Source organism: Alcaligenes sp. RM2 (assembly GCF_052931795.1).
The window spans coordinates 1-57,504 of the sequence record NZ_JBRFIO010000006.1; the positions used below are offsets into that span (position 1 = coordinate 1).

General features: G+C 56.6%; 54 protein-coding genes and 1 tRNA gene (1 of these 55 only partly in view). 14 read left to right on the forward strand and 41 right to left on the reverse strand.

The window, feature by feature from the left end; genetic code table 11:
• Positions 1-302 precede the first annotated feature (302 nt).
• From cysW to cysP, 3 genes are read right to left on the reverse strand one after another with little or no spacing between them, the layout of a single operon-like run.
• Complete coding sequence (gene cysW, locus ACU6HM_RS16620; protein ID WP_051316283.1) at positions 303-1,148, reverse strand: sulfate ABC transporter permease subunit CysW; 846 nt, start codon at positions 1,146-1,148, stop codon at positions 303-305.
• Complete coding sequence (gene cysT, locus ACU6HM_RS16625; RefSeq protein WP_051359144.1) at positions 1,145-2,035, reverse strand: sulfate ABC transporter permease subunit CysT; 891 nt, start codon at positions 2,033-2,035, stop codon at positions 1,145-1,147. Before cysT ends, cysW begins: the two co-directional genes overlap by 4 nt.
• Before the next feature lie 3 nt (positions 2,036-2,038).
• A complete protein-coding gene (gene cysP / locus ACU6HM_RS16630) occupies positions 2,039-3,043 on the reverse strand; it encodes a thiosulfate ABC transporter substrate-binding protein CysP (protein WP_042485687.1) in 1,005 nt (334 codons plus the stop codon).
• A 247-nt stretch (positions 3,044-3,290) separates the two neighbouring features.
• Between cysP and ACU6HM_RS16635 the strand changes: the two genes are divergently transcribed.
• A tRNA-Thr gene (locus tag ACU6HM_RS16635) sits at positions 3,291-3,366 on the forward strand.
• 324 nt (positions 3,367-3,690) lie between these two features.
• Here ACU6HM_RS16635 and ACU6HM_RS16640 read toward each other — a convergent pair.
• Together ACU6HM_RS16640 and ACU6HM_RS16645 are read right to left on the reverse strand one after the other, a co-directional pair.
• Complete coding sequence (locus ACU6HM_RS16640; RefSeq protein WP_250756259.1) at positions 3,691-4,659, reverse strand: Bug family tripartite tricarboxylate transporter substrate binding protein; 969 nt, start codon at positions 4,657-4,659, stop codon at positions 3,691-3,693.
• Positions 4,660-4,681: 22 nt separating this feature from the next.
• The gene (locus ACU6HM_RS16645) at positions 4,682-6,004 is read right to left on the reverse strand and encodes an arylsulfatase (RefSeq protein WP_250756260.1); all 1,323 of its coding nucleotides are present in this window, start codon (positions 6,002-6,004) and stop codon (positions 4,682-4,684) included.
• 163 nt (positions 6,005-6,167) lie between these two features.
• Here ACU6HM_RS16645 and ACU6HM_RS16650 point away from each other — a divergent pair, with 163 nt between their 5' ends.
• On the forward strand, positions 6,168-7,085 hold the full coding sequence (locus tag ACU6HM_RS16650) for a LysR family transcriptional regulator (RefSeq protein WP_250756261.1): 918 nt from the start codon (positions 6,168-6,170) through the stop codon (positions 7,083-7,085).
• Positions 7,086-7,106: 21 nt separating this feature from the next.
• Here ACU6HM_RS16650 and ACU6HM_RS16655 read toward each other — a convergent pair whose 3' ends face one another.
• The 13 genes from ACU6HM_RS16655 to ACU6HM_RS16715 form a co-directional block, all read right to left on the reverse strand.
• Complete coding sequence (locus ACU6HM_RS16655) at positions 7,107-7,505, reverse strand: GFA family protein (protein WP_446764094.1); 399 nt, start codon at positions 7,503-7,505, stop codon at positions 7,107-7,109.
• A 58-nt stretch (positions 7,506-7,563) separates the two neighbouring features.
• Positions 7,564-8,697, reverse strand: a complete 1,134-nt coding sequence (locus ACU6HM_RS16660) for an alpha-hydroxy acid oxidase (protein WP_250756263.1) — start codon at positions 8,695-8,697, stop codon at positions 7,564-7,566.
• Positions 8,698-9,163: 466 nt separating this feature from the next.
• Entirely contained in the window at positions 9,164-10,114 is a 951-nt protein-coding gene (locus ACU6HM_RS16665) for a 2-hydroxyacid dehydrogenase (protein WP_250757268.1), read from the reverse strand.
• On the reverse strand, positions 10,114-10,440 hold the full coding sequence (locus ACU6HM_RS16670) for an NIPSNAP family protein (protein ID WP_446764095.1): 327 nt from the start codon (positions 10,438-10,440) through the stop codon (positions 10,114-10,116). Before ACU6HM_RS16670 ends, ACU6HM_RS16665 begins: the two co-directional genes overlap by 1 nt.
• A gap of 15 nt (positions 10,441-10,455) precedes the next feature.
• Positions 10,456-11,748 (reverse strand): TRAP transporter large permease, encoded by a 1,293-nt coding sequence (locus ACU6HM_RS16675; RefSeq protein ID WP_446764096.1) that lies wholly within the window; start codon positions 11,746-11,748, stop codon positions 10,456-10,458.
• Complete coding sequence (locus ACU6HM_RS16680; RefSeq protein ID WP_235332453.1) at positions 11,741-12,244, reverse strand: TRAP transporter small permease; 504 nt, start codon at positions 12,242-12,244, stop codon at positions 11,741-11,743. Before ACU6HM_RS16680 ends, ACU6HM_RS16675 begins: the two co-directional genes overlap by 8 nt.
• 68 nt (positions 12,245-12,312) lie before the next feature.
• Positions 12,313-13,353, reverse strand: coding sequence for a TRAP transporter substrate-binding protein (locus ACU6HM_RS16685; protein WP_021447249.1), 1,041 nt, complete (start codon positions 13,351-13,353; stop codon positions 12,313-12,315).
• Between the two features lie 53 nt (positions 13,354-13,406).
• Positions 13,407-14,354 (reverse strand): NAD-dependent epimerase/dehydratase family protein, encoded by a 948-nt coding sequence (locus tag ACU6HM_RS16690; protein WP_321216607.1) that lies wholly within the window; start codon positions 14,352-14,354, stop codon positions 13,407-13,409.
• A gap of 3 nt (positions 14,355-14,357) precedes the next feature.
• The gene (locus ACU6HM_RS16695; RefSeq protein ID WP_268379519.1) at positions 14,358-15,188 is read right to left on the reverse strand and encodes a hydroxypyruvate isomerase family protein; all 831 of its coding nucleotides are present in this window, start codon (positions 15,186-15,188) and stop codon (positions 14,358-14,360) included.
• A 13-nt stretch (positions 15,189-15,201) separates the two neighbouring features.
• Complete coding sequence (locus ACU6HM_RS16700; protein WP_446764097.1) at positions 15,202-16,098, reverse strand: NAD(P)-dependent oxidoreductase; 897 nt, start codon at positions 16,096-16,098, stop codon at positions 15,202-15,204.
• Between the two features lies 1 nt (position 16,099).
• On the reverse strand, positions 16,100-17,812 hold the full coding sequence (ilvD, locus tag ACU6HM_RS16705) for a dihydroxy-acid dehydratase (protein WP_446764098.1): 1,713 nt from the start codon (positions 17,810-17,812) through the stop codon (positions 16,100-16,102).
• A 35-nt stretch (positions 17,813-17,847) separates the two neighbouring features.
• Complete coding sequence (locus tag ACU6HM_RS16710) at positions 17,848-18,540, reverse strand: GntR family transcriptional regulator (protein WP_009455428.1); 693 nt, start codon at positions 18,538-18,540, stop codon at positions 17,848-17,850.
• A 170-nt stretch (positions 18,541-18,710) separates the two neighbouring features.
• Complete coding sequence (locus ACU6HM_RS16715; protein ID WP_009455426.1) at positions 18,711-19,199, reverse strand: Lrp/AsnC family transcriptional regulator; 489 nt, start codon at positions 19,197-19,199, stop codon at positions 18,711-18,713.
• Positions 19,200-19,313: 114 nt separating this feature from the next.
• Between ACU6HM_RS16715 and ACU6HM_RS16720 the strand changes: the two genes are divergently transcribed.
• Genes ACU6HM_RS16720 through ACU6HM_RS16735 form a run of 4 tightly spaced genes read left to right on the forward strand, consistent with a single transcriptional unit; the run spans position 19,314 to position 21,667 of the window.
• Positions 19,314-19,493: a hypothetical protein gene (locus ACU6HM_RS16720; RefSeq protein ID WP_021447252.1), complete on the forward strand. Its 180-nt coding sequence runs from the start codon at positions 19,314-19,316 to the stop codon at positions 19,491-19,493.
• A 19-nt stretch (positions 19,494-19,512) separates the two neighbouring features.
• The gene (gene kynA, locus ACU6HM_RS16725) at positions 19,513-20,385 is read left to right on the forward strand and encodes a tryptophan 2,3-dioxygenase (RefSeq protein ID WP_021447253.1); all 873 of its coding nucleotides are present in this window, start codon (positions 19,513-19,515) and stop codon (positions 20,383-20,385) included.
• Positions 20,385-21,290: an alpha/beta hydrolase gene (locus ACU6HM_RS16730; protein WP_446764099.1), complete on the forward strand. Its 906-nt coding sequence runs from the start codon at positions 20,385-20,387 to the stop codon at positions 21,288-21,290. The genes kynA and ACU6HM_RS16730 overlap by 1 nt, the downstream gene beginning before the upstream one ends.
• The gene (locus tag ACU6HM_RS16735; RefSeq protein WP_035269810.1) at positions 21,290-21,667 is read left to right on the forward strand and encodes a RidA family protein; all 378 of its coding nucleotides are present in this window, start codon (positions 21,290-21,292) and stop codon (positions 21,665-21,667) included. The genes ACU6HM_RS16730 and ACU6HM_RS16735 overlap by 1 nt, the downstream gene beginning before the upstream one ends.
• 63 nt (positions 21,668-21,730) lie before the next feature.
• Here ACU6HM_RS16735 and ACU6HM_RS16740 read toward each other — a convergent pair whose 3' ends face one another.
• Both ACU6HM_RS16740 and panB read right to left on the reverse strand, forming a co-directional pair.
• Positions 21,731-22,696: a LysR family transcriptional regulator gene (locus ACU6HM_RS16740; protein WP_009456820.1), complete on the reverse strand. Its 966-nt coding sequence runs from the start codon at positions 22,694-22,696 to the stop codon at positions 21,731-21,733.
• A gap of 64 nt (positions 22,697-22,760) precedes the next feature.
• Entirely contained in the window at positions 22,761-23,582 is an 822-nt protein-coding gene (gene panB, locus ACU6HM_RS16745) for a 3-methyl-2-oxobutanoate hydroxymethyltransferase (RefSeq protein WP_009456821.1), read from the reverse strand.
• Between the two features lie 301 nt (positions 23,583-23,883).
• On the opposite strand from panB, the gene ACU6HM_RS16750 reads away from it, so the two are divergent.
• Positions 23,884-24,738, forward strand: coding sequence for an aldo/keto reductase (locus ACU6HM_RS16750; RefSeq protein ID WP_022983645.1), 855 nt, complete (start codon positions 23,884-23,886; stop codon positions 24,736-24,738).
• Here the strand turns inward: ACU6HM_RS16750 and ACU6HM_RS16755 are convergent.
• Positions 24,735-26,150 (reverse strand): MFS transporter, encoded by a 1,416-nt coding sequence (locus ACU6HM_RS16755; RefSeq protein ID WP_446764100.1) that lies wholly within the window; start codon positions 26,148-26,150, stop codon positions 24,735-24,737. The genes ACU6HM_RS16750 and ACU6HM_RS16755 overlap by 4 nt on opposite strands.
• Before the next feature lie 127 nt (positions 26,151-26,277).
• A complete protein-coding gene (gene acnA / locus ACU6HM_RS16760; protein WP_137430534.1) occupies positions 26,278-29,031 on the reverse strand; it encodes an aconitate hydratase AcnA in 2,754 nt (917 codons plus the stop codon).
• A gap of 267 nt (positions 29,032-29,298) precedes the next feature.
• Between acnA and ACU6HM_RS16765 the strand changes: the two genes are divergently transcribed.
• Positions 29,299-30,888 (forward strand): diguanylate cyclase, encoded by a 1,590-nt coding sequence (locus ACU6HM_RS16765; protein ID WP_446764101.1) that lies wholly within the window; start codon positions 29,299-29,301, stop codon positions 30,886-30,888.
• On the opposite strand, the gene ACU6HM_RS16770 is transcribed toward ACU6HM_RS16765, so the two are convergent.
• The 6 genes from ACU6HM_RS16770 to ACU6HM_RS16795 all read right to left on the reverse strand — a co-directional run bounded on the left by ACU6HM_RS16770 (position 30,885) and on the right by ACU6HM_RS16795 (position 37,377).
• Complete coding sequence (locus ACU6HM_RS16770; RefSeq protein ID WP_446764102.1) at positions 30,885-31,733, reverse strand: putative RNA methyltransferase; 849 nt, start codon at positions 31,731-31,733, stop codon at positions 30,885-30,887. The genes ACU6HM_RS16765 and ACU6HM_RS16770 overlap by 4 nt on opposite strands.
• Positions 31,734-31,813: 80 nt before the next feature.
• On the reverse strand, positions 31,814-32,617 hold the full coding sequence (gene hutG / locus ACU6HM_RS16775) for an N-formylglutamate deformylase (protein ID WP_446764103.1): 804 nt from the start codon (positions 32,615-32,617) through the stop codon (positions 31,814-31,816).
• Between the two features lie 29 nt (positions 32,618-32,646).
• Positions 32,647-33,471: a carbon-nitrogen hydrolase family protein gene (locus ACU6HM_RS16780; RefSeq protein ID WP_009456848.1), complete on the reverse strand. Its 825-nt coding sequence runs from the start codon at positions 33,469-33,471 to the stop codon at positions 32,647-32,649.
• A 22-nt stretch (positions 33,472-33,493) separates the two neighbouring features.
• Complete coding sequence (locus tag ACU6HM_RS16785; protein WP_009456850.1) at positions 33,494-34,339, reverse strand: serine hydrolase; 846 nt, start codon at positions 34,337-34,339, stop codon at positions 33,494-33,496.
• Positions 34,340-34,358: 19 nt separating this feature from the next.
• Positions 34,359-35,771, reverse strand: coding sequence for a hypothetical protein (locus ACU6HM_RS16790; RefSeq protein WP_026483608.1), 1,413 nt, complete (start codon positions 35,769-35,771; stop codon positions 34,359-34,361).
• A gap of 121 nt (positions 35,772-35,892) precedes the next feature.
• Entirely contained in the window at positions 35,893-37,377 is a 1,485-nt protein-coding gene (locus ACU6HM_RS16795) for an N-acyl-D-amino-acid deacylase family protein (protein WP_009456854.1), read from the reverse strand.
• A gap of 106 nt (positions 37,378-37,483) precedes the next feature.
• Here ACU6HM_RS16795 and ACU6HM_RS16800 point away from each other — a divergent pair, with 106 nt between their 5' ends.
• The gene (locus tag ACU6HM_RS16800) at positions 37,484-38,428 is read left to right on the forward strand and encodes a LysR family transcriptional regulator (RefSeq protein ID WP_446764104.1); all 945 of its coding nucleotides are present in this window, start codon (positions 37,484-37,486) and stop codon (positions 38,426-38,428) included.
• 253 nt (positions 38,429-38,681) lie between these two features.
• Entirely contained in the window at positions 38,682-40,214 is a 1,533-nt protein-coding gene (gene proP, locus ACU6HM_RS16805; RefSeq protein ID WP_022983652.1) for a glycine betaine/L-proline transporter ProP, read from the forward strand.
• Between the two features lie 200 nt (positions 40,215-40,414).
• On the opposite strand, the gene fabG is transcribed toward proP, so the two are convergent.
• The 4 genes from fabG to ACU6HM_RS16825 form a co-directional block, all read right to left on the reverse strand.
• Positions 40,415-41,155: a 3-oxoacyl-ACP reductase FabG gene (fabG, locus tag ACU6HM_RS16810; protein WP_009456856.1), complete on the reverse strand. Its 741-nt coding sequence runs from the start codon at positions 41,153-41,155 to the stop codon at positions 40,415-40,417.
• Between the two features lie 312 nt (positions 41,156-41,467).
• Entirely contained in the window at positions 41,468-42,409 is a 942-nt protein-coding gene (locus ACU6HM_RS16815; protein WP_009456860.1) for a pirin family protein, read from the reverse strand.
• Positions 42,410-42,500: 91 nt separating this feature from the next.
• Positions 42,501-43,127 (reverse strand): isochorismate family cysteine hydrolase YcaC, encoded by a 627-nt coding sequence (gene ycaC / locus ACU6HM_RS16820; RefSeq protein WP_009456862.1) that lies wholly within the window; start codon positions 43,125-43,127, stop codon positions 42,501-42,503.
• 165 nt (positions 43,128-43,292) lie between these two features.
• Positions 43,293-44,171, reverse strand: coding sequence for a pirin family protein (locus tag ACU6HM_RS16825; protein WP_446764105.1), 879 nt, complete (start codon positions 44,169-44,171; stop codon positions 43,293-43,295).
• Between the two features lie 108 nt (positions 44,172-44,279).
• Here ACU6HM_RS16825 and ACU6HM_RS16830 point away from each other — a divergent pair, with 108 nt between their 5' ends.
• A complete protein-coding gene (locus ACU6HM_RS16830; RefSeq protein ID WP_009456866.1) occupies positions 44,280-45,185 on the forward strand; it encodes a LysR family transcriptional regulator in 906 nt (301 codons plus the stop codon).
• A gap of 80 nt (positions 45,186-45,265) precedes the next feature.
• Here ACU6HM_RS16830 and ACU6HM_RS16835 read toward each other — a convergent pair whose 3' ends face one another.
• The 8 genes from ACU6HM_RS16835 to psrA form a co-directional block, all read right to left on the reverse strand.
• On the reverse strand, positions 45,266-45,463 hold the full coding sequence (locus tag ACU6HM_RS16835; RefSeq protein ID WP_446764106.1) for a CsbD family protein: 198 nt from the start codon (positions 45,461-45,463) through the stop codon (positions 45,266-45,268).
• 53 nt (positions 45,464-45,516) lie between these two features.
• Complete coding sequence (locus ACU6HM_RS16840) at positions 45,517-45,861, reverse strand: BON domain-containing protein (protein ID WP_009456877.1); 345 nt, start codon at positions 45,859-45,861, stop codon at positions 45,517-45,519.
• A 596-nt stretch (positions 45,862-46,457) separates the two neighbouring features.
• Positions 46,458-48,275, reverse strand: a complete 1,818-nt coding sequence (locus ACU6HM_RS16845) for an NAD(P)/FAD-dependent oxidoreductase (RefSeq protein WP_250756276.1) — start codon at positions 48,273-48,275, stop codon at positions 46,458-46,460.
• A 158-nt stretch (positions 48,276-48,433) separates the two neighbouring features.
• Positions 48,434-50,389 carry a sigma-54-dependent Fis family transcriptional regulator gene (locus tag ACU6HM_RS16850; RefSeq protein ID WP_446764107.1) on the reverse strand — a complete coding sequence of 652 codons (1,956 nt, stop codon included), beginning with the start codon at positions 50,387-50,389 and terminating at the stop codon, positions 48,434-48,436.
• A gap of 114 nt (positions 50,390-50,503) precedes the next feature.
• Positions 50,504-51,331 (reverse strand): phosphonoacetaldehyde hydrolase, encoded by an 828-nt coding sequence (gene phnX, locus ACU6HM_RS16855; RefSeq protein ID WP_035269761.1) that lies wholly within the window; start codon positions 51,329-51,331, stop codon positions 50,504-50,506.
• Positions 51,332-51,367: 36 nt separating this feature from the next.
• The gene (locus ACU6HM_RS16860) at positions 51,368-52,237 is read right to left on the reverse strand and encodes a LysR substrate-binding domain-containing protein (RefSeq protein ID WP_446764108.1); all 870 of its coding nucleotides are present in this window, start codon (positions 52,235-52,237) and stop codon (positions 51,368-51,370) included.
• A 22-nt stretch (positions 52,238-52,259) separates the two neighbouring features.
• Complete coding sequence (locus ACU6HM_RS16865) at positions 52,260-53,555, reverse strand: MFS transporter (RefSeq protein ID WP_009456894.1); 1,296 nt, start codon at positions 53,553-53,555, stop codon at positions 52,260-52,262.
• A 126-nt stretch (positions 53,556-53,681) separates the two neighbouring features.
• Complete coding sequence (gene psrA, locus ACU6HM_RS16870) at positions 53,682-54,764, reverse strand: iron-containing alcohol dehydrogenase PsrA (RefSeq protein ID WP_203145342.1); 1,083 nt, start codon at positions 54,762-54,764, stop codon at positions 53,682-53,684.
• Positions 54,765-55,012: 248 nt separating this feature from the next.
• Between psrA and ACU6HM_RS16875 the strand changes: the two genes are divergently transcribed.
• The 3 genes from ACU6HM_RS16875 to ACU6HM_RS16885 all read left to right on the forward strand — a co-directional run bounded on the left by ACU6HM_RS16875 (position 55,013) and on the right by ACU6HM_RS16885 (position 57,014).
• Positions 55,013-55,816, forward strand: a complete 804-nt coding sequence (locus tag ACU6HM_RS16875) for an AraC family transcriptional regulator (RefSeq protein WP_009456898.1) — start codon at positions 55,013-55,015, stop codon at positions 55,814-55,816.
• Between the two features lie 162 nt (positions 55,817-55,978).
• Positions 55,979-56,710 (forward strand): AzlC family ABC transporter permease, encoded by a 732-nt coding sequence (locus tag ACU6HM_RS16880; protein WP_009456899.1) that lies wholly within the window; start codon positions 55,979-55,981, stop codon positions 56,708-56,710.
• On the forward strand, positions 56,703-57,014 hold the full coding sequence (locus ACU6HM_RS16885; RefSeq protein WP_009456900.1) for an AzlD domain-containing protein: 312 nt from the start codon (positions 56,703-56,705) through the stop codon (positions 57,012-57,014). The genes ACU6HM_RS16880 and ACU6HM_RS16885 overlap by 8 nt, the downstream gene beginning before the upstream one ends.
• Positions 57,015-57,095: 81 nt before the next feature.
• On the opposite strand, the gene ACU6HM_RS16890 is transcribed toward ACU6HM_RS16885, so the two are convergent.
• Positions 57,096-57,504, reverse strand: partial view of a type II toxin-antitoxin system HipA family toxin gene (locus ACU6HM_RS16890; protein ID WP_336973604.1) — the end only. 839 nt of this gene lie beyond the right edge of the window; only the last 409 of its 1,248 coding nucleotides appear in the window; its start codon lies off the right edge, out of view — the gene reads right to left on this strand; it ends in the stop codon at positions 57,096-57,098.

The window sequence follows — 57,504 nt, forward strand, 5'->3', positions numbered from 1 at the left end:
TGTTCTGATAGATAACGATGAACAACGGACAGCTTGAACTGACTATCGTATTTCGTCATGAAAAACACCCCAAAGGTCGGATCAATGTCCAACTTTTGGGGTGCAGTTCACATGGGGCTCTATTTATTTGGGTTCCAAGCTCGGCATTCACCCTAGCTTTGGCTTTAGCTTGGCTTGGCTTGGCTTGGCTTGGCTTGGCTTGGCTTGGCTTGGCAGATCAGTATCAGCTACTTAAACCACCTCAGGGAATACTCAGCCACCTAACGCCACTGAAAATATTTCCCAAGCCTCCAGCCCACCATCTACCCTTGTACTGCCTCCGCTTGATTACGGCGACGTCCAGCCGCCACACGCCACTCCAGCAGGCTCTTGAGCATCACAGACACAATCGCGAACACCGCCAGCAGCGCAGCCGCTGTAAAGGCCGCTGCTGCCTTGTTATCGTTGTTCAGCTGATCCACCAGCAAGGACAAGGTCAAAGTCTGATTCATGATGGTGCCCGACACCACGGACACGGCCCCAAACTCCCCAATCGCACGGGCATTGGTCAACACCACGCCATAGAGCAAGGCCCATTTGATATCCGGCAGCGTCACATGCCAGAAGATCTGCCAGCCATTGGCGCCCAGACTTAGAGCCGCCGCCTGTGCATCCGAGCCCTGAGCCTGCATGATGGGAATCAGGATACGAGCCACATAAGGCGTCGTCACAAAGATAGTGACCATCAAGATACCCGGCCAGGCGAACATCAACTGAATATCACGCGCGCTTAGCCATTGCCCCAGGGACGACTCCACACCGTAGACCACCAGGTAACACAGGCCCGCCACCACCGGAGAGACCGCGTAAGGCAAATCCACCAAGGTACTTAGCAGACGACGACCACGGAACTGGTAATGCGTCAGACACCAGGCCAGCAAGATGCCAAAGACCATATTCAGGGGCACCGTCAGCACCGCCACAAACAGAGTCAACCCGATGGCATGCAGCATATAGTCCTCTTGCAGATTGCTCCACAAGGCAGGCAAACCATCGCCCAAGGCTTTGGAGAAAATCAGTACCAAGGGGACTACCAGCAGCCCCAGCACCAACACAATGCCCAAGGCCAAAATCAGGCGGTCTGCCGTGCTTTTAGGTGTTTTTCTCATGGTGCCCTCCGCTGCCAGCCTAATAGACGATTCTGCACCATCTGCAAGGTGAACAAGAGCAGCAAGGATGCGATCAAGATCACCGAGGCAATCGCGGCAGCGGCCGGGTAATTGAACTCTTGCAGCCGCACAAAAATCATCAGGGACGACACTTCAGTTTTGAAGGGAATATTGCCCGCAATCATGATGACTGCGCCAAACTCACCCAGGCTACGAATAAAAGCTTGAGACGCTCCAGTCACCAGAGCAGGAATCAGCGGTGGGAACACCACCTTGCTGAAGGTCTGCCAGCCACTGGCACCCAAGGTGTGGGCAACCTCTTCATACTCGGCACCCAGCTCTTCAATCACGGGCTGCACGATACGCACCACAAAGGGCAAACTGGTGAACGTCATGGCCAAAACAATACCGGGGTATTGATAAGCAACCTTCCAACCCTCCGGCAGAAACTGGCCAAACCAGCCACCAGGCACAAATAGCGTCGCCAAGGTCAAACCTGCTACCGACGTTGGCAAGGCAAACGGCAGGTCCACTAAAGCATCAATCAGACGGCGCCCCGGAAACTCAAAGCGCGTGATAATCCAGGCAATGATGAAGCCCACCACACTGGCAATCACAGTGGAGTAAAAAGCGGCACTGATCGTGACCTGATAACTGCTGACAACGCGTTTATCAGTCACCGCACGCCAGTAATCGGCCAGACTCATGTCACTGACGTACATGAACAAGGCCGACAAAGGCAGCAGCACAATAATGGACAGGTACAGGACGCTAAAGCCAAAGCTCAGTCCAAAACCCGGCATGACGGGGCGGCGCAGAAAGAAGATGGGCTTTAGCGCAGCCTTCGCCCCGGAATCCTGCGCCCCGCCCACAAGAGTACGACTCATGAATTACTTGGCCAGCAACTGGTCCAACACCCCGTTAGCAGCAAAGTGGCGGCTCTGGATGTCAGTCCAGGAACCCAGAACATCAGTAGGATTGATCAGCTTGACCGGCGCGTACTTGGACTCGAACTCCTTGGCCACGGCAGGATCCGTCACACGGTAGTTGAAACCAGCCAGCAGGCGCTGAATCTCGGGGGTGTACTGGAACTTCAGATATTCGGTTGCTTCCTTGCGAGTGCCTTTCTGGTCGACCACACGGTCCACCACGGCTACCGGGAACTCGGCCAATACGCTGACAGGGGGCACCACCACTTCCAGCTCGCTGCCCTTGAACTCGTCGCTGGCAGCAATATTGATCACTTCGGATTCAAAGGTCAGCAAAACGTCGCCCTGACCATTCTGGGCAAACGCCACGGTCGCACCACGACCACCTGTGGGGAAGCTTTCTACATTCCCCAGCACCTTGCCGACAAACTCCTTGATCTTGGCTTCGTCACCGCCGAAAGCCTCATTGGCGTACAACCAGGACGCCAAATAGGTGTAGCGGGCATTACCCGAGGTCTTGGGGTTCGGGAACACCAGCTTCACATCGTCACGCACAAGATCGTCCCAGGACTTGATGTTCTTGGGATTGCCCTTGCGCACCAGAAAAGCGATGGTGCTGTAGTAAGGCGAGCTGTTGTTCGGGAACTTGCTGGCCCAGTCCTTGGCCACCGCGCCGCGCTCGGCCAGGAATTCAATATCAGTAACCTGGTTGAAGGTGACAGTGTCTACTTTCTTGCCCTGAATAATGTCCTGGGCCTGACGGGAGGTGCCTGCAAACGACTGGTCAATCTTGATGTCTTCACCAGTCGTCGCTTTCCAGTGTTCAACAAACTTGGGATTGATCGCCGCAAAGGTCTCGCGCGCCACGTCAAACGAGGCGTTTAGCAAAGAAACTTGGGCACTGGCCGTGCCACCCAGCAAAGACGCCAACAACAAGGCAGAGCCAACAACAGACTTCAATTTCATGGTGTTCCCCAAAGGTCCCGGACGCGGCCTTCGGAGCCCGTCACTGATGTTCAATCGCGTGCTATCTATATAAGCGCAGCTTGGATAGATCAGATTATGGGTAGGGGAAAAGGCATTTAAAACGACATTTTCATCATGCTCTTATAACCAGAACCTACTTACTGGCCGAGCCTGTGAGTCTTGGGCAAGAGCACTATTTTTCTGGTGATTGCTTCTTCTCAAAAATTCCGGCTATAATCATCAATTCGCCGGCTTAGCTCAGTTGGTAGAGCAGCGCACTTGTAATGCGAAGGTCGAGGGTTCAACTCCTTTAGCCGGCACCACGAATAAAACAAAACGCCAAGCTTTCAAAAGCTTGGCGTTTTGTTTTTTGCTGCTTTATCTATCTGGCTAATCGAGCTCGGGGCCATATTGACCCGCGCCCCATCACCCTACTCTTGGCACTGTCGGGCCTTGTCCTTTGGCCAGCGAAAACGCATTTCACTTGGGTCTACCTGAGCCCTGGCGCCAATGTTGAATATTAACGTCAAAGATGGCCGATCGCGAACGCCGTGAAGTTTGACCGTTTTTTGATCTCTACCAAATGCAGCGGTCTTACCCCCATTGCCAGCAACCGGACTTTGGCTACTTGGCAAGGGGCAACTTCCTTACTCCAGCTCCAACTTCACGTCTTGGGCAAGTTTTTTCCAGGCCTCATTGTCCTGCTTGATAAACGCCTCTGCCTGCGAAGGGCTCAGGGCACTGGTAACCGCACCGGCAGTCTCCAGGGTGGGCTTAAGCTCGTCCGAGGACATGATTTCGTTGATCTTGGCATTGAGCACCTGCAAGGTGTCATCTGCCAATCCTTTAGGTGCAAGCACACCATACCATTGCGTTGCTTCGTATCTCGCCACGCCCGCCTCCTGCATAGTTAGCACGTCGGGCAAGCTCGCCAATCGAACGCTTGAAGTCACCGCATAGACCTTCAAGCGCCCCTCTTGGATTTGGGGTAGCAACGGTGCCACACCCAGCATTCCTAAGGGCACTTGGTTACCGACTACGTCGGAGATCGCCTGCCCGCCCCCTTTGTAAGGGATGTGGGTCATCTTGGCGCCTGTCAGGTGGCTCAAAAGCTCGCCGGCCAGATGCTGGGAGGAGCCCAAGCCGGAGGTGGCATAACTCCATTGATCCGGATTAGCTTTCACAGCTTGTAACAACGAAGCCAGGTCTGGCTGAGCAGTGGATACGGGTCCCACCAGAGCCATAGGCCCACGCGCCAGCACGGCGACCGCTGCCATATCGCGTCCCACTTCGGGCAGGGGGCGCGCGGACAAGGCGGGGCCGGGGATCGTGATCAACGTATAGCCATCGGGTGCCGCCTTGCTGACATGCAATAGCGCAATCGCTCCGGCAGCGCCAGGCCGATTTTCAACAACGATGGTCTGTCCTAACTCGTCCTCCAGCCGGCGAGCAACTTGGCGTGTTAACGCATCTATGCTTCCGCCTGCGACGAACCCCACCACCCACGTAATCGGCTTTGCCTGAGGCCAGGCAAGCTGTTCATTGGCCAGCGCCTGAGAGACCACCCCCGTGGCGATTGTCGCAGCCAGAGTCCATCTTTGAATGCTTTTTCTCATGAATGACTCCTTGATCGCCCGATCAATCGTCCGTACCGGGACGGGTGTTGGGATACTGCACACAGCTGTCGTTGAACTGTTTGACCATGCGCAAGATCGGATTGAATGCCCAAGTGTTAAAAACCGATACGTCGTGCTCTTCCTTAGGATCTCGGATCAAATTGAACAAATAGGGAGACTCGAGTTTGCCTTTACTTTCATTGACTTCGGGCTCCCAGTAGAAATGCAGCTTCCATTCCCGCCACTTCACGGCCCGCAACGTGTCCTTGATGTAAAACAGAAAACCCTCGCGAGCGGACTTACTTTGCTTGCCGCACAAAAAATCAAGCTGGTTAACCCCGTCTATCGGCCGATCCTGTGGAATAGCGGCGCCTGCAACGTGGGCTAACGTGGTGTAAATGTCCGTGACATGCACGATCTCGTTGCTGACGATATCCGCAGCGATCTTGCCGGGCCAACGGGCAATGAACGGCACGCGCAGACTACCCTCCATTGCAGTGTGATACGTTCCACGCCAGGGCCCAGCCGTGCCGCGGTAGGGTTGACGAAACTCGGGGCCGTTATCGCTGCAGAAAATAAGCAGTGTGTTCTCGGCAATACCCAACCTGTCTACCTGATCGATCACTTGGCCGACACGAAAATCCATTTCCGCCATGGAGTCGGCAAACTCTCCCTGACCGGTACGCCCGACAAAATCCGGATGCGCCAAGGTCGGAAAGTGCAAGTGAACCAAAGGGAGATACAGGAAAAAAGGCGTGCCCTGTGCATGATTGCGTGCCATGAAATCCAGGGAGTGTGCCACCAGTTCTGCATCGATCTGGCGGCGTGCCGCCAGATCATATTCTTTCACTTGGATGGACGACTCGCCTACCTTGCCCTGCATGATATGCGGCAAAGGCGCCACCGAGGGATCGTAGCCGATGGTGGCCGTGAACTGACTTTCGTCCGTTGTTCTAGGGATGCCGTACCATTCGTCAAAGCCGCGATCTGACGGATAGCGGCCAGCCACATCGCCCAAATGCCATTTGCCAAAATGGGCAGTCGCATACCCTTGGCCCGACAGCAATTGTGCCAGTGTGATTTCCCGGCGACTAATACCCTGCGGTAATCCGGCCGGCACTGATTGCAAGGCACCGGTGCGGATAGGATGGCGCCCTGTCATCAGTGCCGAGCGCGTCGGCACGCAATCACTTTCAACATTGTAGTTGTGCAGCAAAATGCCTTGCTTTGCCAGTGCATCAATGCGCGGCGTTGGGGCGCCACGTAAGGCTCCGCCTCCATAGCACCCCAGCTCCCCCCACCCAAGGTTGTCGGCCATGATCAAGACAATATTAGGCTGTGTCATCAGTTTGTCTCCTTATATTATTGAAGTAAAAACTTTATCTAAATCACTATTCTTCTCCATAACCAAAGAGTGAAAAATACATGACAATAAGGCATACTGAAATTTCCCCGAGGCAGCCGCGCTGACAGGGGCGAAACCCTGTACATACACTTTCAAGTCTGTCATGGCCTATTCATACAACGATCTTGCTTGCTTTCTGGCCGTCGTGGATCATGGTCAATTCAGCCGCGCGGCAGACGCCTTACAATTGACGCAACCAGCGGTCACTAAAATCATCCGACGTCTGGAGGCCGCAGTGGGTACGCCTCTGTTTCATCGCAGCAATCACGGCGTCGTATTGACGGTAGAAGGACTGCAGTTTCTGCCGCCCGCTCGCAGACTAGTCCAGCAGCATCTGGACTTGCAACGCGCCGCTAACGATATCCAAGCAGGGCATATTGGTCTGGTTCGCATAGGCCTGACACTGGCAACCTCGGCCAGTATCATTCCCCAAGCTATCGCAACACTGATTCGCCGTCGCCCCGGTTTACGCGTCAAGCTCGATGTGGACAAGTCAGCCCAGTTAACGCTCAAGCTGGACAATGGCGCGCTCGATCTCATCATCATCCCGAACTACGATCCCATCGCGCAGATCACCCACCAGACTGACTTGGGCAGCGATGAACTCGTAGTGGCTGCACGGATCGGCCACCCTTTGGCGCTGGCGATCCAGCAATCGCGCCAGCCCATTGACCTTGCACAGACACTGGCCTACGGTTGGGCGTTGCCCAGCCGGGGGGACAAGGCCAGAGATCACATCGAATCTTGCCATCACTCCCTGGGGCTGGCTCCCCCTAAGGTCATACTTGAAATTCAACACAATATCGAAGCTGTCATCGACATCTTGGCCCATACGGATCTGCTGTGTTTTATTCCGACGCAGATTTTGCGAAAAGCCCAAGATCGCCTGGAAAAACTGCCGCTTAACGAGTTGAGCTTGCAACGTCGATGGCTGGCCATCCATCGTCTTGATTCCCCATGCAGCGCTCTGATGCTCGACCTGCTGACGCTCTTGCAAACCGTTCCACACAAACGACTATAGGCATTTGAGAGACAGCACCATCTAACTGGGTGCCCATCCCTCATATTGGGGCAAGTCATCCCCAATCTCATGCCACGAGGCTTTTGAGCCCACGAAAACGTGACAAGTGGGCCGCAGACCCGGGTCATCGTCCAACACCCCTAACGCCAAGCCCAGCTCTTCTGGTTTTTGATCGAATTTAGTCAGAATATTTGATCCGCACTGGAAGCAAAAACCCCGGCGCTCTCCTGGCGATGACTCATAAAACCGCAGCAGCTCCTGACCGCAACGCCAATGAAACTCCTGGGTCTTGACCTTGCCCCGCGCCCTGAACGCAGACCCATGCGACTTGCGACACATGCTGCAATGGCAATAGAGCAGGTTCGTAATGGAGCCAGTAATCTCAAAGACCACGCCTTGGCAAAGACAGCTTCCTTTCACAAGCCATACCTCCGAAGAGTAAATTTCTCGCCGCGGATTGCAGCGGGCGTCGGATACCTTACTCGATAGAGCATACAAGACATTGGGCCAGATCCTCCGGACATGCAGCCCCTAGCAGGACCATCGTCCGCTCCAGCTCCTGAGCGACCAAGCCCAACACGTCAGAGACACCCTGCTCGCCACCTTGTGCCAAACCGTAAGCGACAGCACGTCCCAGGAATGCACCCGTCGCCCCACAAGCGATGGCTTTGGCGACATCGGCACCACGCCGAAAGCCGCTATCGATAAACACCGGCATCTGCGTTTGGATGATCTCCATGATGTGCGGGAGAACGCTGATTGTTGAAGGAGCACAGTCCAGTTGTCGGCCACCGTGATTGGACACAATCAGCCCATCGACACCGTAATGCAAGGCCTGACGTGCATCTTCAGAATGGAGCACACCTTTGACCAGCAACGGACCGTCCCACTTGGAACGTAGCCAGGAAACATCATCCCACACCAGACGACGGTCCATACTCCGTGCCAGCAAGGCCGCTTGCGCCTGGGCTGAACTGGCCCCTTCTGTAGGCATCAAGTTGACGAACTGGGGCTGTCCCGCCCAGGCTTGGCGCCACAACCAGCGCGGCTGCGAAGCCATATCCAGCAATAAGCGGGGGCCTGGACGGAACGGCAGTTTGAAGCCATGGCGTATGTCCTTTTCTCTATAGCCGCCTACAGGCACATCGACGGTCAAAACCAAGGCCTCGAACCCGGCTTGGCGGGCGCGATCCAGAATGGAGTTGGCCATGCCTCTGTCTTGCATCACATACAACTGCATCCAGCATGGGCCTTCACAGGCCTCACGCACTTGTTCCAAAGGGCTATTGGAGGCGGTGGACAAAATGTACGGCAAGCCCGCCTTGCCTGCGGCACGCGCCGCGTGCAGATCCCCACGTGGACGCACGACATCGATCAAGCCAACGGGAGCGACACCAAAAGGCGCAGCCCATCGGCGTCCAAAGACCTCTATTTCTGTTGATACCGCCGACGTATCACGCAGACTACGTGGCGATAAAGTCAGAGCCTGCAAATCTGCCTGATTGCGTGCCAGACAAAGCTCATCCTCCGCCCCGCCTGCGACATAATCATAGACAAAGCGTGGCAGGCTACTTTGAGCCGCTAACTGAAAATCCTGAATATTGAGCCGCATGATGCAAGCTGTCTCCCACCTGATGCCGGGCGTTCAAGACCCGATTCAATTTAATTGTTTAAGCATCAAGTATATAGTTGAAAGCACCGCTCCATGCAAAGAAAACACGTCTGTTTCTGCTCAGCCAAAGGAGAAAGTTTTGGCAAGAACAGGCGACCAATCTGACGACGGGCAAACGGTGGATCGTACAAGGGTCGACCAAAAAGATACACCGACACCTTGGCTAGCTAACTCCTGCTCTTCACGGACTTCTCACTAATACGACCCATCTCCAGATTCAGCACTTGGTCGTCAGTCGAAAACAGAGCCGTTATTCCAACCCTATAAATAGGGCAACTTCGTAACCTGGTGCTTAACAAGTACTCAACACTTTGCAAACCAGACAATACTGGCTAACACTTGCTCAGAAAGAAACAGCGGTTCAAGCCAGAAGCTTGAAACCGCTGCATTATTCCTGAGGCAGTCTTTACAATCTAACCGGCGTCACAAGACTGCCTTGCGTAACGAAACGCTCCACATTCTTCACCACCAGTTCGCACATGGCGGCTCGGGTTTCACGGGTTGCGCTCCCTACATGGGGTAGCACTACTACCCGCTCGTTACTCAGCAACGCGGCAGGCACATCGGGTTCGTTCTCGAACACATCCAGCCCGGCGCCGCCTAATTGGCCATTCTCAAGGGCCGCCACCAATGCTTTTTCATCCACCACAGACCCACGAGCGACGTTGATAAGGTAGCCGTTGGGCCCGAGAGCTTTCAAGACCTGGGCAGACACCAGATGATACGTTTCTGGGCTGCCTGGGCAAGCGACAATAAGGAAATCGCACCATTGCGCCAAAGCCAGCAATGAAGGTTCGTGCCGCCAAGGCAATTGGGGCTTCGCACTGCGTGTGTGATAGCGGATTTCCATATCAAAGCCGATCGCGCGACGTGCAATCGCCTGGCCTACTCGGCCCATGCCTAACATGCCCAGGCGCTTGCCACTGACCCGAGTGCTGGGCATGGTCGGGCCGACACGCGGCCAGTCGCCACGCCGGACATGACGGTCAGAGGCCGAAATGCCACGCACCACATCGATCAACAAACCAATAGCCAAGTCGGCCACACAATCGTTGAGAACATCCGGCGTATTGCTCAGCATCACCCCACGCGCACGGACGGCATCCAGGTCGATGGCATCGTAGCCAACGCCCAAGCTACAAATCGCTTTCAGGTTTGGCAAGGCATCAATCAGTGCCTTGTCTGCACCCTGCGTTCCGGTGGTGATCAGCACCGTGAATTCAGCTCCGTGCTCACGCAAGAACGCCGCTTGATCAGGCGCATCGCTCAGGGTTTCGACCGGGCACAAGGCGGGCAGTTTGCCCGCCAGCGGTGATGGCAAGGGGCAGGCTTGAAGAATTTTCTGGCTCATGGTCATCATTCGCTCGTAAAAACGTCGAAATCGACTTGTTTCAACAGTGCATTGCTCTGGCGTATGACATGCCCCGCAGCGGCGGCTTTACGGCGATAGGCCAACCAGCGGGGGTCAGCCTCCAAGGCATTACGACGGGCCTCTCGGTCAGCCATATCTTCGTATGCCCACAGGTGCACCACCTGATTCAACTCGCCCACTTCCGTGGTGTAGTAGCCGTGGCAGGGGCCCAGATATTCGATCTGTATGGCACGTCCTTCCGTCGCGTACAAGGACAGGAAATCGCGCAGCAGGCCGGTGGGGATGGTGTAGGTTCTTTGGTCGATAATCATATTGCGAATCCGTTTTTATCCAAGGTATTTGGGCAAAAGCAGCGAGATGACCGGGAAGGCCAAAAGCACCGCCAGGCGGAAAACGTCGGCTACCACGAAGGGAATCACACCCCGATACAGCGTGCTCATCTTCACGTCGGGCAGCAGGCTTTTCAGGACCATCACGTTCATGCCCACGGGCGGGGTGATGAAGCTGATTTCCGTAACCACCACCACGATGATGCCGAACCAGATCAGGTCAAAGCCCAGGTGCTGCACCAAGGGGTAGAAAATAGGCACGGTCAGCAAGACCATGGACATACTTTCCAACACACTGCCCAGCACGATGTAAATCGCGCAAATCAGCAGAATCACCACGATCGGGCTCATATCGAACTGTTGCACCCAATCCTGCAAATCGCCAGGCATGGAGGTGAAGTTGATGAAGCTGGAAAACAGCAAGGCTCCGATCAGCACCATGAACAGCATCCCCGTGGTACGCGCCGACTCGACCAGCACGTTGGAAAGCACTTGCCAGGTCAAACGGCCACGCAACAGCGCGAACAGGAAGGCACCACACGCACCAATCCCCGCCGCTTCGGTAGAACTGAAGATCCCGCCGTAAATACCGCCCATGACGATGATGAACAGCACCAGCACGCCCCAGACATCGCGCAACGCAAGCAAACGCTCTTTCCAGCTCATGCGCTCGCCGGGAGGGCCCGCATTGGGGTCACGCCAGATCGTCCAGCGCACCGCCAGAAGATAGAAAATAATGGCCAGCAGGCCTGGCAAAATACCGGCAGCAAACATCTTGCCTATGCTTTGCTCGGTCAAGATGGCATAGACCACCATGACAATAGAGGGCGGAATCAGAATGCCCAGCGTGCCACCGGCAGCGATGGAACCGGAAGCCAGCGCACGGCTATAGCCCAGTCTGCGCATTTCCGGATAAGCCACCTTGGACATGGTGGCCGCTGTTGCCAGGCTGGAGCCACACACCGCACCAAAGCCACCACAGGCCACCACCGTAGACATGGCCAAACCGCCTTTACGATGGCCCAGGAAGGCATACGCCGCCGCATACAGTTCTTTGGACAACTTGGCTTGAGTAATGAAATTACCCATCAAGATGAACAGCGGCAGTACGGACAGCAAGTACTGAAAACCGCTTTCACGCACGACCGAGCCGGTCATGGCATAGGCAGAGGGCCAATTGCGCATGATGCCAACGCCAATAAAGCCCACCAGGGCCATGGAAAACGCCACCGGTACCCGTAGGAAGATCAAGAGGAGCATGGCTGCAAAGCCAATCAGTGCTTCAGTCATTCTGTGCCTCTTCTTCCAGATGGGCGGTGTCTGCGTTCAGATCCCGGCGAAGCTGAGCCAGCTCCACGATGGTGTTGACGAACAGCATGATGCTCATGAAATAAACAACCGGAGCCAGTGGCAGCCCCAGCAAAGTGGTCTGATCCAGGTATTCGGCCGCCGACTCGGCTTGTGTCCAGCTGACCATGGCCAGCAAGGCACTGATTCCAGCGGCCAGCAGGTGGCTGGTGACATGGACTACACGGACACCCTTCTCCCCACCCGGAATAGGCACTAAATCAACAACAACGTGTTCACGCTCCATGGTGGCAAACACGATGCCGCAGAAAATGACACCTACCATCAATATTTCGGTCAGCTCTACCGCCCCCATGACCGATACGTTGAAAATGTAGCGCCCTAATACATCAGCCAGAGTCAGCAAGGCCAGCGAGACCATGCATAACTCGGTCAAACGTCGAAGACCCGCTCTTAATAAAGAGAGAATGGAGTTCATGCTTTGTAGCTCCGGGACTGCTGGCGCACGAGGCGCACAGCAGGTTCAAGACAGTCTGCGTGTGCTGATCAATTCGCGCTTTCCCGCTGCTTCAGGTCGGCACGGAACTCGGCCAGTACAGCAGGCCCGTCTATGCCCTTGGCCTTGGCGGCATCCAGCCATGCCTGCTCGAAGGATGCCGTGCGCTCTTTAACGGCGGCGATCAGCTCATCGCTGGCAGGGTGAAACTGCACCTTGTGCTCTTCCAGGATCTTCATGGCGGCCACGTCTGCATCCCCCCAGGCCTTGCCGCCCAGGCGAGCAATATGCTCACCGGACAGGCTCATCAGAATCTCGCGGTCTTTTTCAGACAAACGATCAAAGGCGCTCGGGTTCATGATGATGCCGTGCAGATCCGCATAGAGGCCACCGGGAAAAACCGTGGCGTGCTTGACCACCGTATCCAGGCGGAAAGAGGCCACAGACTCGGGCGGGAACAGCACGCCGTCCACCACGCCAGTGCTCAGCAGCTCATACGATTCGGAGGCGGGCTTCACAACCGCGTTCACCTTCAGGGCCTTGGACAAGTCGGCCTGCATGCCACCACCAATGCGCAGCTTCAGGCCCTCGAAGTCGGCAATGTTCTGTACCTGCTTGTCAGTGGTGTAGACGCTGCCTGGGCCATGACCATAAATGCCTAGCAATTTGATACCGCGATGCTCTTTGGCATCTTGCAGGTACTTGCTATAGATGTCCCAGGCCGCCAGCGAAGTAGACTCGGCGCTATTGCCCGAGAACGGCAGCATGGCAAACTTCATCAAATCAAAATTGCCGGGGTAATAGGAATAGGAAATAAAGGCCAGATCCACAATCCCATTGCGTACCGCATCCAGGTGCCCTACCGGGTTGGTCACGGCCTTGGTCAGAAAGTTGATCTTGACGCGCCCTTCAGTGGCCTGCTCCACCTCTTTGGCCCAGGGCTTCATGAAGTTCGCCACCAGCACATGCGTTTGCGGAATCCAGGCAGAGAAAGTCAGCTCCACAGGCTTGTCCGCTTTTGCGGGACCAGCTGCCACTGCCAGGCTGGTTAAGGCCATACCCAACAGGCGAGAAATCCATCGATTCTTCATGGGGAAATCCTTTTTTGGTGGTAGTTCGTTATAGGTATAGTTAGCCAGGCCCGTCAGGAGACAAGGGCCTGCTCAATCAAGGTTTCGGCATCGCCGTCATGATGCATACCCAACTGCGTGGCGATTGCCGTTGTCAAAGGCGGCCACTGGGCAAACTGCTGGTCAAACTGAGGGTTGGACTGAAAGCTCAATCCCGCATCGGCCCCCCGGCCATAGCGGGATTTGGCAGCCTGTACCAGGTCTGCCACCTGAAGACGCTGGGCGGGAAGATTCCACACCCGACCAGCGGGCAAGCGAGCGGCTTCCAGGCTCGCTGTTGTCAGAAGGTGCTGCACACAGGCGGGCAAGGAAAGCAGCCAGATCCAGCCTTGCGGGCCGATGGGGCACTCGTAAGTGCTTCCAGCAGCCAAGGCATGGATCAAAGAGCTGGCAAATGAAGACAAGGCCGTTTCAGCAGTCATGGGGCGGGCAACCACAGTAGGCAAGCGAACCGAGCGGCCATCCAGAAAACCCCGGCGGCTGTAATCGGCAAGCAGCAGTTCCACCATCCGCTTCTGCGTTCCGTAACTTAAAGTGGGTGCGACGGGCGTGTTGTCATCCACCTGCTGGGGCAGTGGCGTACCAAAGACACCGATACTGCTGGCATACACCACAACGGGACACTGGCCTTGCTGTCGCAGATGCTCAAACAAGCCTATCGTGCCGTCTATATTGACGCGCAAACCCCGTGCAAAATTCTCTTCAGCCAGCCGACTGGTCACCGAGGCCAGATGGAAAACCGTGTCGGGTGCTGGCGTTAGCACCGCCCCCAGCACGGCTTTATCGGACAAGTCACCACTAATGCAACGCAGTCCAGGCAGGTGGGGATAGCCTTGCTCTTCAAAAGCCAAATCCGTCAGCGTCAGGCTTTGAATCTCATTAGCCGCAAGCAGTTTGGCCGCCGCACGAGCAAGCGCTTGGCCGATGTAGCCGTTGGCGCCGGTAATCAAGACGTGCTTCATGGCTTATCTCCCGGCAGCCTGCATGCAAGCAGCATCACGCTGACGTGGCGCAGCTAGCACACCACGATCACGCAAGGGCTGGCACCAAGCCAAACCTTCTGAAGGCAAGCCGCGAGGCTGATACTCGCAACCCAGCCAGCTGTCGTAAGCCAAGGCGGGCAAAGCGGCTACGCCTGCCAGCAAATCATGCTGTGCAAGATCAGGCTCGTAACGACCATCGGCACCCGCGATCTGCACATAGCCAATCCAGGGAGCACAGACTGCCACGCTGGACGGGACATCCAGACTTTCTTTGACGCAGTGGTAGTAATCAAACTGCAGACGCAGGCGCGGGGAATTGAAATGCTGGAGCACCTCAATGACTTGCTCGGGCAAATAATAGAAGTACCCGGCCATATCGCTGCGGTTGAGCGCCTCCAGCGTCAGCACCAGATCATCCGCTTCAGCCAGGGCCAAAGCCTGTTCCAGATTACTGAGCAGTGCGGCCCGACAGTCTTGCTGTGCAAAAGGGCTGACGTCACCCGCCATCACATGAATACGGCGGCAGCCGGTAGCCTGTGCCACAGCACGGGCGCGATCAAAGGCCTCCTGAAACTGCGCCTGTGCGCCGGGAATGGCCGCCCAGCCCAACCTGCCCTGCCCCTCGCCTATCGGCGTATTGATCAGTGTCAGTTCCAGCTTGGCGGCTTGCAACTGACTGGCGTACCAGCCGGGTGCATAGTCATAGGGCAGTAAAATCTCGACGCCCTGAAAACCGTCAGCCGCTGCAGCCTCGAAACGTTCGCTCCAATCCAGATGCCGATACAACCAGCTGAGATTAGCGGATAGTTGCATGGGGCCGCCTGTCTTATGCGTCTATCTGGCGAAGGAAGGCATCACGCTGCTCAGGCAGCACAACGCTGACCAAGGCAGACACTTCGGCCTGACCCAAACCCATGGCGCTTGCCACGCGCAACATTTGCTGCACGCTGGCCGCAACCGGCATAGGCGCACCGCTTTGTTGAGCATTGGCGATCAAGGTATCGATATCCTTGAGCATGGTGGACAGCGCACCGATGCTTTTTGCCTGGGCTTCTATCATGCGCGGAGCAAAGATCTGCAAAGGCTTGGAATCCGCCCAACCGCCCGCCAGCGCGGGCGCCAGCTTGTCCACATTGATGTTATTGCGCTGGGCAAAGCCAATGGCTTCGGCCAACGCCGCAATCGAGGTCGCCACGATGGCCTGGTTGCACAGCTTGGTCGCCTGCCCGGTACCGGAAGGCCCCATATGCGTAATATTGCCGGCATAGGCGCGCATGGCGGCCTCGGCTTCAGCCATATGGGTTTCACTGCCGCCCGTCATGATGGCCAGCGTACCGGCCTCCACACCTGGAATACCGCCAGACACCGGAGCATCAATCCAGTCCGCTCCGCAACTTTCCTGCAAACGGGCGGCCAATTTGCGTGTGGCCTCAGGGTCAATACTGGAATGATCCACCAGCCATTTAAGGCCCACAGCCTGAGCAATCCCGTCCGCACCGAACACCACGGCCTCGGCAGCCTTGGCATCAAACAGGCATAACAAGACGCCGTCGGTGCCTTCAGCCGCTTCACGTGGCGTGCCCACAATCTGCGCGCCGAGCGCTGCCAGCGGCTCGGCCTTTTCCCGGGAGCGATTCCAGACTTTGACCTCGTGACCCGCTTTCAGCAGGCGCTGCACCATGGCAGCACCCATCAATCCCAAACCGCAAAAACCGAGTTTCATCTTATACGTCCTCAAGCTGCTCTTGCGGCCACTCGGCAGCACCCGAATGAGTCACTGCCCCTTCATTGGTCGGTCCAACCAGGCGTGCGTACTTCTCCAGCGCGCCAGCCAAACGATCTCGTACGAAGGGTTTCCATTGCTCTCTGCGTGCAGCCAGCTCCTCGTCGGACACATGCAGCTGCATGCTGCTTTGCGTGGCATCGATGGTGATACGGTCGCCGTCGCGCACCAAGCCGATGTTCCCACCGGCTGCCGCCTCGGGGCTGGCATAGCCAATACACATGCCACGTGTCGCGCCGGAGAAACGGCCATCGGTCAGCAGTGCTACTTTCTCGCCATTGCCATGGCCGTAAATAGCCGCAGTAACGCTTAACATCTCGCGCATGCCGGGGCCGCCTTTGGGTCCCTCGTTGCGGATGATCAGTACATCGCCAGTCTCGTAGGCCTGCTTGGATACCACGGCCATGCAATCTTCCTCGGTTTCAAAGACGCGAGCACGGCCTTCAAAAACCAGAGACTTCAAGCCGGCAATCTTCAGCAAGGCGCCATCGGGGCACAGATTGCCCTTGAGCACGACCAGACCGCCCGACGCATGGATGGGCTGATCGCTGCTACGCACGATACGGCCATCCACATCGGGGAAGCTCTCCAGGGCTTCGGCCAAGGTTTCGCCGGTAATGGTCAATACATCGCCGTGCAGGTGGCCGCTTTTCAACAGTGCCTTGAGCACTACAGGCACCCCGCCAATCACGTCCAGATCGCGGGCCAGATAACGGCCGCCAGGCTGCAGGTCGGCAATCAGCGGCGTGCGGTTGAACACATCGGCCAGATCGTCCATGGTGAAACGAATGCCCACTTCGTGCGCAATAGCAGGGATATGCAAGGCCACGTTGGTCGAGCCGCCAGTCGCTGCAACAGCCGCTGCGGCATTTTCCAGACTCTTGCGGGTGATGAGATCACGCGGCAAAGGACCCCCGTTTTCCAGAATCTCCATCACGCGGCGACCAGCTCGGCGAGCCAGTGCGTGCCGCTGGCTGTAAACCGCCGGGGTGGTCGACGAACCCAGGAAGGACATGCCCAAAGCCTCTGCCACCATACCCATGGTATTGGCGGTGAACTGGCCCGGACAGGAACCCACGGTCATGGCACAGGTGCGCTCAATGCCGTGCAGTTGCTCCAGGGAAATCGCACCAGTCTGATAACGACCCACACCCTCAATGGCAGTCAGCACCGTGTTTTCAGTGCCATCGGGCGAGTAGCCCGGCAACATGGAGCCACCGTAAATGAAAACCGAAGGGACATTGAGGCGCGCCATGGCCATCAGGGTGCCGGGCAGCGTCTTGTCGCAACCGCCCAAACCGACCAAAGCGTCATAGGCATGGCCACGCACGGCTATTTCCATGCTGTCGGCAATCATCTCGCGCGAGACCAGGCTCATGCGCATGCCAGCGTGGTTCATGGAGGTGCCATCGGACACGGAAATCGTGTTCATCATGACGGGTACGCCACCACCTTGGGCTACACCCAGGCGAACGCTGTCTGCTTGTGGGCCCAGCGATTTGGAACAGGGTGTGTTGTCTCCGGCGGTTCCAATGATGGCGACCATCGAACGGTCCAGATCATCATCGTCCAGGCCTGTTGCACGCAGAAAGGCTCGGTGTGGGGTGCGAGTCACTCCCTCGGTCACTGCTTTTGATCTATGTTTTTTTAGCATGGTCTTTGGTGGTGATGAGTAGTTGAGAGATCGACTTAATCGGCCAGGTCCAAGCGGTCGAAGATCCAGGAAACATCTTCCTGAATGTATTGGCGCGCCTGGGCAAAATTGCCCGCGCGCAGCGCTTTGACGGTGGATTCGTGCAGGTGATCGGCAGAGTCTTCGTTGTGTAGCTGCTCGCGGGTTTCACGCAAGTAAGCGCCCGACTGCAGCCACAGGCTCTCGATCATGGCGAGCATGACGGGAGACTGAGCGGCTCCGTAAATCGTGAAATGAAAGATCCGGTTTTTTTCCAGACTGCTGGCCACGCCTTTGGGCGTGCGGCGCTCTTGGGTGATTTCTTGCGCCAGTTGTTCCAGCTGATCCAGCACGGACGGAGTCAGGAAAGGCCCCGCCCATTCGGTGACGGTGCCTTCGATCAAAACACGGGCGCGGCGAATATCGCTCAGGCAGGCTTTGGTGATCAAAGGAACACGGGTAGTGCCGTTAGGCAAAGGCTCCAGCCCCTGCTGTGCCACCAGACGGCGCAATGCTTCGCGCACGGGCATGGTGCTGGTGCCCAGCGCATCGGCCAGGTACTGAATGCCAAGCACTTGGCCCGCACGGTACTCACCGTGCATCAGCTTGTTACGTAGGGCTTGATAGACCGCTTCGTTGACGGATTGCCGAACGATGGGTTGAAAAGCTTCGAGCGGAGCGCTTGTGCTTGCAGCATCTGAATGTTTCATTAAATTCCGTCACAACGTGAATTCGAGCAAAGATTTGTGATTTTTGATCAATTCTAAGGACGGACTTCTACGACAACAAATCAGAGCTAACCCTTAGCCACCTGATTCGTGATGAGCGACTCGACACGCTTTGTGAGCGAGCCGCGCATCAGCTTTTGCAGAGCACTTGATCAGGCTGCAGAGCCGGCCATTGCTGGGATTGGCAGCGCGTTAAGGCCCTTGAATTCCTGCAAGGAAAAACTGGTCTGCGCTTGCCGAACACCGGGTAAACGATGCAATTTTCGTTGCAACAATTCCGAATAGCTGTCCAGATCCTTGGCCACGACCATCAGCAAAAAATCCGCCGGACCGGCAATGCCGTGGCACATCACCACCTCCGGAATATCGCGCACGGCCTCCACAAATTGCACCGAACGCTCTTCATTTTGAAAGTCCACACTGATGCTGACAAAGGCCACCACGCCATAACCCAGGCCACGCCGATCCAGCCGGGCGTGGTAGCCTGAAATAAGCCCGGCTTCTTCCATACGTCGAATCCGGCGCCAGCAAGGCGACTGCGATATGCCCACTTTTTGTGCCAGCTCGCTTGTTGTCAGCCGGGCGTTTCCTTGCAGCTCGGCCAGCAAACTGCCATCCACCTGATCCAGTTCTATTTGCATAAAAAAACCCGTTTTTTAAGTTTTTCAGAAAAAGTTATGCTTCTATAAAAAACAGCTTGGCGCAAGACCCTTAAATCCATAAGATCAACGCATAAATTTAAGTGGGATGAAATTATGAAACCACAGACCCATTTCAGCTTTACCCCTATGCCCGCCTACTCAGGTGACCGCATCCTGCCGCTGATGGAGACCTTCGGGCAAGATGCATTGCAAACTCCCCTCGGCGCGCAACGCGACTTTGATTTTCTATCGACCCACGCGACCTGTTCCACAGGTCGCGCAGATCATTATTAACGTACAGGGAACAGAACAAATGAATGCTTCCAAAGCATCGGCTGACAAGGGAATCAGCGAGACAGAGCGCATTGTTTCGGAAGAAAAAGCGCAGTTGGATTTCAGCCAATCCATGAGCTATGGCGACTACTTGCACCTGGACGAGGTGCTGGGCGCTCAACACCCGCTCTCGCCTGCCCACGACGAAATGCTGTTCATCATCCAGCACCAGACCAGCGAACTCTGGATGAAACTGATGCTGCATGAAGTGACCGCCGCCACTGCAGCCATCGCAGCCGACCGCTACGCCGACACCTTCAAGATGATGGCGCGGGTCTCGCGCATCATGGAGCAGCTGGTCAGTGCCTGGACCGTGCTCTCGACCATGACCCCGCCGGAATACACGGCGATGCGCCCTTATCTGGCCAGCTCCAGCGGTTTTCAAAGCGCGCAGTATCGCTGCATTGAATTTGCTCTGGGCAACAAGAATGCGGCCATGCTCAAGCCCCATGCCCATAGGCCAGACCTGCTCCAGATGGTCGACAAGGCGTACCGTGCCCCCTCGCTCTATGACGAGTCGCTACGCCTGCTGGCCCGCCAGGGCTTTGCCATTCCCGCCGATCACCTGGACCGTGACTGGACACAGCCCTACGAAGCCAGCCCCGAGGTGGAAGCTGCATGGTTGGAGGTCTACCGTGACCCGCATGCACACTGGGATCTATACCAGCTGGGCGAGAAGCTGACCGACATTGAGGACGCCTTCCGTCTTTGGCGTTTCCGCCATGTCACGACTGTTGAGCGCGTCATCGGCTTCAAACGCGGCACGGGCGGCACAGGCGGCGTCAGCTACCTGCGCAAGATGCTCGATGTGGTGCTGTTCCCTGAAATCTGGACTGTTCGGACCGCGCTGTAATGCAGGCTCCACACGACTTACTCTCCGCGCAGGAGCGCGAACGCGAATATTCGCCCAGCTCCTGTATAGGCGGGAACTACGCGCCCTACATCGAGGACTACGCCACACTTAGCGCAGCAGCTTTGCAAAGCGGAGCTCGGCATGCCGAGCTTGCCTATGGCAATGCCGCTGCGCATAAGCTTGACCTCTTTTTACCTGCACCCCACGACTCGGAATCCCTCCCGCCGCTGCTGCTGTTTATTCATGGCGGCTACTGGCAGGAGCTTTCCAAAGCCTTCTCTTTATTCTCGGCCCCGGATTGCACTGACGCTGGTATCGCCTTTGCCGCCATCGATTACACCTTGGCACCGCAAGCCTCTGTCCACGACATGGTGCTGGAGTGCCGCCAGGCTCTGCGCTGGCTGCATCAACATGGCGAAGAACTGGGCTTTGACCCGCAACGTCTCGTCGTGTCCGGCAGTTCTGCCGGCGCGCATCTGGCTGCCATGTGCTGCTTGCGTGGATGGAAAGATGATGCCGATTTACCCGTAGGGGCACCCGCAGCGGCGGTACTGGTTTCAGGCATTTACGACCTGCAGCCCCTGATTGGCACCAGCATCAATGAGGCACTGTCTCTGGACACGGCGAGCGCACAGGCGATCAGCCCCCAACTGCTTGATCTGACGGGCTTTCCGCCCGCCATCATCAGCTGGGGAGAAATCGAAACCTCGGAGTTCAAACGCCAGAGTCAGGCTTTTGCCGATGCGCTTGATGCATTGGGTGTCCGGTATCTGCCCCCCATCGAAATGCCAGCACGCAACCACTTCGATGTCATTCTTGACCAGGCTCGTCCCAACACCCGCTTGGGCGATGCCACGCACGCGCTCTTTGCGTCCTTGCCGGTCACCTCTACTCGGAGCAAGTGATGAAACAAGTTGTCGACGTCGGGCTGCCACCCCTGAAGCAAGCGTTTTCCTGGGCCGTCAAAGCCAAGGGGGAAATGCTGTTTACGGTGAACGGACCTGTCCGGCCGGACGGCAGCATTGATACGGGAAGCATCGAGCAGCAAGCTCGCCTGACCTTTGCCAATCTGCAACGGGCCACGCAAGCGGCCGGGGGCAGCCTGGAAAATGTCACCCAAGTGCTGATCTACATGACCGATGTTGCCGACATGGACAGCATCGACAAGGTGTACAGAGAGTTTTTCTCCGCGCCCTTCCCCAACCGCGCCAGTGTTGGCGTTGCAGCCTTGGTGGAGCCGGGCATGAAGCTGGAAGTTCTGGCGTACGCGATGATCCCCTAAGGCCTGCAGAGGCGGACGAGCATCCAGCCAAGCCGCCCGAGCCTTGATCAACAAGCGTGTTGATTACAGCGAGTCAAACGGATCCTGGGTGCTTGGCAAACCGGTGTCATCCCCCAGCACAAAGCGCGGGATGAATTGCAGCACATACTGCCGCATGGCCTCGACCAGGCGCTGCGCATCCGGACGCAGTTCGCGGGATCGCAAGGACACCACACCGACCATATAAGGCACATGGATATCAATCGGGCGCAACACGACGTTGGGCAGTGGCAGGCCGTGGGCGGTAAAGGGGTCAATCAAGGACACGCCTACCCCTTGGCTGGCCAGAACCAGGCCTTCCAACGAGGAGGCAACCTCGATATGACGGATATCTTCCGGGGCTTCCGGGCTGGCACGCAGCAAGGCGGTTGCCAGGGTATGACGCAAGCGGTGGCGGTTCTGGATGGAAATCAGGGGGGTGCCCTGAATATCACTGAGACGCACCAGTTCCTGTTTGGCCAGGGGATGATTGACGGCCATGCCCAGCAGGCAGGGGCTTTGACCTGACCAATGCAAGGTGCAGCCATCAATGTCCAGCGGCAAACTGGTCACCGCCAGATCGGCCCGTCCTTCGTCAATGGCTTGCACCACTTCTTCCGGCTTTACCGTATCAATAATCAGCTTTTGCTTGAAGGCCGGATCGTGCTGCTCCATGATGCCCAGCGCTTGCGGCACCAGGCCAATCGCCAAGGCGTGAGTAGTCACGATGCGCAGGGGTCGCAGGCCCCCACGGGCGATTTCCAGAGCGCGGCTTTGCAGCACCTCCAGATTCATCAGCACGGGCCGGGCTTCCAGATAGAACTCGCGCCCTTGTTCAGTCAAGGTGACCTGCGGACGGGTGCGGGTAAAAAGCCTGAAGCCCAGTTCCTGTTCCAGCTCCTGGATCTGGCGGCTAACCACTGGCTGAGAGCGGTCCAGCAGTCTGCCAGCAGCGGTAACACTGCCAGCAGACATCACCGCTGCAAAGGCTTCTAATTGGCGAATTTCCATGTCGTTCTATGTGAATGCCGCATTTATCAACACGGAATATTCTAATGCGGAATAGTTAGCCGGACTAGCGTTTCACACCGAAACATTGATCCAGCGTGGGGAAAGAACCATCACGCACTTCAGCCGCGTATTGACCGGCTGCCTGGGAGATCAAGGCACCCACATCCGCGTAGGGTTTGGCGAATTTGGGGATCTTGCCATTGGTCAGACCCAGAATGTCTTCCGTCACCAGAACCTGGCCATCACATGCGGGGGACGCACCGATACCGATGGTCGGAATGGCGATGGTTTCAGTAATACGGCGACCCAGACCTTCTGCCACCCCTTCCAGCACCACACCCCAGGCACCCGCCTGTGCGTGAGCCACAGCGTCTTCCAGCACACGTTGGGCAGCGGCATCTGTCATGCCTTGAGCCTTGTAACCGCCCATGGTGTTGACGTACTGGGGCATCAAACCCACGTGTGCCAGCACGGGCACGCCGCGCTCGACCAGGAAGCGCGTGGTTTCAGCCATGGCCTGACCGCCTTCCAGCTTCACCGATTGGGCACCGCTGATGGCGAGCATACGCGATGCATTGGCAAATGCCTGCTGGGGTGATTCCTGATAGCTGCCAAACGGCATATCCACGACAATACAAGCATGTTGAGTCGCACGCACCACGGCAGCCGCATGGGCCGCCATCATATCGACCGTAATGCTTAAGGTATCGGGCATGGCATAGCCCACCATAGCGGTCGAATCGCCCACCAGAATCATATCCAGGTGCTCGTCCAGCATACGTGCGATAGGCGCGATGTAGGCTGTTAATGAAGCAATTTTTTGTTTGCCCTTGCAGGCGATCAAGGCGGGTACGCTAACGCGGACCTGCGTGGTATGTACGCTCATACTTACTCCAGCTGGAATCCCATAGAGCTAAAGCTTATATGGGATCATGAATGATGCAGATTGCAACATCTTAAGAAAAAATCCAGTCGACGCCTCTATAATCGCCGCAGGACAAAAAACAATAAGCTAATTTCCTGCCTACGTACAAGCTTCGCGTGTCCATCCCATGCGGATTCATGTCCTTTTAAGGACTTTTGCTTTGACACCGCCTGTACTCTAGAGCCCGATCGTTCCCAATGCGCGGTGGTTTCATCAGCCATGTCCTGGCTGTTTTGCCGTGCACTCAACCGAGGAGAGACCTATGTCGACTACCCCCCCAACAATCACCTTCCACGACGATAACCGTGCGCCACAACTGGGCATGGGCGTGTGGCAGGTACCTGCCGAGCAAACGGCCGATGTGGTGTGCAGTGGCATCGAAGCAGGCTACCGCCTGATCGATACCGCCGCCATCTACGGTAACGAGGCCGAGGTGGGCCAAGGGATTCGTCAGTCCAAGGTGCCACGCGAAGAGCTGTTTGTGACCACCAAGCTGTGGAATGACATGCATGGCCACGACAATACCCGTGCAGGCTTTGAAGAAAGCATGGACAAGCTGCAGCTGGACTATGTGGATCTGTACCTGATTCACTGGCCCGTGCCCAAGAACCGCCAGTACATCCAGACTTGGGAGACGCTGATCAATCTGCGCAATGAAGGTCGTGTGAAGTCGATTGGGGTGTGCAACTTCCTGCCCCAGCACCTGCAAACCTTGCTGGACAAGACAGGTGTGTTGCCTGTACTGAACCAGATCGAGCTGCACCCCGGCTTTCAGCAGGCTGAATCGCGCCATTACCACGAAGACCACGCCATCCAGACGCAAGCCTGGAGCCCGCTGGGATTGGGCACGCTGTGGGACAACCCGGTGTTGAACAAGATTGCCAAGGAACATGGCCGTTCCGTGGCGCAAATCATGCTGCGATGGCAGATTCAGCTGGGCAATATGGTGATTACCAAGTCCAACTCCCCCGAGCGCCAGCGCGACAATATGGACATTTTCAGCTTTGAGCTAAGCGAAGCCGATATGGCCGCCATTGCCAGCCTGGATCAGGCCGACGGCCGTCTTGGCCCGGATCCAGAGCTGTTCCGCCTGCCCAAAAGCACCGTCCAGGACTAAGCCCTGGGGCGCACCCGACGCGCAGGCCCGGACAAGAAGGCTGCAAGAAGGGGCGCCAGGGCAAACAACCACAGCAGAGCCTGCGCCGACTGGCGTGCGCCCTGCACCCCACCGGGGTCCACAAAGCCCGAGGCTGTCGTAATGATTCCTGCCAAGGCCGCACCCAATGCCATCGTGAACAACTGCAAGGTGGTAATGGCGGCCGAGGCAATATTCTCCTGCCCCTTGGGCGCGGAATGAAATACCCGCGTCAGCAAATGCGGCCAGGCCAGACCAATCCCCACTCCGACTCCCAATAAAGACAGGTACAAGGCCCAGGAATAGTCCGTGCCTTCACTCAAGCCTACCCACGGGATAAAGACACCCAGCGCTACCAGAGACAGGCCCGACAATACAGGCCCGGCAATAATCATGCGATCCCCGGTTTTCAGCCCCCGACTGGAGCTGGCAATAGAACCCAGGGTCCAGCCGCCTGACATCAAGGCCGTCAGGTAGCCTGCTTTCAGCGGGCTCATGTGGTGGATGATCTGCAGGAAATACGGAATGAAAATTTCCGTTGCCACGGCCACGCTGACCAGACCAATACCGGCATACAGACTGCCCAAGGCCGTGCTGATGGAGTAAGTGCCCTGCGGAAACAGGCGACTGGCCGACTTGCTGTCGGCACGCGCCATCAAATAAACCAGAATCGCCCCGCCCAGCACACCGCCCAGATTGATCATCCAGGAAGTAGACAGGCTACCTGCGGACATGACCAGCACAGAAGCGGTCAGCAGCAATACCTTGCCCAAAGTGGAACCGGATTTACGAGTTTCAGGCGCACGCGCATCGCGCAATTGCGTCCAGACCAGAATCGCCAGCAAAGCGGCACATGGCAGGACACTCCAGAAGGCCAGACGCCACTGTCCCATCTGGGCAAATACCCCACCAATCGCCGGACCCGACAAGGTTGCCACACCCCACATACTGGATACCAAGGCCATGACGCGCGGCCAAAGTCGCTCTTCAAATACCAGCCGGATCGAAGAATAGCTCAGGCCCAGCAGCAAGCCGCCGCCCAAACCTTGAATCGTGCGGGCAAAGAGCAGGAAAGGCATGGAAGGCGCTGCCGCGCACAGGGTCGTGCCAATGGCAAAGAACAGCAAGGACATCAAGAAGCTGTGACGCAGACCCAGTTTTTCCAGAACTTGTGGCGACAGGGCCGAGCCCAGAATCGAGGCCACCACAAATAGCGTGGTATTCCAGGCGTAGTACTCCAGCCCGCCGATATCCTCCACCACCGAGGGCAGAATCGTGGTCGCCACGTACACGTTGATCGCATGAACGGCCACGCCCCCGGCCAAGGCCAGTGAGCGCAAGCCATTACGGCCAGACAGGAGTTCAGACCAAGACGCTTCTTGGGTATTTGCCATTTTTCTTTATCCAAACAAAGAGCCGGCAACCGTGCCGGCCCTTCAAACACACCAGTGCGCCAGTTGCACAGGGCACAACTGACGCACTGTTGGGCGTGCATGCACACGCCTTGACCTGCTGCCAGGCTTACGCTTTCAACAAGCCCCGCAAAACGTACTGCATGATACCGCCGTGACGGTAGTAATGCGCTTCGCTAGGCGTATCAATTCGGACCAGAGCCTCGAACTCGATATCGCCCGCACGCACTTTGACCTTCTCGGGAATCTTGTCCTGATTCAGGGCGGTAATGCCTTCAATATCAAAGATTTCATCCCCCGCCAGGCCCAAGGTTTCGGCGTTCTGACCAGCCGGGAACTGCAAAGGCATCACGCCCATGCCCAGCAGGTTGCTGCGGTGAATACGTTCGTAGGACTCGGCAATAACTGCACGGACGCCCAAGAGCACCGTACCTTTGGCCGCCCAGTCACGCGAAGAACCCGAGCCGTATTCCTTGCCGGCCAGAATCACCAGCGGGACAGCGGCATTCAAGTAATTGCGCGAGGCATCGTAAATCGTGGCCACTGGTGCACCATCTTGCGTGAAGTCGCGTGTATAGCCGCCTTCTGTACCCGGAGCCAATTGGTTGCGCAGACGCACGTTGGCGAAAGTGCCGCGAATCATGACTTCATGGTTACCGCGACGCGAACCGTAGGAGTTGAAATCCTGCGGTTTGACATCGTGATCCATCAAGTACGTTGCCGCAGGCGAGGTACGCGCAATCGAACCGGCGGGACTGATGTGATCGGTTGTCACTGAATCGCCCAGCTTGGCCAGCACGCGCGCACCTCGAATGTCCGAGACGGGGCTTGGATCGCGCTTCAGATCAATGAAGTAAGGCGGTTTGCGCACGTAGGTGGAATCATCCTGCCACTCGAAACGATCCCCTTTGGGGGTAGGCAGAGAGCGCCAGCGCTCGTCACCGGCGAACACATCGGCATAACCATCACGATACATATCCGAGGCAATCGCCTTGCTGATCACGTCCTGCACTTCAGCGGCAGACGGCCAGATGTCTTTCAGGAATACATCCTTGCCATCGCTGCCCTGCCCCAAAGGCTCGTGGTACAGGTCAATATCCATGGTGCCCGCCAAGGCGTAGGCGACCACCAGCGGTGGCGACATCAGGTAGTTCATCTTCACTTCGGGGTGAATACGGCCCTCGAAGTTGCGGTTACCGGACAGCGTGGACACCACGGCCAGATCGTTCTGGTTAATGGCCTGGCTGACCTCTGGAATCAAGGGGCCAGAGTTACCGATACATGTAGTGCACCCGTAGCCAACCAGATCAAAACCCAGCTTGTCCAGATAGGAAGTCAGGCCTGCACGCTGGTAGTAGTCCGTGACCACGCGCGATCCGGGGGCCAGACTGGTTTTCACCCAAGGCTTGCGGCTCAAGCCCTTTTCCACGGCTTTCTTGGCCAGCAGACCAGCGGCCATCATGACGCTGGGGTTGGAGGTATTGGTACACGAAGTAATCGCGGCAATGACGACCGAGCCATGATCCAGCGTGCACTTGCTGCCATCGGCCAGCGTAAACTCCACCGCCGCTTTCCGAGGTGCTGGCGGCTTGTGCGAAGGCACGTCCGACGCGGGGAAGCTTTCTTCCACGGCCTCATCGTAGGTCGCTACATCGTCGCCCAGCAAGTCGCGCACAGCGGTACGGAATGCCGGTTTGGACGAAGACAGCGCAATGCGGTCCTGGGGACGCTTGGGGCCAGCAATCGAAGGAACAACGGTGGACAGATCCAGCTCCAGGCGCTCGGAGTAGCGAGGCTCGTGCTGCGGATCGTGCCACAGGCCCTGAGCCTTGGCGTAGGCGCGTACCAGTTCGATCTGCTCTTTGCTGCGGCCCGTCAGCTCCATATAACGCAGGGTTTCCTCGTCGATGGGGAACATGGAGATGGTGGAGCCGTATTCAGGGCTCATATTGCCGATAGTGGCACGGTTGGCCAAAGGCACAGCGCTGACGCCGGGACCGTAGAACTCCACAAACTTGCCGACCACCCCATGCTGACGCAGCATATCGGTAATCGTCAGCACCAGGTCGGTAGCCGTGGTGCCTTCAGGCATTTGACCCGTCAGCTTGAAACCCACAACGCGAGGGATCAGCATGGAAATGGGCTGGCCCAGCATGGCAGCTTCGGCCTCGATACCGCCTACGCCCCAGGCCACCACGCCCAGACCGTTCACCATAGGCGTGTGCGAGTCCGTACCCACACAGGTATCGGGATACGCCAGCTGACGGCCTTGTTCATCGCGCGTAAAGACCACGCGGGCCAAATGTTCCAGGTTCACCTGGTGAACAATACCGGTGCCCGGTGGCACGACCTTGAAGTTATCAAAAGCACTTTGGCCCCAGCGCAGGAACTGGTAGCGCTCCATATTGCGCTCGTATTCGATTTCCACGTTGCGTTCAAACGAGCTGGGCTTGCCAAAGTCGTCCACGATCACCGAGTGGTCAATAACCAGCTCTACCGGTGCCAGGGGGTTGATTTTTTGCGGGTCACCGCCCAAGGCCTGCATGGCTTCACGCATGGCGGCCAGGTCCACAACGGCTGGCACACCGGTAAAGTCCTGCAGCACAACGCGTGCGGGGGTAAAGGCGATTTCACGATCGGGCTCGGCAGCAGGGTCCCAGGCGGCCAGGGCGCGAATATCATCGGCCGTGACATCGCCACCGTCTTCGGTGCGCAGCAAGTTTTCCAGCAGGATCTTCAAGCCATAAGGCAGGCTGGCAACATCCAGGCCATCTCCACGAACCGCATCTAACCGATAGTAGTCGTAGGACTGCCCGCCGACATCCAACTGGTGCAAAGCCTTAAAACTATCTACGCTTTTCATATCGGGATCTCCATGGAAAAGTGCCGGCCGATACCATCCAATCTACCCAGCCAGCGATACACATGTGGTAACTGTCTATTGGTCTAGACCATTTCACATCTTACACTCTGGCGTAATCCCCTGCCCTGCGCGACGTCCTTCCTGTGGCCTTGGGTCACACCTCCTCAAACTCGGAAACATTCTTTACGTATAATGCTTTAGGCGTCTTACGACCGTCTGTTCGGCCTCCCCAGCCCCTCCCTTTACTTCGAGCGTTCGCCCATCCTCATGTTTTTTGTTGATCTGCGCCGGCTGATTCTCTTGCTGGCTACTGCCAGCAGTCTGCTGACCATGGGCTACACCTTGTATGGAGCCTATTCAGCGGAGCGTTCCTTGCTGATCGAGCAAGCGCTGGAAAAGAACCGCGCCTACGCGCTGAAACTGGCCAGCAGCACCGATGCCTTCATCGCCAATTTGCAACAGCAACTTCGTTATAGCGCCAATGAACTCTCCCGCTCCCTGAATCAGGGCAACGAGCCCATGCTACGTGACGAGGTAAGGCGCCTGAAAGAACAAAACAATAGCTTTAACTCGGTTTTGATTCTGAATACCGAGGGCCGGGTTCTGGCCAATGCTCCTCAACAGCTCAACCTGCTTGGCACGACACTACGAGGGGAGGGCACAAAACTGGCACTGAAAACCAGGAAGCCCGTGGTCAGTCAGCCCTATCTGTCCGCAACCGGGCGCTTGCTGATCTTCCTGTCCCACCCGATTTTTGATGCGGAAGGCAATTACAAGGGCCTGGTAGGCGGTTCCATCTACCTGCACGAGCCCAATAGCCTGAACGCCTTACTAGGCGAGCACTTTTATCGTGACGGATCTTACATTTATGTGGTCGACCAGCACAAACGGCTGATTTTCCACCGTGACGTCGCCCGGATTGGCGAAGTCATACACGGCAACCCGGCCATTGACGCTGTCAGCCAGGGCGAGAGTAGCGCTCTATCCCTGCGCAACGTGAAAGGTGTAGACATGCTGGCCGGTTTTGCACCCAGCGACGATGTGAAATGGGGCGTTGTGGTGCAAAGTCCCACCAAAGTGGTGCTGGATGAATTAACGGTCCTGCTGGGCAAGGTGCTGCGCAATTCCATCCCCTTTTTCCTGGCGGTGCAGATCCTGATCTGGATGTTGGCCATGCTGATCGCCAAACCCTTGCGACAACTGGCTCGCCAGGCTCCGCATCTGGACTCAGCCAAGGCCAGCTCGCGCATCGAACAAGTTCATGCCTGGTATTTCGAGTCCCGCCAGATCAAGCTGGCCATGTTGCTGGGCTTGCAGCGTGTGAATCGCAAAATGGGCGTCATGGATGTGGAGCGCAATACCGACCCGCTGACCGGGCTGAACAACCGCCGGGGCATGGCTGTTGTGCTGCAACAATGGAAAGAAACGGACACCCCCTTTTCCGTGCTGACAGTGGATATTGACCACTTCAAACGCGTGAACGACACCTACGGGCACGATGTGGGCGATCTGGTGCTGAGCTTTCTGGCCGACACCATGCGGGCCTGCACCCGCGATACGGACCTGATCTGTCGGGTCGGGGGTGAAGAGTTCTGTATTTTCCTGCCCGATCAGGATGTAGACCAGGCCGTGCAACTGGCCGAGCGCCTGCGCATTTTGATCAGCGAAACCAATAGCCCAACTGGCTCACCCATTACGATTTCCATCGGGCTGGCACACTGGCCCTTGCATGCCCGAGAACACAGCACGGTGTTGAAACTGGCGGACGAAGCGCTTTACAAGGCCAAGCGCAATGGACGCAACCGCGTAGAAATTTGCGATCCTGCCGCCAGCGACGCTCAGAGCAGATCAGCTTAAAGACGACGCAAGACCTTGATACGCACATCCACCTGAAGATCCAGGCTCGTCAATTGACGAGCCTGCTCCAACCCTTGCGCGCTGGCTCGGAACAAATGTGGCGTCATCAAGAGCAGATCGGCAATTTTCTCTTGTGAATCAAGGCTGATCTGACAACGGACACGTTCAACAGCTTCCAGACTGAAACCGACCGGGGACTGCAAAGTCTCGTCCTTATCGGCTTTCAAGGTCGGATAAATAATGCGGCGCAGTTCCAGCAAATGGTCTGGCCCCGCTTCCACCTGCACCCAGATACCGCCCGGCTTCAACGCCCGCAAGAACTCCTCGGGCACGGCAAAGCCAAACATGCACAGCAAGGCATCCAAAGCACCATCCGGCACGGGCAATTGAGCATTGCTACCCACCAGCCAACGTATGTCCGAGGAACTGCGCGCCGCTGCCATGACGGCCCACTTGGAAATATCCAGACCAATCAGGGCCAACTGCCCATCCTGATCCTGCTGACGCAAATAACGCGGGTAATAGCCTTCGCCACAGCCCGCATCCAGACAGGCATAAGGCGCCTCCCCTTCCAGGCCATCCATCAAGGCACGCCACACGCCAGCGGCGATAGGCTCGTACACCCCGGACCCCAGATAACGACGCCGCGCCGCCACCATGTCCTTGCTGTCGCCCGGATCACGTGAACGCTTGTTTTGTACAGGAAGCAGATTGATATAGCCCTGGCTGGCCGTATCGAAACAATGGCCCGAGGGGCAGCGCCAGCTGGGAGCCTCAAACGAGAGCGGCAAGCCGTCCAAAGGACAGCACAGTTTCTCGAACAGGGGCGGGGAAAGGTCAGACATGGATGAATCGCTCTACGGCCACCGTGGCCAAGGCGATAGTGTAGCGCCCCGGCCTGTCTGTGCCGGGGCTCAGGATGAATTTACGACTCGGTCGCAAAGGCCAGCGCGTCGCGCAGCAAGGCCTCAATCAGGGGTTGAATGTTGCGGGCAGCCTCTTCCTTGTACTCAAAGGGCCACTGCTCTTCCATATAGCAGCACTGCGCCATTTCCAGCTGCACAGCATGGATGTTCTGCTCGGGACGTCCGTAGTGGCGGGTGATGTAACCACCTTTGAAACGGCCATTCAACACGCTGCTGTAGTCTTTGTTGGCCGAGGCCGTTTTCATCAGACGCTCGCTCAAGGCAGGATCACAACTCTGGCCAGTGGCAGTCCCGAAATTCAGATCCGGCAGGCGGCCTTCAAAAAAACGCGGCACGACCGAACGAATCGAATGCGCATCCCACAGGACCACACGGCCATGCAGGGCCAGCAAACGCGTCAGCTCTTCTTCCAGCTTCTGGTGATACGGCAACCAGATGGTCTCGCGACGCTGGGCAACCTCACGCTCGTCCGGTTCCTGGCCAGGCTGGTAGATGGGTTCATCGCCAAACGTGTCCACGGGACACAGGCTGGTGACGCTTTGACCGGGATACAGGCTGGCATTGTCAGGCGGGCGGTTCTGATCCACCACAAACCGCGAATACGTCGCCACCAGCACGGACGCACCTAATTTTTGGGCGCACTCATACAAGCGTGGAATATGCCAATCCGTATCCGGCACCTGACGCGCTGACTCCGTAAAACGCGCCAGCAAGTCCGAAGGCACGTAGGTGCCCGAGTGGGGCATGGAAATCAACAAGGGGGCAGTGCCCGGATAAAACTCAAAGGCAGCAGGTACGGTCATGGCAGACTCCAGTCTGTTTCAGCACACAATCAAGAAGGAATAGGATACAGATCACCCCGGCGGTGCTGCCAGGCCGGAAGTGATTCACGCATGCGCTGCACGCGAGCGGGGTCCAGATCGGCGCAAATATAGCCTGGATGATCAGGCATACAGGCCAATACGGTGCCCCAAGGGTCAATAATCATGCTGCGACCCAGGCACGGCATGGCAGGACCGGGACCGCCGATCTGCGCGGCGGCCAGCACGTAACACTGATTTTCAATGGCTCGGGCGCGCAACAGCACTTCCCAATGGTCACGGCCGGTATGCACATTAAAGGCGGCAGGCACTACCAGCACATTCGCGCCACGGGCACGCAAGGTACGGAACAGCTCGGCAAAGCGCATGTCATAGCAAATGCTCAGACCCAGATTCAGATCCCCGACCTGCACATTTTGCAGACGCTGGCCGTGGCAGAAATCGTCGGACTCGCGGTATTCCAGACCGTTCACCACCGCATCGTACAAATGCACTTTGCGGTATTGCGCCACGATTTCACCCTCTGGTGAAAACGTCACGCTCGTGTTGCCCAGGCGATGATCATCAGGACGGCGCTCGTGCATGGAACCCAGATGAATCCAGGCTCCGGTGCGGCGCGCCAGGCTGGCCATGTGATCGGTCACCAGACCCGGAATGGGCGTGGCATTTTGCTGCAACCATTCCGTATCACCACGTACATCGCTGTACTCGGGAGTCACAATCAGTTGTGCGCCGTCTTTGGCAGCGGCCAGCACCCAATGTTCCAGCTGGTCCAGATTGGTTTGGCGGTCGCGGCCGCTATCCAATTGAACCAGGGCAACACGTGTCGTAGACATACTTTTATCCTTTCGGACCGGCTCAATACTGCAAGGCGCGGGCCGTTTCCAAGGCCAGACGGGACAAGACACCCGCTCCCTGGCCACCGTATAAAGAGGTGCTGGTGCGGCCATCGGTAAAGCCATCGGCCATCACGGCCAGCACCACACTGCGTTCGCCCATCGTCAAGATACCGGCATCGTGACGCAGGCCGGGCAAGGAGCCGGTCTTGTGAGCCAGTTGGGCGATAGAAGGCAAAATTGCCGCAAAGTGACCTCGTTCACGCTGATCCGCCAGCATGTCCAGCCCCTGCTGACGCAGGCTTTCCGGCAGGGCAGGCGAATGCAATAGATACAGCAAGGTCGAGCAGGCATCCTGAACGGTCGTCCAGTTGTCTTTACCGGCCTCGCGCGCCTTCATGTCCATCATGTGGCGCTGCAAATCCGTATGCTGCAAACCGGCCTGGGCGCTCCAGGCGTTGATGTTATCCATGCCCAGCAAGTCGATTAGGGCATTGGTGGCGACGTTATCGCTCAGGATAATCATCAGCAGGGCCAGCTCGCGCAGGCTCAGGCTGGGCACGCCGGGCAGCTGGCTCAAGATGCCAGTGCCAGGGGTACGGTCGCCCTCGGGCAGAGGGTAAACCGTATCCAGCGACAGCTTGCCCTGGGCAACTTGCTCGAGCAGGCACAGGAGCATGGGCGTTTTGATCAGGCTGGCCGAGGGCATGACGCGCTGCGCATGCCACTCGAACAAGGAGGTACCGTCGGTAGCGTAGACCGCCATCGAAATACGGGCGGACTCCTGGGTCAGCAAAGGCTCCAGTCGTTCCTGCAGGCGCTCACGAACCAGTGGCGCATCCAGCAACTCGCTTCCTAAGGTAAACATACACACTCTCCTTCAGTACTCAGACCAGAATCATGAACAGACCGGCGAACATCAACAAATTGATGATCATGACCGCCCAGCCGTTATACAACATGTATTTGAGCTGAGTGGATCGCGCCAGGCCCATCTGGCCGAACATGTCCGAAGAGGGGAAAGGACCAAACCAGTCAATCTGCGAGCTGCCCAGAATAACGGCAGCGGTAGCTGCAGGGCCCACACCGGCCGCAGCCAGAACGGGGCCAAAAATCTTGGCGGTAAAAGTCATCTGCGCCACGGCAGCACCCGGTATGTGACCAACCACGTTAAAGGCCACAATCAACATGCACAGCACAGCGCCACTAATACCGACCAGATAGGGCTGCACCGAATCCAGCAAGGCGTGGTAGGCGTTCAGCTGATCCACCAGCACCAGCACCGGGTTGAACAGCCAGAACAGGAAGAAAATCCAGATCAGCTTGCCCGCACCGGCATACATGGCCTGCAGAATTTCACGTGGGTTCATACCACCGGCCAGACCGGTTGCCGCACCCAGAGACACCATCACGATAATGGCGTAAGCAAAACCGGCCTTGGAGGCGATACCCACCGCAGCCAGACCCACAATGGTGATGCAGAAAGCCCAGGCAGCGCGCACAGCCTTGGGGGAAGCCTTGGCATTCACGTCAAAAGCAGCCTGACCTTGCGAGGCTTCTTCGTACTGGAAATGGTCCTTGGTCATCTTCTGAATGCGACCGGACATGAACCAGCCGGTCAGCAAGGTCGCCGCTGCCATGGGCAAGCCAGCAACCAGCAGGTAATCGGTGTAGCTCAGACCGGTCAGACCCGTGACCGTCACCACGTTAGGGGTGAATGGGCCCAGCACCAGACCGGCGGAACCGGCACTTTGGAACAAGGCAGCCACAGCGGGAGGGGACAGACGCACGGCCGCGGCAATTGGAATCACCACCGCAGCAATAATGGCGTTACCGCCAGCCAGCGTACCCAGAGCGCCACAGATCAAGGTGGAGGCCACCATGATGCCCAGACGCACACGCACCGGATTGGACAAGCCAATACGCTTCACAATGGCTCGCACCAATTGCTCGGCGGCACCCGTACGGGCAGCCACTTCACCCACCCCGGCGCCCAGCACAATAATCAAACCCACCACGGCAATGAACGAGCCCAGGGACTCGGCCAGCAGTTTGCCCATGGCAATGGGCGTCGTACTGGTCATGATGGCACCCAATACAATCGCACCAATCGTGGCCAGAACAATATCCACACCCAACAAGGCGATAAGCGCAAACACCACTACCGGCGTCAAGCCCCACAGGGAGCTTTCACCCGGCATGTAAAAGTGGGTGTACAAGGCAATCGCCATGCCAATTAAAAACACCACCATGGCAGCATTGCGCTTGCCCGTTGGCATTTGTTGCTGAATGACACTCATGTCGTCTCCTTAACGATCCTTCCTGGCCAGTTTTCAAAAACCGGCCTGCATGTGATGCAATCGCCCTGCCCTGGTTGACCGCCCCAGGTCACAGCGACTGTTTTCTTGTCCGACGCGCCGCTTATAGCGGGATAATCGGCGCATCCAGGCTTTGTGCCTGAGCGGCAAAGGCGCGATCAAGCACCTGGCCGGGCCGCTGCTCCGGGGCAACAGGATGAACCTGTACGCCATTCACAAACACGGTCTGCACACCTTGAGACGGTAAGGTGGGCTCTTCCCAAGTGGCGCAATCTTGCACCGTTTCGGGATTAAACACCACCAGATCCGCCCAGGCGCCGACTTGCAACACGCCGCGGTTTTCCAGCCCGAAGACCGAGGCAGGCATGGCGGTCATTTTGGCAACCGCCTGCTCCAGGGACATCAGGCCATCTTCGCGTACGTACCGCCCTAAAATGCGCGTGAAACTCCCCCACAAACGAGGGTGGGGATGCGCATCCGCAGGCAATCCGTCCGAGCCCACCATGCAACATGGGTGGCTGAAAATGCGCTGGACTTCTTTCTCGTCCATCGCAAAATAAATCGCGCCAGCAGGCAGCAAACGCCGTGCGGCAGTTTCCCGGTCGCAGCCCCACTGCTCGGCAATCTCGGCCAGATACAGGCCATTGCACTCGGGGTGAGGCTCGGACCAGGTAATACGAATCTGGTCTATGGTGTGGGCGCGCGCGGGGATCAGGATCGTGGAGCTGCCCGAATAGGGATAAATATCCAGGGTGGCCTGCACGCCATCGGCGCGGGCCCGATCAATATTGGCCAAGGTATGGCTGCTGCGGCCCCAGTTGGCCGGCATCATGCACTTGTGGTGCGACACCAGGGTGGCGCACTGCGTCTGGCGGCCTACCGCCAGCACTTCTTCTACCGACTCCTGCACCGTGTCGCCTTCATTGCGAATATGGCTGGTGTGCAAGGAGCCCTTGGAAGCGGCAACACGGGCCAGACCTTCCAGTTCGGCCGGCTCGGCCATGCAGCCGGGCTCGTAAGCCAGGCCGGTACTAAAGCCCACGGCGCCTTCTTCCAAGGCCTTGGCAAGCAAGGCTTCCATGGCCTTTTGTTCATCGGCATTCGGCTGGGACAAGGGGTCCTGCATCACGGCCATGCGCAGATTCGCGTGACCGACCAGAGCCGCCACGTTGATCATGGGCTTGAGCTTGCGCACGGCTTGCACGTACTGCGCCATGTCTGCAAACAAGGGAGAATCGCCCAGCAAGGCCAAAGCCGCTGCCGAGTTGCCAGGCAAAGGAGCCGGGAAAGCGCTGACGCCACAATTGCCGACCACAACCGTCGTAATGCCCTGGCTGGTTTTCCAGTCCAGAACAGGCCGCTCGATGAACATCAAATCATCATGGCCGTGAGTATCAATAAATCCAGGAGCCACCACATGGCCGCTGGCGTCCACCGATTGATCGGCGTGCCAGGCGCTCAAGTCGCCCACGGCGACAATCCGTCCTTCTCGAATACCCACATCACCACGCCAACGCGGGGTGGCCAAGCCATCAATAATCCAGCCATTGCTGATCTTGACGTCCAGCCTGCGGTCGTCTGTCTGCATCTACGTCTCCACTAACCCTCCCACAAAAAGGGGAGTTGACCGCATTATCCAAAGGTATTATTAATATGAAAAATTGTTTAAGTTAATTGATTAATCAGAAAATGATATGGACAGACTTCCCAAGCACATCACGCTCAAGCACTTGAACGCGTTTGTCGCCGTGGCCCAGGAGGCCAGTTTCACCCATGCCGCGCGTCGTCTTTTTCAAACACAATCCTCGGTCACGGGCCTGATCCAGCAGTTGGAAGTTGCCCTGAATACCACCTTGTTCAACCGCACCAGTCGGCGTGTATCCCTGACGCCTATTGGTCAGGAGTTCCTGCCGCGCATCACCCGCCTGCTGGCAGATTTTGATGGCGCCATCAGCGATGTCATGCGTTATGGGGAATTGAAAAGCGGGCGGGTCAGTGTGGCCGCAGCGCCGTCGGCCATTACGGATTTGATAGCACCGGCAGCCGCCAATTTCTCCCAGCAGCATCCGGCGGTCCGTCTGTATTTACGGGATGACAACTCGGGACGCATTCAACGCCAGATCGTGGCCGGGGAGATCGACTTTGGTCTGACCAGTCCCTGGGCGGATGTCCAAGGGCTGGACAGTCAACCCTTGCTGGAAGACCAGTTTGGCGTGCTCTATCGCAGCGACGACAAGCTGATCAAACCGGATGCCAACAACACGGTCAGTTGGTCTGCTCTGAATGAGCGCAAGCTGGTGGGCGTCGTAGACGAAACCGGCATCATGGCGGTGCTGCAGTCCCGACCGGACCTGCCCATCGAAACCTCGGCCCCGTTTTATGAAGCGTCCAGCACCACCTCGCAAGCAGCGCTGGTGCAAAGTGGTCTGGCCATTGCCCTGCTGCCCGCCTTGGCGGCACAACGGGTGTTGATGCCCGGTCTGAGCTTCTCCTTGCTGCAGGCCCCCACGCTGGTCCGTACCTTGTGTCTGATGTTTCACCAAGAACATGACTTGACGCCCGCGGCGGTGGCATTGGTCGATGAGGTGCGAGCCTACGTGAAAAAAGCTCCTTTACCGCCTGGATGCCGCGCTCTGTAAGCATGTGCAAATGTGGTGGGAGACAGGCTTGGGCTCAGTAACAATAAGGACGGCAAGTCGCGTCCCGTTTTCCTCGCGACTTGGCCCTGACTGCTCGACCCTTTCCCTTCGATAGACGAACAGCAAAGCTGGACGTAGAATCGCCTCCAAGCCTCGCCTGATCACAATGCCGTCATGCCAGTGCTCCTTCTCTGGGATCGACAGCACAAGGGCGAACCTGCAGGTCATTGTCCTGCTCTCCAGGAGAAGCCATATGACGCAGTCCTCCGCGGCATCCAGCAACGCCAAGCCGCTTCACATTGACGACATTACCGTCGTAGACAACAGCAAACTTAAAAAAGCCGTAACCGCCGCTGCCTTGGGCAACGCCATGGAATGGTTTGACTTTGGCGTTTACGGCTTTGTGGCCGCCACCTTGGGTAAAGTCTTTTTCCCCGATGCCTCTCCCGCAGTACAAACCATTGCAGCCCTGGGTACCTTCTCGGTGCCCTTTTTGGTGCGGCCTCTGGGAGGTGTGTTCTTTGGACTGATGGGGGACAAGTTCGGTCGTCAGAAAGTGCTGTCCCTGACCATTATCATCATGGCCATCAGCACCTTCCTGATCGGCCTGATTCCCTCTTATCTATCCATCGGCATCTGGGCACCCATTTTGCTGCTGCTGTGCAAGCTGGCCCAAGGCTTTTCCGTAGGCGGTGAATACACTGGCGCGGCAGTTTTTGTGGCCGAATACGCGCCCGACCGGCAGCGCGGGTTCCTGGGTAGCTGGCTGGACTTTGGCTCTATCGCGGGCTTTGTTCTGGGCGCCGGTTTGGTCGTGCTGCTGCAAACGTCCCTGACCGAAGAGACCTTCCAGGATTGGGGCTGGCGCATTCCTTTCCTGATTGCCGGTCCACTGGGTATTTTGGGCTTGTACCTGCGCCATGCCGCTGAAGAGACTCCCGCCTTTACCGAGCAACTGGAAAAGATGGAGAAAGAAGACCGCGCCGCCCTGACAGAGCGCCCCACGGTTTCCTTTGGCGAGATCTTCTCCAAGTACCGCAAAGCCCTGCTAATTTGTATTGGCATGGTGCTGGTCACCAACATCACCTATTACATGTTGCTGACCTATATGCCTACCTATCTGTCCAGCAGCCTGGGCTATGCCGAAGAACATGGTGTCTTCATTATTGTGGTGGTGATGATAGGGATGCTGTTCGTGCAACCGGTGGTGGGTTTTGTCAGCGACAAGATAGGTCGCAAACCCTTCCTGATGGCCGGTAGTCTAGGCCTGCTGATCTTTGCGATTCCCGCTTTTCACTTTATTGGTAGCGACAGCAATGTGCAGATCTTCCTGGGGCTGCTGATTCTGGCCGTTTTACTGAACTGCCTGACCGGGGTCATGGCCTCTACCCTGCCCGCCCTGTTCCCGACCCGGCTACGTTACAGCGCCTTGGCCGCCTCCTTTAACATCGCCATCATTGTGGCGGGCCTGACGCCTACAGTTGCGGCCTGGCTGGTGGAGCAGACCAACAACTTGCTGGTGCCTGCCTACTATTTGATGTTTGCCAGCGTCATCGGCTTGATTACCGCCCTGTTCCTGCCCGAAACGGCGAACCGCCCCTTGCGCGGCGATACACCTACCGCCTCCAACCGCAAGGAAGCCAAGGAACTGCTGCAAGAAGCGTATGACCACATCGAACAAAGCGTGCAAGATGTGGAAGAAGCCATTGCCAAGGCCGAGGAAGAACTGGAAGCCTTGAAGCAAAAACGCCAGCGTCTGGTGGACCGCCACCCCGAGCTGGATTAATGAAACAGTCCTCTCTATATAGAGGGTAGGTGCCGTCGGATGGGGGGCCTGAACCGCCCCCTGCAACTTTCACAGCGACAACGCCAAACCGCTTGTTCCCGTAGAAAAAGCCTGAATCTGCTTCAAGTCAGATTCAGGATTTTTTGTGGCGGCTCAGGATTCAAGCAGGAGTCCTCCAAGCCATCGTTCAGAGCACGGTATTAAACCGTCAAACCGCCCGACACTTCCAGCGTCGTGCCATTGATGAAGCTGGCTTCATCCGAGGCCAAAAACGCATACACATTGGCGATCTCTTCAGGCTTGCCCATGCGGCGCAACCAACAATGATCACGAAAGCCTTGCAGCACTTTTTCGGGGATGGTTTTCAAAATGTCTGTTTCGATAAAACCGGGACAGACGGCATTGACGCGTATCCCCTTGGGGCCCAACTCCCTGGCCCAGGTTTTGGTAAATCCTATCACCCCGAACTTGCTGGCCGCGTAATTGGTTTGACCATAATTGCCGTACAAACCCACCACGCTGGAAGCATTGAGAATGGAACCGCTTTCCTGCTCCAGCATCACCGCGGCCACGGCCTGAGTGAAGTTGAAAACCGCTTTCAGGTTCACATCAATCACATCATCAAATTGCTGCTCGGTCATGCGTACCAGCTTGGCGTCCTTGGTGATCCCGGCATTGTTCACCAGCACATCAATGCGGCCAAACTTTTGCTTCACATCCGCCACCATGGCGTCAATCTGTGCACGGTCCGTCACATCCACGGTGTAGCCTACGGCGGTAACGCCATTACCACTTAAAGACTGCGCTGCTTGATTGACGGCATCCGCATTACGATCGCACAACACCACAATCGCCCCTTCCTGGGCAAACTTCCTGGCCGTTGCCAAACCAATTCCAGCTGCCGAACCGGTGACTATGGCCACTTTATCTTTCAATCGCATTCCAGCTACCTTTTAGAAATTGTTCAACGCTGTTGTGCAAACAAAAGGGCTTGACCGCAGCCGTACAGACCTTTTCCTGTGGACCTGCTTGCACCAGCACACTGTTTTGTACTCCGATCACAAGCAGACCGCCAGTCACGGTGGGCAAACTGTACACAGACACAATGGCCCCGAAAGGGGCCACTTGAACAGCGGGATAAGGGCGAAATACACATGCGCCATAGCCCTGCTCGGAAACCAGGACAGGCAGCCAGCAAACCACGGCCAGCGTCATCGCAATAGACGATCAGAACCAGCAGCCGTCAATGAAAATCAGTTGCTTGCCCATGGCAGATCCGGCGCAATCAAGGGCTCACCGTCATAGCCATGCACCACACCAAAGCGCTCATGGGCCGCACGCCAATCGCGTTGTGCCTGGCCGATCACGTCCTTGTTTTTACCAACAAAATTCCACCACAACACCAGTTCCTCGGTATACGGCTCGCCACCCAGCACAATGACTCGGCTACCGGCACTCAGACTCAAGCTCAACTGCGTCAGGCCACGGCCCACGTAGGCCAGTTCATTGGCCTCGAACTGCTCGGACTGAATACCCAAGGTACCTTGCACGACTAAAAAGCCATACTCAAACTCGGGGTTCAAATTCAGTCTCACTTCCCCAGCCTTGGAGCTGCTCAAATCCATCCCCACCATAGGCGAATACATTTTGCTGGGTGCCTGATGCTGTGCATAGGTACCGGCCAGCAGGGTAAAGTCGCACTCGTCCTCACGCCAATGAGGCAAGTCAGGATGGTGGTCAAAAGCGGGTTCACAGGTGGCGTCCTTGGACGGCAAGGCAATCCAGAGCTGAACCGCATGCAGCTTGTCCTCGCCGGGCAAAGACTCCTCGGTATGGCTGATACCGCGTCCCGCTGTCATCAAGTTCACCTGACCAGGCTTGACCACTTGCACATGGCCCAAGCTGTCACGGTGCAGAACCTCGCCCTGAATCATCCAGGTAAAGGTTTGCAGGCCAATATGTGGATGAGGGCCCACACGCAGGCCGGATCCCGACGTGAACACGGCGGGCCCTGCATGATCCAGGAAGCACCAGGCCCCCACCATACGCCGTTGCGAGGAAGGCAGAATCCGGCTGACGGTAATGCCCCCACCCACTTGTGCGCCGCGCCCGGCAACACGTTGAACATGTTTTTCGCCGTTGATGTCTTCGGGACAATCAAAGGATGAAGAGACTTCGGAACTGTGTGTACTCATGGGTCGAACTCCTGAAAACAGATCTGGGGGCTGGGTTTCAAACAGCCAAAAGCGCTGGCCACTCAAGTGACCAGCGCAGCGCCGAAGCGATTTACTTACCGGATGTGAACTTGGTGTGGCTATTGATCAAGTTGCGGTAGTCGGGGATATGGTTGGAGAACAAGGCACCCAGACCTTCCACGTCATTACGCCAGTCGCGGTGCAGTTCGCAAGCCACGCCAAACCAGGTCATCAGTTGAGCACCGGCCGAAGACATGCGATCCCAGGCCGAGTGACGTGTCAGTTCGTTGAATGTGCCCGAGGCATCGGTGACCACGAACACATCAAAGCCTTCTTCCAAAGCCGACAGGGCCGGGAAAGCCACGCACACTTCAGTCACCACACCGGCAATGATCAGCTGCTTCTTGCCCGTTGCCTTGATGGCTTTGACGAATTCTTCGTTATCCCAGGCATTGATCTGACCAGGGCGAGCGATATAAGGCGCATCCGGGAAGGTTTCTTTCAGCTCCGGGACCAAAGGACCATTAGGGCCTTCTTCAAAACTGGTGGTCAGAATGGTGGGCAAGTTGAAGTACTTGGCCAGATCGGCCAGAGCCAGCACATTGTTCTTGAACTTGTCTGGATCAATGTCACGAACCAGGGACAGCAATCCGGTTTGGTGGTCAACCAGCAAAACAGCGGCTTGGTCTTTATCAAGACGTTTGTAGGGCGTAGTCATCTCAGTTTTCCTCAAAGGGGATTGAAAAGATCGGGTACCACAGGGTAGTACCCGGTACTGCCACAGCGCTGGTGGTATCGCGCTGCAAATTACGTATCAGGGCAGCCATCGGCCCTCTGTTCAAACTGCGAGGGCGGCTCACGCAGCCCCCCCAGCCTTGCACTACTACGATGCCGATCCCGATGCCATGGCACCAAAGCGGCCATTATTGAAGTCATCCATAGCCTGCAAGATCTCTTGCTTGCTATTCATGACGAAGGGACCGTGTCCCACAATGGGCTCATCAATGGGTTCACCACTGATCAGCAGGACGACAGCATCGTTATTGGCCTCGACACTGAACTGACTGCCGCTACGATCCAGAACGACCAACTGCCCTTCACGAGCCACGCTTTGACCATTGACCAGTACGGTGCCTTGCAGCACCACCAAGGCGGCTGTCCAGCCTTCAGGGCTTTCCAGCTCGGCAATGCCCCCCTGATTCAGACGCATATCCCATACATTCATGGGGGTGAAGGTCCTGGCAGGGCCAGTGGCACCGTCCTTTTCTCCGGCGATCACACGCACCATGCCAGCAGCATCAGGCAGTGCGACCACAGGAATTTGCTGGTCGGTAATGGCCTGATAGCCAGCGGGAGCACGCTTGTCTTTGGCAGGCAGGTTGACCCACAGCTGCACCATTTCCAAAGTGCCGCCAGAACGAGCAAAAGCATCGGAGTGATACTCCTCGTGCAAGATGCCCGAGCCGGCCGTCATCCACTGCACATCACCGGGGCCGATCGTGCCGCCCTGGCCCGTGGAGTCGTGGTGCGAGACCTCGCCCTTGTAGACGATGGTGACGGTTTCAAAACCCCGATGTGGGTGCTGGCCAACGCCGCGCTTGTGGTTGCTGGGAGCAAACTCGGCAGGGCCGGCATAGTCCAGCAGCAGGAAGGGGCTCAACTGTTTTGCGTGTGTGTGGTACGAAAACAGGGAGCGAACGGGGAAGCCGTCGCCCACCCAGTGAGGACGGGGAGCGCTATAGATACCAAGAATTTTCTTCATGTCCATCTCCTTGTTTCAACATAAGAGACAGAATAAACTCGGGACAACGAAGCCAGTAGCCCCCTAAATCGGCCATCTATGTTCCATTTATGGAACGATAAAACTGCCATGCAAGATTTAAACGACTTGTACTTCTACGTTCAGATTGTGGATCACGGCGGCTTTGCCCCGGCCGGTCGCGCACTGGGTTTACCCAAATCCACGCTTAGCCGCAGGCTGGCTGCACTGGAAGAGCGCCTGGGAGTACGGCTGATCCAGCGCTCCACCCGCCGCTTTACCGTGACCGAGATTGGCCAGACCTATTACGAGCACTGCAAGGCCATGCTGGTAGAGGCCGAAGCGGCACAGGCAGCCATCGAACTGACACGTGCCGAGCCGCGCGGTGTGGTGCGCCTCAGTTGCCCCATCACCTTACTGAACGCCCATGTCAGTGATATGTTGGCCGACTTCATGGTCAGCTACCCGCATGTCACGGTGCAGTTGGATGCCACCAACCGGCGCGTGGACCTGATCGGGGAAGCGCTGGATATGGCGATCCGCGTGCGCCCGCCACCATTGCAAGACAGCGATCTGGTGATGCGTGTTCTGTCCGACCGTAGCCAATGTTTGATAGCCAGCCCGGAGCTGATTGCCCGCCACGGGATGCCCGGCTCACCCGCTGATCTGGCGGACTATCCCAGCCTGGCATTGGGTCTGCCACAACAAAGCCATACCTGGACCTTGTATGGTCCCGATGGCGCACAAGCCGTGCTGCATCACACGCCCCGCCTGATTACCACCGATATGACGGCCTTGCGCTGCGCTGCACTAAAAGGCGTTGGTGTGGTGCAGTTGCCTACCCTGGTAGTCTGCGATCAATTGGCCGACGGCTCTTTGGTGAAACTGATTCCGGACTGGGCTCCACGTCGCGAAATCATTCATGCCGTGTTTTCCTCCCGCCGGGGGCAGATGCCAGCTGTGCGAGCATTGCTGGACTACCTCGTCGAACGCTACCAGCAGATGGATGAGGACTGACAGCAACCTTGCCAAGGCACAAAGAAAAACGCCCTGCATATGCAGGGCGTTTTATAGTCCTGGGCAATCAAGCCAGGGGATCAGGCGCCGCCATTAAAGTCGCGAACTTGCTTTTCAGCTTCCTCACGCGCAATGCCGTAGCGCTCCTGAATTTTACCGACCAGATATTCGGTATTGCCTTCGGCAACATCAATATCGTCATTGGTCAGTTTTCCCCATTTGGCCTGAATCTTGCCAGACAACTGTTTCCATTTACCTTTGATCATATCTTCATTCATAGTCGCTCTCCTGTTTCAACGGGAATTCACAATTAGGATTGATGACGGAACTTTTATTCCGGTTTTACTTTCAATCCCGACGAATCGACTTTCACAACGCCTTTCACACTTTCCGTTGCAGCAACGGCTTTCTTGTGCTCAATTTCACTGGGCACGGTACCGGTCAATGTTGCGACGCCATTATTGGTTTCAACAGAGATATCCGTGCTCTTCAAATCCTTGGTGCTGGCCAGATCAGCCTTGATCTTGGTGGTGATCCAGGTATCGCTGACGGCTTCGCCTGCGCTTGCCGAGTGATCCTGATTAACGGCTGGTTCATTAGCCATTGCACCGCTTTGCAGACCAAAACTCAAAGCAGTAGTCATCAACACACTGGATAGGATGGCGGATTTTTTCATATAAGTTCTCCAATATCAGAAAGGGAATTTTTAATTTAAAAACCCTTTATCCCTGCTATTAAAAGGAGTCCAAATCAATCAACAAAAATTTCGTTGTTTGCGATGGATGGTTCCACCGTAACATTCCCGACCAGGCTGAAAACTACAAAATGCTACAAGCGTTTTCTTTATAAGTATTTTCTTCAAACTTCATACATCCCTATTCACCTCACTTATGGAAAGCGGCTTGTTTCAGGCCAATCCTGGCCATCATGCAGGCCAGACAAAATCCGCCCTGACACGCAGCACGGCTGGTTTCCATACGTTCCTGACGAAGAAACGGAGGCCCCTTTGAGGCGAAAAATTCTGGGCACGAACAGAGCAGTCAAGCAGAGCCTCGCTCACTGGATAGGAGCCGCTCAGGGCAGATACATAAAGTAAAAAATTTAGCAGGGCTGCTAACAAAACCACCGCCTTAGCCGCGATGCTTGTCGCGCAAACACGCCCTCCGCAGCCGACAAGCGAAAAAAAGCCAGATCATCGAATTGATAATCTGGCCAAAATCAGAACAAGGTGCAGACTGCGCACTCTTACCCAAGCAACAAAGTCACTATCGATCAACGCAGATGATGCACCTCCTGCATCCCGTAAACCTGCACCGGCAAGCCAGCCTGACGCGCTTTAAGCTGCAAGGCCAGGTATTGGGAATAATGACGCGACTGATGCAAATTGCCGCCGTGGAACCACAAGTTCGGCTGTTGCGTTGGCTTCCACATATTGCGCTGCTCGCCCTCCCAGGGCCCTGGATCTTTGGTGGTTTCCGAACCCAGACCCCAGCACTTGCCTACCCTATCCGCCATTTCCTGGCCTGCCAGATCGGCCACCCAGCCATTCATGGAACCGTAGCCCGTGGCATACACCACCAGGTCCGCAGGCAGTTCCGTGCCGTCTGTCAGTACCACAGCGTTCTCTGTCAGATGGCTGATGTCGGTCCGGGACTTCAGCTTGATGCTGCCATCAATAATCAGTTCGCAAGCGCCCACATCGATGTAATAACCCGAAGCACGACGCAGATACTTCATGAACAAACCGGAGCCATCGTCACCCCAATCCAGCATGAAGCCTGCCTCCTCCAGCTTCTGATAGAACTGTGCATCGCGCTCGCGGATCTTGTCGTACACAGGGATCTGGAAGTCCGCCATGATGCGGTACGGCAGAGAGGCAAAGAGCAAATCTGCCTTGCGCGTGGTGACTCCCGATGCCAGTGCCCGTTCAGAATACAGATCTCCCAAGCCGATCTCCATCAAGGAGTCGGATCGCACAATATGCGTGGACGAACGCTGCACCATGGTGACATCCGCCCCCGCCTCCCACAGCGCCGCGCAAATATCGTGCGCCGAGTTATTGGCCCCGATCACCACTACTTTCTTGCCCGCATATGCTTCTGGTCCGGGATGCTGCGAGGAGTGCTGCTGTTCGCCCTTGAACACATCCTGCCCCTTTATGCTGGGCACGTTTGCCTTGCCGGACATGCCCGTAGCAAAGACCAATTGCTGTGGCCGTAACGTCATGGGCTTGCCATCACGTTCGATCTCCACCTCCCAGGTCTGGCTGGACTCGTCGTAGCGCACCTTCTTGCATACGGTGCTGCTCCAGTAATTCAGCTCCATCACCTTGACGTACATTTCCAGCCAGTCGCCAATCTTGTCCTTGGGTGCAAAGACAGGCCAGTTATCGGGGAAAGGCATGTAAGGCAGGTGGTCGTACCAGACGGGGTCGTGCAGGCACAGCGACTTGTAGCGTTTGCGCCAGCTATCGCCAGGGCGGGCATGTTGATCAATGATGAGCGCGGGTACGTTCAACTGCCGCAGGCGCGCGCCCAGCGCAATACCACCCTGCCCGCCGCCGATCACCAGCACATAGGGCTGCTCGGTCGTGCCCAACTCAGCCTGCTCCTGTTGACGACGTTCCTGCCAGGTCTGACGCCCACGGCGAATGCCATGCTCGGCCCCCATGGGGCGGCGCACACCCAAAGGCTCCTCGTGCCCTTTCAATTCCGACATGGTGGTCAGGAAGGTCCAGATCTTCCCGTCCTTGACCCGAATATGGCCGTAGCCACGCGCCAGGTCAGTTTCCACACGAAACCAGCCCTCCACCAGACCTTGGCCGTCGTCACTGACCGGCTCGGCACTGTCGCGCTCGAACCTGGCTGACACGGCGCCTTGTTGCTGCTGCGTCAGCATGTCGCGGATCTGGTCGCGCCCTTCCATGGTTCGGATATTCCAGGTGAACATGACCAGATCACGCCAAAAACATTCTTCGGCAAACAGGGCTGCCGCATCGTCCGGTGCATTGCTGGCAAGCGCATGGGTCAGCTGTTCAAGAACCGTGTCCAACTGTCGCGCAGACGGCTGCAGTTGCTGCTGTGTTTGCATGATTTGTCTCCATATCGTTTTAATGTTGCGCCGGGCTTTTGTTGCCCAGCTATGGAGTACATAGCAAACACCGTGCCAAACCGGGAGTGGCTTGTTTTAAAGGGGCGCTGCCTGTTTTAAGGCGGTGAAACTGTGCCAGCGGTGACACAGGTGGTGCATCAGGTGTCGCAACCTGTGTCAGAGGGCGACTCTTGGCGAGCTACGCCTGCCCGTTTGATATAACGATGCAAGGTGGACCGGCTGATACCCAACTGCCGGGCCGCTGCACTCACGTTATCGCCACAGGCCTGCAAAACCTGCTGCCAGGACGACTCTCCGGCAGAGACGGCTGCGGCCGTTGGGCTGCCTGTAGATGTGGCCAGACGCCGCTCTCGCAAGGCCTCCGGCAAATCCTGCACCTCAATGCAGGAACCTTCCGCCAAGGCCAATGCCAGCACCAGCGCATTGTCCAGCTCGCGTAAATTACCCGGCCACTCGTAGGCTTGCAGCGCTTGCCAGGCCTCGGGAGACAAACCGGGCACATCGCCTTTATTACGCCGATGCAATATCTGCTGCACCAACCATTCCAGATCACTACGCTGACGCAAAGCGGGCAAGGCCAGCACTGCCGCATTCAAGCGATACAGCAAATCCGCACGAAAGCGGCCTTGCTCTACCAAGGCACTTAAATCATGGTGGCTGGCTGAAATCACACGCAGGTCCACGCGCTTGCTTGTGCGTGCGCCCAAAGGCATCACCTCGGATTCGGCCAGCACACGCAGTAAACGGCTTTGCAGGGCCAGCGGCATATCGCCAATCTCGTCCAGGAACAGGGTGCCTCCATCAGCCGCCTCGATCAAACCCGCACGGCCCCGTGCAGCACCGCCGGTGTACGTACCGGCCAGATAGCCAAACAATTCGCTTTCAATCAGGCTCTCGGGCAAGGCCGCACAATTGACGGCCACAAAATTCCCGCCACGGCCGCTAGCCGTGTGAATCGCACGTGCCAAATACTCTTTGCCCGAACCTGTCTCGCCCTGCAACAACACCGGCATTTCCCGCGTTGCCAAACGCGCGGCTTTCAATAGCATGGACTGCATGGCCGCATCTGTGCCTGCCAAACCTCGCAAGGCTTGTGGCAAGGCGGCATCCACGGCTGCCCCATCCATCCCCACAGACCGGTTGCTCAACACACGTCGGGGTTCAATGGCATGGGCAAAAAGCACACTGCCATCACGTGCCATAACGACACGCTCCTGCGTGGGGCGATAGCGCATCAAGGTCGGTAACTGATCCACTTCCAGATGCAGAAAGCGCATCAAACTCTGCCCCAGCAGATCCGCAGGATTACGCCAGTCCACCCCCGCTGCCCGCGCCAGAATCCGGGCACCCGTATGCGTCATGCCCTTGATACGGCCAGAGCCATCAATCGCAATAGCGGCTTCCGGATCAATATCCAGAAACTCCGGCGATTGCGACAAACATAGAATCCATTCCTGACGGTGACAGGCCATCAAATTGGCCAGCTCAATACGGCGGGTCGCCGCATTGGCAAGGTGCAGGGCCAAACCTTGGCTGGCCTTGGCCTGCGGCGACTGCAGCAAGGATAAATCCAGCACCGCAGCCAGCTCGCCGTCGTAATGATAGATAGGCGCCGCCGTGCAGGACAGGGGCGCGTGCATATGATCGAAATGATCGTTTTGATGAATGGTCAGAGCCTCGCCCGTGTGCAGACAAGTGCCCACCGCGCAGGTTCCTGCACGCTCTTCAGACCATTCCGAGCCCATATACAGACCAGCCTGCCGCAAGGCATCACGCTGTCCATCCGAGCCCAGGAAATCAACCGTGACGCCCTTGTTATCAGATAGCAGCAGCACGTAATTCAGCCCGGAGACCTGCTGATAAAGACGCTCCAGCCCGGAGCGCGCAATATTGATCAGGGCTTCGGACTGCTGACGATGCTCGCGCAATTGGGAGTCCGGCACGATATAGGCCTCGCAAGCCTGCGCCGGGTCCAGTCTGTGATGCTCAATGCATCGTCTCCAGCTGTGGACCACAGCCTGATCGCGCCGGGACAGGCTGCCCTGCCAAACAGCCGTGATCTCTTGGACGTGTGCCACATGTGAAGACTGCATCAGACCTCATCCCGAAAATAGGCCAAGCCCCGGGCGGGCGTGGCCTATCTTTCAGTGTGCCGCCATGCTTAGCCGCCGTACATGGAGGTTTTCCTTGAGATGCGGTGCAGCAAATCAGCTGCTTTGAGGCATTTCCCCATTGGCCAAGCGGCGGTTGATGTCTGCCAGCACCTCGGGCAGATCAACAATGGTATCGATCAGATAATGCGGGCGCGAATCGCTGAACATGGCCCCAATACGCTCGCGTTCGCTTTGCAGCTTGTCGGCAGGCAGCTTCTTGAACTCATCGTAGGTCAGACCCAGAGCATTGCCCGAGCAGGTCAGTGCCACGGTCCACATTCCCGCACTGCGCCCCTCCACAATGCCGGGCCAGGTGTCGTCCACTTTGACGCAGGCGGCCACGTCCGACACACCCAAGGCAATCACGTTGGCCAGCGACTGAGCCGGGTACGGGCGGCCATTGGGCACCTCATCCGTTGCGACCACGCATTCTGCCATGTAGCCATTTTTCGCTGCCAGTTCGACCACTTTATCCATGACCACTTTGGGGTAGCCAGAACAGGATCCTACTTTGACACCGGTACTTTTCAGGTTGGAGATCACTTCCAGGGCCCCCGGAATCAGGGCCGAGTGCTCGGCAATTTTTTCGATCTGCAAAGGCATGAAGCGCTCGTAAATCGCCGTGACATCGTCGTCGCTGGGGACACGGCCAAACTTGGCTTTATAGCGCTCGGCAATCTCGGGCACATTGCACAAAGTGCGGATGTGATCCCACTTGCCCATCCCCATGGGGCCACGAGCTTCTTCCAGGGACACTTGCACACCAAACTCGGCAAAAGCCTCGACAAAAATCTGCGTGGGTGCAAAAGAGCCAAAATCAACGACAGTGCCTGCCCAGTCAAAAATAACGGCCTGTACTTGTTGAGGTTGCTGATACGTCATCATCGTTCTCCAAACGCGAAATGCGGTGTAAACAAGCTAATGGGTGGATTCCAGATCCATGAACAAATCATTAATAAGTGGTCGATCTTTTCGTAATTCCAGGCAGCACAGGTAGTAGTCGATATAAAAAGGATGCTGGTCGAACGTGATCAGGCGGGTACCGGGAATATCCACATACTCCGGCGCTGAGACAAAACCAATTCCCAGCCCTTTACGTATGGCATGCACAATGGCCTCGCGGCTGTTCAGTTCCATCACGCAATTGATCCTGATCTGATGCTGCCTGCAACCCTCCTCAATAATCTGGCGGGTGCGTGACCCTTGCTCCCTCAGCACGACAGGCTCATCCTGAAGCTGCTGAACCGATACCCGACCCTGCGAGCACCAGGGATGCTCTTCGGGCACCACAGCCACCACCGGATAGCGCTGGTAAAGCCGGGTGTACAAGCTTGGATCTGATTTGGGATGCGCCAGCAAGGCCACATCCACATCAAAGTCGTACAGCTTTTCCAGCACCTCGCTGGCCGAGGCAAAGTAGGTTTTCAATTCAATATCCGGCTTGTTCTGCCCCAGCTTGAAAATCAGATCCATCGCGATAGGTGGCGAGACCGCCCCCACTCGCAACAGGCCGGATTTACGCTGCTTGAAACTCTCCAGCAATTGCACCGCTTCCTCTTCAAGATCAAACAAGGGCTTGGTGATCTCGTAGAGCTGCTGTCCGGCCGAGCTCAGTTCCAGCTGATTGCCGGAGCGATAAAACAGCTCGACATCAAAACGCTTTTCCAAAGCCCGGACTTGTTCGCTGACGGTAGGCTGCCCAATGCTGAGATAACGTGCGGCCGAGGTGAAACCGCCGGTATGGGCGACGGCGTAAAACGATCTCAACCATTTGTGGTACTGGTGCATGGACAAGCCTCAGGAGTGATGATTAACGACGTATGAATAGTGCCACCAGCGCACTGCAGGCACACGCAATCAACACAATCACAAAGATCAGCGAGGTATCCCCCGTCGAGTCCAGGACGCTCCCGATCATGGGCTCGGCCAGACCGGCGAACAGATAGGAAGAAAAGTTCATGACACCGGTTGCCGTGCCCGAACGTTTAGCTCCCACCAGATCGGGACACAAGGCCCAGAAGCTGGAGGCGGGTCCATACACAAAGAAACCGCACAAAAACAGCGCCACCAGGCCCAAAGTGCTATGAACCGGCAAGGTCCACATCCACAGACTGGTCAAGGCACCCAGGCTCGTATAGAGCATGATGGCCAGGTAACGCTTGGAGCCAAACAGACGGTCTGAAATCCAGCCATTGCTCAGCGCTCCAACGGCCATGCCCACTGGCAGAGCGATCGTGATCCACTTGGGATCAATAAGGCTATCGCCCGTCTTCCAGTCCGCGCCCAGAAAATGGACCGGCACCCAGACAATCAAGCCGTATCGGGCCGCATTCTGAAAGCCCAGGGACAAGGCAGCGATCAGAAGGCGCTTGTTTTTCAGAACAGCCTTGTAACGCTCCCAGGAGGACTCCTTCTCCCCTTCCAGAGCCTTGGCCTGATCGTTGGCATTGGCCACTCCCGTATCGGCCAAAGGCTTAAAACCCATATCCTCTGGCCGCTCGCGAGCAACCAGATAAAACACGATTCCGCCCAGCAGCATCAGCAATACGGGCAGCCGGAAAATCCAGCGCCAGTCCAGATGCATGACATCGATCACCACGATCGAGGTGACATACGACAGAATCGACGCACAGCCTGCGGCGAACACGTATAAGCCATAGGCCTTGCCGCGCTCGGACACACCCCACCAGTTGGAGATCAGGCGACTGCCCGGTGCCCAGCCCAGCGCCTGAAAGTAGCCATTGGCGCCCCAGGGAATGATCAGGCTGAAAAAACCGGTGGCAAAGCTGGCTACCCAGTTCGCGCCACACGACAGAATCGCGCCAGCAGACATGATGCGACGACCGCCATACTTGTCCGCCAGATTGCCATTGATGGCTTGTCCAATGGCGTAAGCCCATAACAAGGCGGCCGATACCCAGCCCAGGGCAGCACTGCTAAAGCCAAACTCCTCTTTCAAGCCCGGAATCGCAAACCCGAAAGTCTGCCGCCCGGTATAGAAAAACAGATAGCAGAACATCGCGGCCAGCAGCATGCGCCATTGGGCCCGACGAAACGAAGACCCGGATGCCGCCGTGGCCCCCGACAGACTTGTTGCGTGATTCATAACCAGCTCCTTTCACTCCCCCGCTGCTGGCAAGCCAGGCCAGAGGAATGCTCTATTCATGCGGTATGAGAAGGGGGGAATCTTTCCTCTCTCCCTTCATTCGTTTGTCTCTCGTTTTTTTATGACTCAGGCGGCGATAAAATTCTTGCCGCGTGCACCCTGCATGGCATAAGTGATCATGGCAGCCTGCTCGTCCGGCCCTACGCCATAGTCCTCAAACTCGGTCTTGACGCCCACACTGAGCAAGAAGTCCCGCAAGTGAGCTTGAGCCTGCTTGCGATCAGGGCCAAACAGGCTTTCAAACACCAGATCCCGGGATGGATCACAGCCCCAGGCCAGGCCCAGTACAAAGGGCAAGGTAAAGGAGCAGGCGATGCCATGCGGCAAGCCGTGACGCAAGGTCATTTCGTAAGAGATGGAGTGCGCCAGGGCGGTCTTGGTATTGGAAAACGCCATGCCCGCTTTCAAGGCCGCCAGCGCCATTTTGGAGCGCAGCTGGATATTGCCCAGATCCTTCTGCAGCAAGGGCAAATAGGTAAGGATGTCCTGAATGGCAGAGACCGCAAAGGTGTCGGAAATGGGGTTGGCATTCACATTCCAGATCGACTCCAGGGCGTGCGACAAGGCATCCAGCCCAGTTGAGACCGTCACTTTTTCCGGTACTGTCAGCATCAACTCCGGATCAATAATGGCAACGGCAGGCCAGGTTTGCTCCAGATGCAAAGAGTACTTTTTCTGTGCTTGCTGATCCCAGATCGTGGCCCACGGAGTGACCTCGCTGCCGGTCCCTGCGGTTGTAGGCACCGCAATCAAGGACTTGGCCTGAACAGGAGTAAAAGCCTTGCCGGTGGACAAGAGATCCAGCAGTTCCTGGAAGGTGCCCGTCTGAGTCCCCACAATCAGCGCCTTGGCCGTATCAATGGCACTGCCCCCGCCCACGGCCAGCACAATGTCCGTTTGCCCGGCTTGCTGCCAGAAGGACTCGTAGACATCCTTCAAGTAACTGACATCGGGATTTGGCTGCACATCTTCGACAACATGAATCAGCCTGTCGCCCAGCAAATTCCCGATACGCTCAACCAAACCCAGCCCACGAGCCTCCGGAAAGGTCACCAAGGTGACTTTCTTGTTGGCCGCCAAGGTAGAAATTTCATTCAAACTTCCCGGGCCGAAGCAGGTCCGAACCGGGTTGGAAAAATACGCCGTCATGGTTTGCCTCCTTATTGTTGCTAGTCATCGTAGAGAGGCATACCAAGGGCGACAAATCGATTAATTCGCACTGGCTATCGATGCAACCAATAAGGTGCCAGCGGTAAAACACCTTTTCATGAACACGTATGGATGAGTCACCCGGAGCTCAGCAGCCAGGAAAAGCAGGAATCAGGACTGCTATGATGTATCCCGATAAAACAGCGTATTAATAGATAACAAGGGCCATACCAATCGAGTCTTAGAAAATGCAAAGCAAGAAAGACTGGACGAAAATCTCCCAACCAACGTCAAAAATAGAAAGAATGGAGGCTTTCTTTTCCGGTTACGGCTTCTCTCCCCATAGACATGACACATATGCCCTGGGCATTACGCTCAACGGTGTGCATAACTTCAACTACCAGAAGTCAATGCGGCATAGCCTGCCCGGTAATGCAATCGTGATACATCCAGATGAGCTGCACGACGGCGAGGCAGGAACCGAAGCTGGATTTCACTACAAGATCCTTTACATCCAGCCAGAAACCATTCAGCAAGTATTAGGAGGCCGCCCTCTACCATTTATTCCGGGAGGGACCTCTTCTGATCAAAGGATTGTGTCTGCCATTTCCAATATGCTCAGCAGCATGGAATTCCAATTGGATAGTCTGGAAGAAGACGATGGAATCTATGACATAGCCCAGGCACTTAGTAACGCATCACAAAAAAGCAGACAGCGAAAAAAACTCAATTACAGAGCCGCTGAACTGGCCAGGCAGTTCATCCTCGATACGCCCAGTTCAGCTCTTACCCTGGATCAGCTAGAGCACGTTTCCGGTACGGATAGATGGAGCCTATCGAGAGACTTCCGTACCTTGTTCGGGACAAGCCCTTATCGTTACGTAAGCCTGCGACGCCTTGATAAGGCAAAGAAAATGATCCTCACTGGAGCCGCCCTGGCTGATGTCGCTGCCGCCTGCGGGTTCAGCGATCAAAGTCATATGACACACCAATTCTCCAAGGTGTACGGCTTGCCTCCTGGTCGGTGGGCCCAGCTAATGCACCGCTCCTAGAGAAAACTTGCACGATCGTACAAGACCCGTTTGCACCTGGATCGCTAGCATGTCTTTGGACTCTACAGACAGACGACATGGCTCATCTCATGCAATGACTAGTTCCTTAAGGTCAGCCGAGCTTCAGCCTTAATCACGAACACACGTCTATGACCTGAGCGTATGCAAGACTATTCAAAAACAAAGACTGCCCCAGACACAGATCAAAAAGCGAATGCGCTCATCCCGCAGGCTCTTATCAGAGTGCTCCCATCCGCTCTGGCGATTGTTCCGGTCAGTATGCTGTTCGGTGTGCTGGCGTATCGAGCCGACTGGAGCGTTCTTGAAATCCTGGCCGCTGGCTTGCTGGGATTTACGGGTAGCGGGCAGTTTGCTGTACTGCCGCTGGCTGAGTCCAACACCAGTTTTCTGACAATACTGATTATTTGCGCATCCATTAACTGCCGCTACTTTCCTATTGCCCTCACAACTGGCAAGCGGCTGCCCAAGCCCTTTTTCTCTCGGATTCTGATATCTCACATGCTGGGTGACGAGGCGTATGGCACGGAACGAAATAGCGACACGGTGGCAGAAGCCCTCTGCATACGACTCACCATCTTCATATTCTGGGTAGTTTCCGGGGTGTTGGGAGCCGTCATTGCCAAGTCCATACCACCTACCTGGCTCAATACCCATATTCATCTCGGTGTCCCAGCCAGTGTGGTGCTCGTCTATCTGTCTGTCCTGCAACTGAAGGCAAGGATCATCGGCATGTACCGCAAGCAGATTGTGTTGATTGCCCTGTGCATGGCCTTGGCTATCGCCTTCTACTCCTTGCTTGGCGCGACTTATTTTTGGCCCCCGAGCGTAATGATCAACGCCCTACTTTTAGATAAATGGAAAGCCCGTGAATGAAGGTATCAGTAGTTCCATCGCCGCACTCTTTTTGACCAGCCTGCTCGTGCGAGTCTTACCCGTAGCTTTCAATTTCCAGTTCCCAGATAGGTTCGCCAACTGGATGGAAACAATCTTACCTTCAGCGGTTTTTCTAAATTTCCTTGCTTATATTTTCATGCAGGAAATACAGATTGCAGCCATACCTGCTCTGTTTGCTCTCAGCGTCACCGCCCTTCTGGCTTACTGGGGTCGCGGCGGGCTGCTCCTTGGCGTGTTAGGCGGCTGCACCTCATACTATGTGTTGAGCACGGTGTTTGTTTAATAGAAAACCCTGGCTCAGCATGACGCCGAACCAGGGCTACGCAAGTACCTCAAACCCAAGCTTTGGGGCACGTCCGAGTCACTACATAATGCGCATGCGCTGCAACCCTTCAGACAGCCGCTCCTGCATGAGCGACTCCAGGCGAGGCCCAAGCAGGAGGCGCACCTGATCAAACCGCCCTTCTATCCTGTCCAGCAGCCCGTCAAGCAGCTCTACCGCCTCTTCATCACCTGACAAGCCAAAGGCTTTGGCATCATGTAAGGCATTGGCTCGGCTGATCTGGCGGCTTCCATGACTCAACTCCATCGCCAGATACTGAGGGGTGAAATCTGGATTGGGAACGACATCAAAAGCGGGCGTCAAACGCCACCGGCCCTGATCATGAAGATAATGAATGGCATGGTTGCGGGGATGATCATCGTCATTGCCAATGACCGCGTTGAAAATCATGCGACAGAACAATTCAATGGCATCCTCCTGAGGCGCACCT

Coding starts and splice junctions, on each gene's coding strand:
- cysW (WP_051316283.1), bottom strand. CDS start 1,148: ATGAGAAAAACACCTAAAAGCACGGCAGACCGCCTGATTTTGGCCTTG.
- cysT (WP_051359144.1), bottom strand. CDS start 2,035: ATGAGTCGTACTCTTGTGGGCGGGGCGCAGGATTCCGGGGCGAAGGCT.
- cysP (WP_042485687.1), bottom strand. CDS start 3,043: ATGAAATTGAAGTCTGTTGTTGGCTCTGCCTTGTTGTTGGCGTCTTTG.
- ACU6HM_RS16640 (WP_250756259.1), bottom strand. CDS start 4,659: ATGAGAAAAAGCATTCAAAGATGGACTCTGGCTGCGACAATCGCCACG.
- ACU6HM_RS16645 (WP_250756260.1), bottom strand. CDS start 6,004: ATGACACAGCCTAATATTGTCTTGATCATGGCCGACAACCTTGGGTGG.
- ACU6HM_RS16650 (WP_250756261.1), top strand. CDS start 6,168: ATGGCCTATTCATACAACGATCTTGCTTGCTTTCTGGCCGTCGTGGAT.
- ACU6HM_RS16660 (WP_250756263.1), bottom strand. CDS start 8,697: ATGCGGCTCAATATTCAGGATTTTCAGTTAGCGGCTCAAAGTAGCCTG.
- ACU6HM_RS16665 (WP_250757268.1), bottom strand. CDS start 10,114: ATGACCATGAGCCAGAAAATTCTTCAAGCCTGCCCCTTGCCATCACCG.
- ACU6HM_RS16670 (WP_446764095.1), bottom strand. CDS start 10,440: ATGATTATCGACCAAAGAACCTACACCATCCCCACCGGCCTGCTGCGC.
- ACU6HM_RS16675 (WP_446764096.1), bottom strand. CDS start 11,748: ATGACTGAAGCACTGATTGGCTTTGCAGCCATGCTCCTCTTGATCTTC.
- ACU6HM_RS16680 (WP_235332453.1), bottom strand. CDS start 12,244: ATGAACTCCATTCTCTCTTTATTAAGAGCGGGTCTTCGACGTTTGACC.
- ACU6HM_RS16685 (WP_021447249.1), bottom strand. CDS start 13,353: ATGAAGAATCGATGGATTTCTCGCCTGTTGGGTATGGCCTTAACCAGC.
- ACU6HM_RS16690 (WP_321216607.1), bottom strand. CDS start 14,354: ATGAAGCACGTCTTGATTACCGGCGCCAACGGCTACATCGGCCAAGCG.
- ACU6HM_RS16695 (WP_268379519.1), bottom strand. CDS start 15,188: ATGCAACTATCCGCTAATCTCAGCTGGTTGTATCGGCATCTGGATTGG.
- ACU6HM_RS16700 (WP_446764097.1), bottom strand. CDS start 16,098: ATGAAACTCGGTTTTTGCGGTTTGGGATTGATGGGTGCTGCCATGGTG.
- ilvD (WP_446764098.1), bottom strand. CDS start 17,812: ATGCTAAAAAAACATAGATCAAAAGCAGTGACCGAGGGAGTGACTCGC.
- ACU6HM_RS16710 (WP_009455428.1), bottom strand. CDS start 18,540: ATGAAACATTCAGATGCTGCAAGCACAAGCGCTCCGCTCGAAGCTTTT.
- ACU6HM_RS16715 (WP_009455426.1), bottom strand. CDS start 19,199: ATGCAAATAGAACTGGATCAGGTGGATGGCAGTTTGCTGGCCGAGCTG.
- ACU6HM_RS16720 (WP_021447252.1), top strand. CDS start 19,314: ATGAAACCACAGACCCATTTCAGCTTTACCCCTATGCCCGCCTACTCA.
- kynA (WP_021447253.1), top strand. CDS start 19,513: ATGAATGCTTCCAAAGCATCGGCTGACAAGGGAATCAGCGAGACAGAG.
- ACU6HM_RS16730 (WP_446764099.1), top strand. CDS start 20,385: ATGCAGGCTCCACACGACTTACTCTCCGCGCAGGAGCGCGAACGCGAA.
- ACU6HM_RS16735 (WP_035269810.1), top strand. CDS start 21,290: ATGAAACAAGTTGTCGACGTCGGGCTGCCACCCCTGAAGCAAGCGTTT.
- ACU6HM_RS16740 (WP_009456820.1), bottom strand. CDS start 22,696: ATGGAAATTCGCCAATTAGAAGCCTTTGCAGCGGTGATGTCTGCTGGC.
- panB (WP_009456821.1), bottom strand. CDS start 23,582: ATGAGCGTACATACCACGCAGGTCCGCGTTAGCGTACCCGCCTTGATC.
- ACU6HM_RS16750 (WP_022983645.1), top strand. CDS start 23,884: ATGTCGACTACCCCCCCAACAATCACCTTCCACGACGATAACCGTGCG.
- ACU6HM_RS16755 (WP_446764100.1), bottom strand. CDS start 26,150: ATGGCAAATACCCAAGAAGCGTCTTGGTCTGAACTCCTGTCTGGCCGT.
- acnA (WP_137430534.1), bottom strand. CDS start 29,031: ATGAAAAGCGTAGATAGTTTTAAGGCTTTGCACCAGTTGGATGTCGGC.
- ACU6HM_RS16765 (WP_446764101.1), top strand. CDS start 29,299: ATGTTTTTTGTTGATCTGCGCCGGCTGATTCTCTTGCTGGCTACTGCC.
- ACU6HM_RS16770 (WP_446764102.1), bottom strand. CDS start 31,733: ATGTCTGACCTTTCCCCGCCCCTGTTCGAGAAACTGTGCTGTCCTTTG.
- hutG (WP_446764103.1), bottom strand. CDS start 32,617: ATGACCGTACCTGCTGCCTTTGAGTTTTATCCGGGCACTGCCCCCTTG.
- ACU6HM_RS16780 (WP_009456848.1), bottom strand. CDS start 33,471: ATGTCTACGACACGTGTTGCCCTGGTTCAATTGGATAGCGGCCGCGAC.
- ACU6HM_RS16785 (WP_009456850.1), bottom strand. CDS start 34,339: ATGTTTACCTTAGGAAGCGAGTTGCTGGATGCGCCACTGGTTCGTGAG.
- ACU6HM_RS16790 (WP_026483608.1), bottom strand. CDS start 35,771: ATGAGTGTCATTCAGCAACAAATGCCAACGGGCAAGCGCAATGCTGCC.
- ACU6HM_RS16795 (WP_009456854.1), bottom strand. CDS start 37,377: ATGCAGACAGACGACCGCAGGCTGGACGTCAAGATCAGCAATGGCTGG.
- ACU6HM_RS16800 (WP_446764104.1), top strand. CDS start 37,484: ATGGACAGACTTCCCAAGCACATCACGCTCAAGCACTTGAACGCGTTT.
- proP (WP_022983652.1), top strand. CDS start 38,682: ATGACGCAGTCCTCCGCGGCATCCAGCAACGCCAAGCCGCTTCACATT.
- fabG (WP_009456856.1), bottom strand. CDS start 41,155: ATGCGATTGAAAGATAAAGTGGCCATAGTCACCGGTTCGGCAGCTGGA.
- ACU6HM_RS16815 (WP_009456860.1), bottom strand. CDS start 42,409: ATGAGTACACACAGTTCCGAAGTCTCTTCATCCTTTGATTGTCCCGAA.
- ycaC (WP_009456862.1), bottom strand. CDS start 43,127: ATGACTACGCCCTACAAACGTCTTGATAAAGACCAAGCCGCTGTTTTG.
- ACU6HM_RS16825 (WP_446764105.1), bottom strand. CDS start 44,171: ATGAAGAAAATTCTTGGTATCTATAGCGCTCCCCGTCCTCACTGGGTG.
- ACU6HM_RS16830 (WP_009456866.1), top strand. CDS start 44,280: ATGCAAGATTTAAACGACTTGTACTTCTACGTTCAGATTGTGGATCAC.
- ACU6HM_RS16835 (WP_446764106.1), bottom strand. CDS start 45,463: ATGAATGAAGATATGATCAAAGGTAAATGGAAACAGTTGTCTGGCAAG.
- ACU6HM_RS16840 (WP_009456877.1), bottom strand. CDS start 45,861: ATGAAAAAATCCGCCATCCTATCCAGTGTGTTGATGACTACTGCTTTG.
- ACU6HM_RS16845 (WP_250756276.1), bottom strand. CDS start 48,275: ATGCAAACACAGCAGCAACTGCAGCCGTCTGCGCGACAGTTGGACACG.
- ACU6HM_RS16850 (WP_446764107.1), bottom strand. CDS start 50,389: ATGCAGTCTTCACATGTGGCACACGTCCAAGAGATCACGGCTGTTTGG.
- phnX (WP_035269761.1), bottom strand. CDS start 51,331: ATGACGTATCAGCAACCTCAACAAGTACAGGCCGTTATTTTTGACTGG.
- ACU6HM_RS16860 (WP_446764108.1), bottom strand. CDS start 52,237: ATGCACCAGTACCACAAATGGTTGAGATCGTTTTACGCCGTCGCCCAT.
- ACU6HM_RS16865 (WP_009456894.1), bottom strand. CDS start 53,555: ATGAATCACGCAACAAGTCTGTCGGGGGCCACGGCGGCATCCGGGTCT.
- psrA (WP_203145342.1), bottom strand. CDS start 54,764: ATGACGGCGTATTTTTCCAACCCGGTTCGGACCTGCTTCGGCCCGGGA.
- ACU6HM_RS16875 (WP_009456898.1), top strand. CDS start 55,013: ATGCAAAGCAAGAAAGACTGGACGAAAATCTCCCAACCAACGTCAAAA.
- ACU6HM_RS16880 (WP_009456899.1), top strand. CDS start 55,979: ATGCAAGACTATTCAAAAACAAAGACTGCCCCAGACACAGATCAAAAA.